We start from the raw sequence: 57671 nt of genomic DNA on the forward strand, positions 1-57671 counted from the left end.
AATTATTATCCTGCCAAGAATTTCTCTATTACCCATTACTTGTTACCAATTTTTTTCTTTAAAAGTTGGGCATTGATTGCCACTATAATGGTACTCAAACTCATAAATACCGCACCTACCGCAGGCCCCAATACAAAACCGGAAGTGTAAAGAACACCTGCTGCTAACGGAATGGCAACCGCGTTGTATCCCGTAGCCCATATCAGGTTTTGGATCATCTTATTGTAAGTAGCTTTTCCAAACAGGATCAGATTGGCAATGTCTTGCGGGTTGCTATTGACCAAAATAATGTCGGCTGTTTCGGCCGCTACATCGGTGCCTGAGCCCACGGCAATACCTACGTTGGCCTGTGCCAGTGCAGGCGCATCGTTCACCCCATCACCGGTCATAGCGACAAATTCATTCTTAGCTTGTAGGTCTTTTACGATTTCAACCTTCTGGTGTGGCAATACCTCTGAGTAGTATCCGTCCAGGCCTAGTTCTTCACTTACTGCTTTGGCGACTGTTTCATTGTCACCGGTAGCCATCATCACTTTAATGTTATTGTTTTTGAACACTTTAATTGCCTGGGCACTTTCCGGCCTGATCTCATCGGCCAGGGCGATGTACCCGGCCAGTTTATTATCCACCAGCACAAATACAACTGTCTCCGCAGCACTGCTGTAGGCACCATCAGGTAGGGAAATATTCTCATCTTTCAGATAACCCGGGCTCACTACTTTTACATCTTTTCCTTCCACTTTTGCTTCTACCCCTTTACCGGTAATGGCATTGAAGTTTTCCGGTTTGGGTACGGCTATGTCTTTCTCTTTTACTTTTTTGATAATACCAACGGCAATAGGATGTTCCGAACTTTGCTCCAAAGCACTGGAAAGCCGAAGTAGTTCGTCTGCCTCAAATTGCTGATCTACCGCTTCTACACGGGTAACGCCAAAATCGCCTTTGGTCAGGGTTCCGGTTTTATCAAAAACGAGGGCCGAGATCTTTCTTGATTCCTCAAAAGCAGTCCTGTTTCTAATCAGCAGACCATTCTGTGCCGAAACCGCAGTGGATATGGCTACCACTAATGGTATGGCTAAGCCAAGCGCATGCGGACAAGCAATGACCATGACGGTAACCATTCTTTCCAGGGCATATACGAAAGGAAAGCCTAAAAACAACCAGGTAGCCAGCGTACCAAAACCAATGGCCAATGCAATATAGGTAAGCCACTTGGCGGCACGGTCTGACAAATTCTGCATTTTTGACTTAGACTTTTGCGCATCTTGTACCAGCGTAATTACCTTATTGAGGTAGCTGTCTTTACCTGTATGCTCTACTTTTACTTTTAGTGAGCCATTGCCATTGAGTGACCCTCCGATTACTTTATTCTCAAGGCCTTTTTTTACCGGTTTGGATTCCCCGGTCAGCATAGACTCATTCAGGTAACTTTCCCCCTCTACGATAATGCCATCAGCCGGAACTTTTTCACCGGGTTTAATCAAAATAATATCATCTTTTTGCAAGTCTTCCAGCTTCACATCTTCTACCGTGTCACCTTTGACCCGATGCGCTTCTGAGGGCATCATGCTTACCAATAACTGCAGGGCTTTTGAAGCTCCCAGTACGGATTTCATTTCCAGCCAGTGGCCGAGTAGCATGATATCAATCAGGGTGGCCAGTTCCCAAAAAAAGTCTTCTCCTTCAAGGCCGAACACTGTTGCGGAACTATAAAAATAGGCAACACTAATGGCCATGGATATTAAAGTCATCATGCCCGGGGCACCTTCCTTCAGCTCATCCTTCAATCCTTTCAGAAAAGGCCAGCCTCCGTAAAAATAAACGATGGTAGAAAGCCCGAACAGAATGTAAGCATTGCCCGGCAGCAGCCACTCATAACCGAAAAATCCCTGGATCATTGGCGAAAAAACAAGTATAGGGACAGTGAGTACCAGCGATATCCAGAATCGCTTTTTGAAGTCCTCTATCATCATTTTATGATGATCATGTCCCATTTCACCATGCCCGGGGTTGTGACCCGAATGACTACTATGCCCATGTCCTTCATGTCCGGAATGATCTTCATGCTTTTTACTTTCTTCGTGCTTATGGTGTGTGTGATTATGCTCTTTATGATTTTCCATAATGACTATTTTTTATTTGTTCGGGTATTTCAGATTTAGTTTTTCAAGCTGTTCGGCTAAAATTTTAGCTGCTGTATAATTACGAAACCAGCGCTTATCTGCTGGGATGATGTGCCAGGGCAGATGGTCGCAGGCATTCAATATGGTATGATACGTTTTCCTGTAGTCATCCCATTTTTTTGGGATAAGTTCATCTTCTTTGGCATATTTCCATCGTTTGTGCGGTTTTGTCTTACGCTCCTCAATACGCTTTACCTGCTCGTTAGCCGATAGGTGTAGATAAAACTTTAAAATCAATGTATTATTTGCCATCAAGTGATGCTCCAATTCGTTAATCAAATTGACGCGATGCTCCAGTACATCCTCTGACAAGCTTTTGTTTGTTGTTGGTACCAAAATGTCTTCATAGTATGACCTGTTAAATACCCTGATCATACCTTTCTGGGGAAAATGTGGATAAACGCGCCATAAAAAGTCATGTTTGAGCTCATCAATTGTGGGTTTCTTAAACGATGTTACCTGCACGCCCTGCGGGTTCATGCCGCTAAAAGCGTGACGGATCGTACCATCCTTTCCGGAGGTATCAAGCCCCTGCAAGACAATGAGCATGCTGTATCTTCCATCGGCATAGAACTTATTCTGCAACTGAAAAAGCTCCTTTCGGAGTTTTTTCAAGGCTTTCTTTGTTTCCGCCTTATCGGCATCTTCCGGTGGCAGTGTTGATATGTGTTCTAACTCAACCATCTGCTTTTATTCAATTTCTTTTGCGTTCTGTTCATATTTCATGGTAAACCAGGCCCCATCATCCTCTGTAAACTGCTGACGTTGCAATACGAAATCGTTAGTCAGGTATTCTTCCACGACATAGTTTATCGTTTTAATACGGATTCCCATCATGTATGCTTCAATAACAGCCTCACTACTTATTTTTACTGATTGGTTCACTACCTCCTTTTTCCTGTTTTTTATGGTGACCAGGCTTTTGGATCCGAAAAAACTTAACACCCCGGATTCAACACTCATCTTCAAATGAATATCTTTTAATTCTTCTCCTTTACCCAGTTCATACAGTTGCTGAAAGTCTTCTGAAGTGACATCCACTTTTATCTTCTCGTCATCCGGATCAGTAAAAGGAAATACATTCAATAGCACATCAAACTCATTGGGATTGCACTTATATGTGGTCGTGTACTTTTCCGTAAGCCGGCCGCTTTCGTCATAGAGCTCGGTTATTACCTTTATCCGATAAGTTTTACCCTGCTGCTCTAACTCACCCGTTAAAAATATCTGCTTGCCCTGCAGGTCTCCATTTTGATCATAGTTTTCACGTACTATTCTTTTTTGCGCTATTTGCTGAATGAACATTTCTTTCTCCTGACCATACAAAATTGCAGGGGCAAGTTGCAGACACGCTATTAAGGTGAGTAGCGCACTACGCATGATGCTTCATCAGTTGGTTAATCTCTTTTGCCAGAATATCTGAAAGGTCAATCTGATTACTTTCATGCGGGATGGTATTGCACGTTACGACCTGTTGTACCCCTGCATTTTTTAGATCCGCATAGGCTGAGCCCGCAAATACGGCATGTACCCCAACACAAACCGGTGGGTGCATTCCGGCTTTTTTTAAATGGCCGACTGTCTCTATCATCGTTCTGGCGGTGGAAATTATATCATCCACCAATACCGGGGTGTGGTCTTTGTATTTTGCTACATCGGGGACGGACACTTCCACATCCCTGTCACCATGCCTTACTTTCTCTAACACGGTAAAAGGTGCCCCGGCTTCTTCTGCTACCTGGGAAACCCATTGCTCACTTTCACTATCCGGGCCGATGAATACCGGCTTTTCAATATTATCGCTCACCCATTTTGAAATGTGTGATGCCGCATGGATCAGTTTATTAGGTACGGTGTAAATCTCACTTAACGAACTTCTACGGTGAAGGTGTGGGTCAACGGTGGTCAATGTTTCTGCAAAACCTGATATCAATTCAGCAAAATACGTAGACGTGATGCCTTCTCCTGGATTAAACTGTTTATCCTGACGCATGTATGCCAGATAAGGCGCTACCAGGCACGTACAGGCAGCACCAAGTTCTTTGGCTGTCTTACTTAAAAAGTACAGGGGCAGCAATTTGGTATCCGGCTCATGCAGCGTACATACCATTACCACACATTTGTCTTTTACCTCAGAGTGAATCTGCACATAACTTTCTCCATCGGGAAACTGCCGGATGGTTGCCTCTCCCTTTTCAGCCTTGAGGTGCCTGGCTATTTTTTTAGTAAGATCTTCGTTGCCCGATAAGGCAAAAACTATCATTTCCATATTTTTAAGTCGCTTTGATTTTAATAATTTGTTTTTGTGTATCCAGGTAAGAAAGGGCGTATTCAAGCTCTCCTTGTGACTCAGCATGGATTTCAAACAGGGTATCGTTCTCTTCCACATGAGTACACAATGGTGTAAGCAGCAAAATGCCTGCTGTCATAGCACCGGGAGCACCGGCCAGCTTAGCCACTTTGGCCAGTCTACGGTTATCAATTTCTGAAACTACTCCACTTGCTGCGGATCTAATCCTATGCTTATGGGGCGCTACCTCAGGTTCCCTGAAAAAACCTTGTGCCTCGCAGATAGCAGTGAATTTTTTGTAGGCAGCTCCACTTTTCAAAACTCTCAAAGCTTCAAGAGTGCCTGACCCTTCGGCTGCTTTTCCTCCCATTTCCAGTAATCTGCCTGCCAGTATTACTGCTCTTTCTCGCAGGTCATCAGGTGCATTGTTTTCATTTCTCAAGACGGATAAAACATCCTTAGCTTCCAAGGCAGGCCCTATACCCCTCCCCACAGGTTGTGACCCATCGGTGAGCACGATATCAATATTCAGCCCGATGGCTTTGCCTACCGCAACCATCTTTTCTGACAGATGCTCAGCAGCCTCCTGCGACCGCACCTTAGCCGTAGCTCCAACAGGAATATCAATCACCACATCGGTAGAACCTGCTGCCGCCTTTTTAGAAAGCACGGAAGCGATCATCTGCCCTTCGCTATCAATATCCAAAGCTTTTTCTACACGGATGAGTATATCATCAGCCGGACTTAGCTGTACTGATCCGCCCCAGGCAAGGCAACCGCCTTCCTGTTCCACGACATTTTTCATTTGCCCGGTGGTGAGATTTACGTTGGTGACTACCTCCATGGTGTCAGCAGTACCGGCAGGAGAAGTAATGGCACGGGAAGAAGTTTTAGGGATGGTCAACCCGGCTGCGGCAACAATAGACACTACCAATGGAGTAGTTCTGTTACCGGGCAAGCCACCTATGCAGTGTTTATCATAAACTTTATCCTTGCCCCAGTCCAATTTGAAACCCACATTGATCATAGAACGGGTCAGGGCAATCACTTCGTCCTGATTTAATGAGTTCCCTGTGCTGGAAGCCAGAAAAGCCGACAATTGAATATTAGATAAGTTACGATTGACGATATCGCCAATGATCCTGTCAAACTCGGCCTGGTTCAGTCGGTGTCCATAAATTTTCTTACGGACATCACTCATGGAATCCAGGGCATCCAAATGGCTCAGCCTAAGCAAGTCACCTTCTTTAGTATCCAGGGCTTCAATGGCGGCATCAGAAAGGCCCAATTGATCGTGACTTAATTGTGACTCATCATCCCAAACGATAAGAGATGCTACGATAGTTTTTTCTCCTTTTGTAACTTTTATACGATTTAAAGCCTCAAACCCTTCCGATATACAAACCGGGCAGTCCTTACGCATAAATACCATATATTCGTTTCGAGCATCTATGCCTAATCTTACTAGTTTTAATACGTTATGCCGGGTATCCTTTGCTTCCATCACAATTCTACCTTTTGATTAAGTTGTGGGATATCTGTTTGCCATCCTTTATTATCTTCCAGGGCTTTTGACAAAGCTTCTGCCTGCTCTGCTTCCCCATGAATAATAAACACCTTTTCGGGTTGTTTTTTAATTTCAGAGAGCCAATCAATCAAATCGTTTTGATCACCATGTGCACTCAGTCCTTCAATGTGTTCCATCTGCATGTTGAATGGCAGCCATTTGCCATACACTTTAATTTCTTTTGCACCTTCAAGTAGCTTTCTTCCTCTTGTTCCTTCTGCCTGATAGCCTACAAAAAGTAGGGTGTCGTTACTATTGCCTGATCTTGTTTCCATGTAGTTGAGTATTCGTCCGCCCGTCATCATACCGCTACCTGCAATGACGATCTTGGATTTATTGTCTTCACGCAGTGCCAGGGTTTCCCGATAGTTGCTCACTACCTGAAAATGAGAACACATTTCATCACATTCTTCCGGCTTAAGCTTGTGCCAGTCCCGCGAGGCATGGAAGAGATGAAGTACATTGGCACCCATCGGACTGTCCATGATCATTGGTATTTTTGGAATCCTTTTCTCCTTCAAAAGCCTCCAAAGCATTAGCATCATGAGCTGAGTGCGCTCTACGGCAAAACTGGGAATGAACAAGCTTCCTCCACGCTCTACCGTTTCGTTGACTATACGTTCCAGTTCCGGGACAATACTTTCTTCTTCAGGATGAATCCTTCCTCCATAGGTGGATTCAATAAGCAGGACATCCGCTTTTTCAGGCTTTTTTGGCGTATACAAAAGCAAATCTTTTTTTCTGCCAATATCACCTGAAAACACCAGGCGGCTATCGTTGGTCTCTACTTCAATAAAAGTTGATCCGATGATATGGCCATTGTATTGCCACCTTACTTTAAAGTCTTCTTCTATCACATGCCACTTTCCTTCTGAAACAGGGTTAAAAAGTGGGATTGTTTTTTCAACGTCTTTAAGGTCATAAAAAGCCTCTGCCGGATGGTGTTTGCTATATCCTTCTTTATTGGCTCTGGCAGCCTCCTCTTCCTGAATTTTAGCACTGTCTTTTAGTATAATTTCAGCGATCTTGAGGGTGGGCGCACTTCCATATATTTTGCCTTTGAAGCCTAATTTCACCAAGCGGGCCAGGTAGCCTGTGTGATCAAGGTGCCCATGGGTAAGTACCACCGCGTCAATAGATGCCGGGACATACTCGGGTGGCTCCCAATTGAGCAGTCTCAGTTCTTTTAATCCCTGAAAAACACCGCAATCCACCATCAGCTTTTTACTTCCGGTTTCAAGCAAATATTTGGATCCTGTAACGGTACCAGCCGCACCTAAAAATTTTATGGTTATTTTTTCTTTCATCTTTAAATACAAATCATTTTTAATAGACCGCCTTGCTTGAACAAATTTCGTTTCCTTCTTTAAGTATCCCTCTGATCCGTTTATCAGTTATTCCTATTTCATTAAGCATCTTTGGCTTGTCACAAAGCTCCTTGCAGAGTACTACCATCTTATCAATCAACTGTTGCTTTTCGGATTTGGTAAGCGTAGTGAGGCAGGTGATAGGATGTAAACCGGACAAATTAATCCGTTCACTTAAACTTCCTTGTTGGGGATAATCCCAGCCTATGAGAATCAAACCGGAACATTTACCATATTGAATGGCATCTTCGGTGAACCGGGTATTGGTCACCACCCAACCCTGATGAAACTTAGTAGCATGATCTTTACGTTTCTGCCATTGCTTTTTTACATCTTCAAACCGGGATTTTATATAGAGTGGAATTTTTACATCGCACTTATAACCTTGCCGATTATGGAATTTGCACTCTACCATAAAGTGCTTATTATCCTTTTCGGCCTCCACATCTATTTCGTGAGTCACACAATGGCCCTGAATGATCACACCTACTTTAGTGCGGTATCCCTGGTGTTTGAGAATTTCACCAATGAACTTTTCAAAGGGGTATCCTGATGGTCCCAGCTCTAAAATAGCCTGCTTGGTTTTGTACCTTCCTGCGACAGGTTTTGAGTACTTCCTGAGCATGGAAAAGGCCTGACTGTATATTTTTTTTGTAGACATTCCATCAACAAGCTGCGCTTCAATCTCACTCACAATCCGATCAATAACGGCAGAAACTGCCCCTGCCTTTTCAAGGGATTGCCTGAGTTTGGTTGATGAAAATGGAGCTTTTTCTCCGGAAGCCTTGGTTATTAAAACGGTCTTTTCTGGCATTCAATCTACTTTAACAATTGAATGTTAAAGTTAGAATTTTACACTCGGAGGTATTTATGATATCTCACTTTCGATGTACGAAATTACGCTATTCAAGTCAGTCTCTGATCACTAGTTGAACACCTAAAATCAAGCCTTACATAAGGCTTGATTTATTAGTTTCACGTATAGTATCTAATAAGATCTTCCTGATAAATCCAGAAAAATTTACTTATATCAAAGTAGTTCAAAGGAGCCAGCTTGTGCTTTGATTTCATCCCTTGAACTACTGCACTGTACTCTAAATAATCATCGGGAGAAAAACAACTTTGAGAACAAGCTTCAGCAATTTTCAAAGAATGGCTGTTCCATAGTGGAAAGTAAGTTGGAGCATGAACTGCGCAATATCTGGAGGCAAATTCTATGTTTTCATAATCTATATTGCTGTTCCCGTTTTGAGCAATACTAACTGCAATTAATAGCTCACCTTGACCTAACGAACTATCAATTTGCAATTTTTTGATATTATTTTGGAAACCACACCTTATGAAATAATCAGCTCTATCATGGTTGGCCACTGCCATCACCTTTTCTTTGATCACATCAATATTCTGATTGCCCGGTCGGAACCTGATGAAATTGATGAGTTTTTTATCAGTAAGAAAGTAGCCACGAATATCTTTAATATGGTTGATATGTTCCTCTATCATCTTATCCATCTTCATTATCAGCTATTGAGGTTTTATGAGTCATCTTGTTTTTGGTAATGCTACCATACCATTGATTGAAAACCACACAAGCAGTCAGATCTCCCGTTACGTTTACTGCCGTTCGGAACATACCCAACAAGCGCTCCACCCCAATAATGATGATGATACCTTCAGCAGGAATACCTGCACTACCAAGTACGGATGCCAGAATAACTACACCTCCACCAGGAATGGCCGGAGTTCCTATTGAAGCTGCAACAATGGTTACTATTACCACAATGATGTTCAACAAGCTCATCTCCAGCCCATACGCCTGGGCGATAAATAAAGTGGTTATGGTTTGATAAAGTGCTGTACCATCCATGTTGACGGTAGCGCCTATAGGGATAATAAAGTTGCTGATTGCGGGATCAACTTTCAGTTTTTCTTCTGCTGTTTGCAATGAGAGTGGCATAACCGCTGCTGAACTGGTGGTGGAAAAAGCCAGGAGTTGAGCGTCTCTGATCTTTCCCAAGAATTTTAGCGGGTTCCTGCGGCCTAACAAACTCACCATCATCAGGTATATGCCTACTAAAATTAGTAAACCTGCCAAGACTACTATCACGTAATAACCTAGTCCGGCAAGGGAGCTTAGACCTACACTGGATGTAAGCTGAGCCATGAGACCAAAAACTGCTATGGGTACTAAAATCATGGCCCACTTAACTACTGTCATACAAATTTCCTGTACAGCACTCAGCAATAACTTCACAGGTTTCAGCAGATTATCTGGCAATGATAATACTGCCACTCCAATAATAATGGTAAAGATGACAATGCTCAACATTTCCCCGCTTACCATTGAGGCCAGCGGGTTTTCAGGCAGCAGATCGGTAATAATGCCCGGCATATCATTGATGTCAAACGATAATTCAGCATTTTCTTCGCCTGCCGACAGTACTGCTTCATGCTCGGCTGCTGCCTGTTCATGCAGGTAGCTGCCCGGTTTAAAAACGGTGGCAAGAAGGGTTCCTATACTCACGGAGATAATGGTGGTAGCCACAAAATAAAGTAAAACACCACCTCCCAGTTTTTTCAGGTTGTCTTTGTCATTACTGGCGATACCAGTAATGATAGAGGCCACGATTAACGGGATCATGATCATTTGCACGAGCTTAAGAAAGAGCATGCCGGGCAGGGCCAGCCAGTTACCTAAAACATCGGCAGTGGCTTTGCTCACCCATCCATTTTGTGGGCTTAAAAGAAGACCAAAACCCACTCCTAAGAAAAGTGCAATGAGTACCTTTAACCAGAGCTTACCTGCTACCAGTTTTTGAAGATAGGTATTAAGTGATTTGAGAGATTTTATTTCTGTATCAAACAAGCTCATTATATAATCCCTAAACTTTCATTCGTCTTTTTAATAGAGCTTACTGCGCTTTTCTCTATTCCCGTCAATGCCCTTATAGCATCAATTGTTTCCGGTATAACAATGGCCTGGTTATCCACCACATAAGCGTAATAGAGTTCATCTCCCTCGACTTTAAGCATATCTTGCCAAAGGGCTACTTCATACATATCGCCCCAGGGTCGTCCCATATCCAGGTACTTTTCTTTGATCGTATTATTGGAAACCAGACCATCGCTGTAATTGATCAAGTTGATTCGCGTAGATGTCTGAAATGCTTCTATCACCTCTTTTTTATCAGCTTTCCGGGTAAGGCGGACATTCCAATAATGCAGGTGGCTAAGGGTTTGAGGTACTTTCACCGCCATGGTTACTACATCCAGTTCAGAGTCCACGCTCTGAGCGTCCGGTCCCTGGTGGCTGGGAATATCTTTCTCCGGAACGAGTGTATTCATGATGCCCCCTAAATGGCTTTCCCAAGGATCTGTAGCCCTGCGTAGCAGTGTACCACGAGCACTTTGCAACAACCCTACTTTTTTGAGAGCAGTAAGCGTACGCAAAATGGAGGTGGTGTTACAGGAGACCACCCGGGTACTGTCCCGGTTCAGGGCGGAGGCATAGTTATTTTCCGCACTAAAGGAGTGACCGGTAGTTTCGTGTTTTTCTCCACCTTGCAGGATAAATTTTATTCCCTGCTCCTTATATATTTTTACATTTTGTGCGGCTATCTTCTTTGGCGTACAATCTACCACCAGGTGAGCAACCCCTAATAGGTCTGCCATATTACCAGCCAGGGGAATACCGGCCTTTTGCATGTAACCACTGGCATCTTCGGTAGCTGCATAAACAGGGTATCCTTTCTTTACCGCAGCTTGAATGCGCCAGTCGCTGATCACATCACATACCCCGGCTAATTCCATATCGTCTTGTCGCGCGATTGCATCGGCTACTCTTTTGCCGATTACGCCATATCCTATAAGTGCTATTTTCTTTTTCATCTTGTTATTGATTTTTAATTGTAGTATGAATGTTATTTATGTTGGACAGTCCGAATACGATCAGCACAAAGCTCTGACCGATCTCCATCATCACTAAAATTTTGGCAGGGGTAGTTATTGGCACAATGTCACCATAACCGATGGCCGCAAATGTTACCACGCTGAAATAAAACGTCTCGAATAAATACTCGAAGTAATTGAAGCTTTCAAAAGGTTTAAAGCCCTTAAAAGAAGATGGATTGGCAGCGACCAGACAGGTAAAGTCTGCAGCATAGGAGAAAATAATGAGCATAACCAGCAGCCCGAAAATCCAGAGAAGTTGCCCGAAAGAATGACATTGTTTAATGGACTTATTGACCTGCCTGAAGGTGAAAAATGTAAAGTAACCGCTCTTAATAAAAGTGAGAAAGATAACAATATAAGGCACCCAACTTAGTGCATGATCTACAAACTGCATAAGATACACGTACACAAGCGCTACTATCGCAACCAACAAAAGAGCCGGACGCATTCGTTTAAGCAGTTGTTTTAAGAAATTACCCGTGTTTATTTTATAAGTCATCATGTATCGTCAGTTAATCACCTGAGCTGCTTTTCCTGATTGTCGAAGAATAATTACACCTATCACACCGGCAAGTACTGAAGCAAATAAAATGGTCAGTTTGGCAATGAATGTATATTCCTCTTTTTGAAAGGCCAATTCCGTGATAAACAGTGACATGGTAAAGCCAATGCCTGCTATCATGGCTACTCCGGAAATGTGTCTCCAGGAAACCTCTTGCTGCAACTCTGCCAGCCCAAGCTTGACTAAAAGCCAACCGGCTCCTAAAATCCCGGTAAATTTCCCTACCAAAAGGCCAAACGTAATACCCATGCTTACCGGGTGACTCAAAATTTCAATTATATCCCCATGGATATGAATACCGGTATTGACCAGGGCAAATATTGGTAGAATGAAAAACCCTACTATGGGCGCCAGGTGATGCTCTATCTTTTGCAAAGGAGTTTCCGCGTCATCTGATTTTTGTTTGATTTCTTCCAAAATCCCAAGTTGTTCTTCCGAGATGAAATTGCCCTTGATGGCTTTTGTTTCTAAAAATTTTAGATGAAGCTTTTGAAGGTTTTTCAGGTAATCCTCTTCCTTGATTTTGACCCTGCCGGGAATCGTAAAAGCAGTGAGAATACCTGCAATCGTAGGATGTACTCCTGAGAAGAAAAATGCCAGCCAAACACCTCCAATCCCGATAAGTGCATAAAACCAGGCTTTACGAACGCCAATATAATTACCGCCAACCAATAGCAGTATGAACAGTACACCGTGAAGTAAATCCACATAAGAAATACCGGAAGTATAGAAAATAGCAATGATGAGTACGGCACCAAGGTCATCAACTATGGCTAGTGCTACCAAAAAAACTTTGAGCCCTGCCGGTACACGATCTCCCAATAATGAAAGCACTCCAATGGCAAAAGCAATGTCTGTAGCCATGGGGATACCCCAGCCGTGCTCGGTAGCAGCATTGAAGTTGAAAATAAGATAAATGGCTGCCGGAACTACCATGCCGCCAATAGCTGCTCCGATAGGCAAAATAGCTTTTCTGAAAGAAGACAGTTTTCCTCCTATAATTTCCCTTTTCAACTCCAGGCCTACCTGTAGGAAGAAGATTGCCATTAAGCCATCATTTACCCAAAGTAGTAAAGTCTCGGAAAGGGAGAATGAACCAACACCTATTGATATTTCGGTGTGAATAAAATCCTGATATGATCCTTGAAAGGGAGAATTGGCCCAGATCATGGCTGCCAGTACCGCTAGAAAAATCGCAATACCGGAAGCTGACTGGTTGTTTACCAGATTATTTAAGGAGTTGTTTAGGCGGGTAATCATTTGGACTCCTCCTTTTCTAAGTCCTTGTTTTTGTACTCCTGGATGATTAGCCGATTGCCTTTGTCATAGGTGAAATAATTCCACACCCAGTTCAGTGCTACCATCAGCTTATTTCGGAAACCGCTAATGGAAAAAAGATGTACTACCGACCATAACAACCAGGCGATATACCCACCAAACCGAAATTTACCCAGATCGGCTACCGCCCTTCTTTTACCGACAGTGGCCAGTGACCCTTTATCCAGATAACGAAATGGTTTTGAATATTCTCTACCCGCAATTCTGTACTTAATCACTTCACCCAGATACTTACCCTGTTGGATGGCCACCTGTGCCACCTGAGGATGGCCTTTGGGTGTTCTTTGGCTGACTACTGCAGCTATATCGCCAATGGCAAAAATATTGGTGTATCCTTTTACCAGCAGGGTGTTATTCACTTGAAGCCTGTTTCCCCGAACAATACTTTCTTCTCCAATACCTTCAGGAAAATCTCCTGTTACCCCGGCAGTCCAGATCAGATTCCTAGCGTAGAGTTTCTTTCCTGAATTTGTTGAGACAGCCGATCCATCATAATGTTCTACTGCTTCCTCAAGCATAACCTGTACGCCCAGCCGGGTCAAATATTTCAGTGCCTTTTCTGAAGCTTTGTCAGACATGGATGCCAGCAATTGATCACCTGCCTCCAGCAGATAGATATCCATTATTTCGGAGGAGTATTCCGGATAATCTCCCGGTAATATATATTTCTTGAATTCTGCAAGGGCACCTGCCATTTCAACCCCGGCAGGGCCTCCACCCACTATAATAAAATTGGTGAGAATGTCTTTTTCATGTTCATCACAGGTGATAGCTGCCTGCTCCAGGTTCTGGATCATGGTATGGCGAATATTCAGGGAATCCTGAATGCTTTTCATGCCCAAGCTCCACTTTTCAATATCGGTCAAGCCAAAAAAATTGGTTTTAGTCCCAGTGGCTATAACCAGGAAATCATAGTCAATGATACCTTTATTGGTTAATACCCGGTTTTGTTTTGCTTCTATTTGCTGAACTGTGGCGTACCTGAATATTGTATTTTTATTACCACTGATTTGTTTGCGAAATGGGAATACGATGCTATCCGGCTCCAGGCCACTGGTAGCCACCTGATAAAATAGTGGCTGGAATTGATGAAAGTTATGTCTATCAACCAGCACAACCTGTATCCTACTTCTCTTTAATGCCTTAGCAAGAGCAAGTCCCGCAAAGCCTCCTCCAATAATGACAAGCCGGGGCATATTGGTTTCCGGTAAGCAAACCATCTCATCTGTATTACAATATTCATTCATAAACATGCATTTTTAAAGGGTGTTCTTGCAATTTTTGCCAGTACAGATGCTCAAACAGGCTTGACAAATACATGCCAAAGGTGAAAGCAAATAGAAGTTCTTCCAGGGGTACTCCCAATATGAGTATATGCGTCAAAGCATCCAGGTTCCAGTAGAGGTTCACATACTCGGGGAAAAATGGTAAGATGCTACCGAAATAAATAAAGTACAACAGGGTAAATAGAAAACCACCGATCCATATCTTGCCTTTAAGATCAGGGCGACAGTATAAGGTGGCAATTGCACCGGTAAACATGGCTATAATGCCACAATAAATATGGTTTAAGCTGGTGAAATAAGCCAGGATGAGAAATACTACCGGAGGAACAAACAAGATATACCGATGCATCCGATGGCGTCTATGCGTGCGTTCTGATGGGTGCATTTCAACGGTTACTTTTTTAAAAACCAACTGATATAGCACTGACCCTATGCCCCCAATCGCAAACGAAAAGATCAGGCTTTCAATATCAAAACCTGTGCTTTTAGCTAAATCAAAAAGTGAAGGAGGATTCCAATATTGAGGAACAAATAATGGTTCTGTCAGGCCAAAAGGCATAGTGATGAGGCTCATTTTGAGCATCACCTTTCTATAATCTTTTCTAAATAAAAAGATCATTCCCCATACTGCAAGAATGATCAAAGACCAAATCAGCCATACATAGTCTATCATCCTTACTAAATCATCGGTATTTTTTATTAAAAGATATATTGTAGACCGTAGCTATGAGTGCGCCAAATAACCAGCCCAGTATGAACATTTCTACCAGTCCGATGAGTGCTTCGGTCCAGGGTACGTCCATTCTGATGATGGGGCTGGTGTCAAGTCCGTGGAGCAAACTGTTAAAAAACAGGATGGTACCTTCACGGCCTACAGTGGCCATCAGTATAATACAGCCCAAGTAGAATACCACACCTGCTACCCCCCAAGCCAATGCGAATTTTTTAATGTTGATGTGTTGCATGATCGTTTTCGTTTTTGGATTGATTTTGCTGGCTTCCGTCATGTCCAGAATGGTCTCCATGACTTCCCAACATAAATAGGTGGCCCACAAAAAATACAATGATGAAAATAAATAGCGAGTTAGTTCCATTAAAGCCGAAAACCGGCAATAAGAAGAGCAGCAGGAAGATGCCCAGGCATCCAACCAGCATCCATATCATATGATTATTTCTCATAGTTTAGTTTTTTAGTGGTGACCAGGATGAATATCTACTCCCATATTTTTTTTATTTCTCATCATTGTTTCTTTGTCCATCATGCCTTCTTTGTGCATCATGTCCATCATCTGTCCCATCATATTGGGTTTACCTTTCATCGTGGTCATCATGTGGGCACACATGGACGAATCCGAGTCAGCCATGTTCATCATTTTGGTCATCATACTATGCATCATATCAGGCTTATCTTTCATCATAGTCGTCATTTGATCATTGTCCTACATCATCGCATTCATCATCTGCTCATTGCCTTTCATCATCATTTGGGTATGATCATCCTCCATCATTTTGGTCATCAATTGTTCAGCGTATTCATGATCGGAAATGATGGTATTAAATATTTCATTTCGGGTGTCATCATTCTCTAACATTGTGCTTACGTCCTGTTGCTGACAGGCAGATAAAGCCGCTATCAGTAAAGTGAGTGTCACCACTGTTTTTAACATATTTTTCATATCGTTATCGGTTAAGGTTAATACTTAGTATAGGTATATCGGCATGGTTTGCCAGGTTTTCGGTAATGCTCTTTCCTATCAGGTTAAAAAAGCCGGTCCTCCCATGTGTAGTTAATGCAATAAGGTCAGCATTTACAGATTCGGAAAACTTTAGAATGCCGCGTTCTTCATTTAGCGAATTGTAGATGTTGGTGGTGCAGGTTCCTCCGCGAGGACAGGTTTCATGAAAAGCATGCATTTTCTCAAGGCTCCTGTCCGTCTCCTCAAATGAAAACGGCACATTGACATAAAGAAGATGCATATTGGATTCGTTGAGATCAGCGAACTTCACCACTGTCTTGAAAGGTTCTTTGACATCTTCTTCAAAATTGGATGCAAAAACCACATTGTTAACGGGCCACTTAGACTTTTCTTTGATGATCAAAACGGGTACAGTAGCATCTCTTAGTACCTTTTGCGCATTCGATCCGATAAACATTTCTTTTGCACCCGATGCACCATGCGAACCCATGACGACAAAATCATGATGGTGGAATGGGATATGTTTGAGAATTTCCTCTCTACCCACATCAAATACGAGAAACTGTTTGCCCTTCAAACCTTTGGTTTCCACTTTATTTACCAGCTTATTAAGCTCGCTCTTCGCATGCCCGATTTCCTTTAATGTTTCGGGAAATCGCTGCTCCTTCTCCTTATCAAGTTTAACCCACGGCACAGGCGTGATTTGTAGGTGCAAAAAATGAATTTCCGCACCTGATTTTTCTGCTATGGCAATGGCAATATCTGCCGCTCGATTAGCTGTTTCTGAAAAGTCGGTAGGTACTAAAATATTTTTCATAAGTCTCTGTTCTCCAAGTCGGGTTCTAATGATTTTACTTTGACCACCTCACTAACCTCTGTGATATAAATAATGCCGTCCCCTGAGTGGGCTGTTTTTCCATTTTGATGTATAATCTCTAGTGCTGTCTTCACTTCCTTATCTGGTAAAACAACTTCCAGTTTTGCTATTTTAGCATGTGAAAATGGGTGCCTCAAAGACGGAAAATCCTTGCGCTCATCCGTGTAGTGCCCTGTTCCCTCTCCTTCAAAGACGGTTAGGCAACAAATTCCTTCTTGACGCAAATGATTTACAATATCAGGTAATCGATTCGGCCTGACGAAAGCTTTTATTTCCTTCATTTTAACAAGGTCTTTTTTATGTCTTCATATTCTTCTTTACTGATTTCTCCTTTAGCGTACCTCTTTTTCAAAAGATCCAATGGAGTTTCCTTTTTCGTTTTTTGCCCTGGTATTTCCCAGGGCGTTGCAAAAATCCAAACGATAAAAATCACCCAAATCACCCACCAGATGATGTGCATACCGCCATAATGTCCTTCAAACCAATGCATAATATTTATTTTTAAATTTTATTAACTTTTAAAATTACAGTATCAAGCCACTAAGGACTTGCACTTATTCAAATTTAGCATATTGCCCCGCTCTCTTTTTTTGAAATCTTGACTTTGATGTATGATATTCTGCTATCAAAACATCAATAGCTTAGTGGTTATAATCACCCAGGATCATAACTGTACCCATACCTACTACCCTCAATCCGGCCATTACAGGAACCCTTCATTTACCACGAAAAAGTCCGGGTCTGCCCCCTAGAGCCATACTGAATTTTTCAGGATTCTTCTTAAATACCTGGAGACATTCTTCACTGTTGAAGTAATACATCTCATCATTATTTGAATACAGAAGTGCTGCATTTACGTCAACGCTATTCTCACAAACAGGATCAGCATGTTTCTTAGATGTCTGGTGATGATGACCCACCGAGCAGGAGGTATTTATGATCATTGTAAACCACGCCAAAGTATATAATATTGCTTTTCTTAAGGTTAACATGACCTATACATTTTGTAAGACATCGAGTAATTTCTGGCGAGTATTCAAAGCCACTATTTCAAGTTCTTCATTGGCAATTGCCTGCATAGAGCTTATCGGGTCTACAACTGACACCTCGATATGACCATCCATAAGATCCTGCACAAACACATTACAGGGTAACATGGTGCCTATTTTATCTTCGGCCTTTAATGCTTTAAATGCGTACTCGGGATTACATGTCCCTAATATCTTGTAGGTATTAAAATCAATGTTAAGTTTGTGTTTCATAGTTTCCTGAACATCGATCTCGGTTAATACTCCAAAACCCTCTCTGCCCAATTCTTTAACCACATGATCTACTACATCCTGAAAAGAACTGTTTTTAACAAGTTTACTGTGATAATACTCCATGAAAAATCTTAATAAATTATAGTGTTAGATCTAATACCAACTGGTGAATATGTACTTTAATATTTTTGCTTTCCGAAAGCCTGTTTTGAAGAAATTCTGCACTAACCTCAAATGTTAACCCAAGCACACATTTGAGGTGTGACCCTCCTTCAATATGTTCCAGGGAACCTATTCCACTTATTGGCAGATCTGACGTTTTATAGTTAAGGGTTGCCCTAAACTCAAAAGTTTTAGGTGAATGCTTGCCTGTATCTATCTTATCTTCACCTTCACCACTTTTTGTGATGTTCAGCTGCCCCGCCAATATAATTTTAGCATCCTCCATAGAGGAAATGACGCGTCCAGAGAATCTACACCGGAATACAAAGAATTGGCGGGAAGGGTCATTTTAAAACAAGCCTCTTTGTAACCCAGTTCTGCAATAGTTCTTGAGAATGCAGGTTGATTACAGAGTCACCAACTGGAACAATCAGCAACACACGGCCATTAGCTGTATGATATAAATCCTGAGCTTTTGCCATATTTACGCTAAAGAAAATCATACATATAATAGCCAATGTGTAAAGTATATTCCTTGTAAAAGAGTCATTTCCCCTTTATGACCGAAATGTTAAAATTGGTTTGATTCATAGCTTTTCTTTTTATTCAGTCTTTATCAAAAATAAGTGGATTAATGCATGATCTTTTTTCGAAATCTTGTCTTTATTGTATGAGAGTAAGGTTATCATTTTCAACCCATTTTTTCACCAGACCCATCTCTCAACTTGTCAGAAAGTCTCCTGAATAGTGCCTTGTTTTGAAGGTTACTATTGTCAATGAGTAGTCCTTTCAAACCATCTTTTGTTTCGATCCCATAAATAACAGACTTACCTGCTGCATCTTCATTTTCATCAAACCGGTAGAACTCTGAAATATTCAATTCCTCAATTTGAAAGCTGGCACACAGATCCTTACATTCCAGGCAATCTTCCTTCCTGTTGAAATTATAGGTGTAGCCTTTTTCTCTTAAGTCGCCCAGTGCTTCAGATAAGTTCTTGTAGTACCGGTTCTCGTTTTTCATTACTTCTTTATAATCAGATACAGAAAGACCGGTAACACGCTTGAATTGACTGGATAGGTAATGGACGGAACTGTATCCGAGCTTAACAGCAATCTCACTTAAGTTCAGTTCATCATACTTTATCAGTTCTTTCACCCTGTCCACTCTTTTGTTTATGTAGTAGGTCTCTATCGTAAGCCCCTCAATTTTTGAAAAAAGCTTGCTAAGAAAATTGTAGTTTTTACCTATTTCGTGTGCCAGAAAATCAGACAACATCACCTCTTTGGTAGATTTTTCAAGGATTTCTATATAGTGTTGAATTCCAAGCTTAATCTGTTCCATCAGGACTTCTTCTTTGTCTTCAAGAAGTTCAAATCCATACGAATTTAATCTGCTGGCTATTTTTTCCTTGCTAAGATTATCTGGCACTTGGATAGCAACATACCCAAGCCGTATCGTTGAAATTAATGCTCCAAGTTCCTCTAATTCATTTTGTACAACCAAAATACATCTTGGGCATACCATATTTTTTATATTAAGAATTAATGTTTTCATCTGTTCAATGGGTTAAACTGAAAATATGCAATCGCCAATATTACTCGTGCTTAAATCACATTAAATCAACAAATTCCTTGCTGTTTTCCTGTGATTGCAATGCCGCTCCATTCAATACTAGGAAGGCTATTACGAATACGATTGCATAATTCGAGTTAATCTTTTTCTAATTCTGAATAGAATCCAGTGATCGCGAAAGTCTATAACCGGTCAAAATTATATTTTTCATTCACAAATGAATGTTTTTAACGATAACTTAAGGCCGAAAATACTTTGCTCTGCATAGAAAAAACGGTTAAGAATAATTGAATAAATTTAAAAATGACGGCAAAGTTTCCGAAACAGGATAACGCAGACTTCACCACCTACTTAACAGATGAATGCTAATTGAGGAAGGATTGAATAAAAATACGAATATGGATACCACTTAAAGGTGGGGGCAGATTCGTAAATAAAAATGGAAGTAATTGTTGATTAAAGGTTTTTTCTTTAAAATTTATTGCAAAAACCTGATAAAACATGTGAAAGACAGGAGTCTCCACAGGCAGTTCTCTTATCTCATATTTGATCAACGAAGCATATAGGTTTTTCACTTCTTCGTCACAGCACTCGTCTTCCTCGCTACCATCATCTGGCTGACTATCTTCGTGATGATGATCATTAGCCACATCATATTGCTCATGCTCCTGGTCTTTTATAGAATGATGATCCGCTTCTTTAACAAAAGTAGGGTAATTTCCCCAAGAAATTAATCCAAAATCACAAAGGGCATCGCAAACAAACACACTTATAAACCCAGCAAGAAGCAGGGTTATCACAATTTGTTTTATATTATGCAATTTCTTTATCAAAACCGTTGGGCATTAAATAATTATAGCATAAAGATCGTGAAAATCAGGTATAAATCAAAAGATGAAAATTATGTAAAAACATGATTATTGTCACTGTTTCGAAGCATTATCCTTCAATGACTATGACTTTCTTCTAAATCAAGGAAATTGCCTTGGGGTCCTACCGCTTCTATATGTACCAATTGAGCCCCATAATGACCTGCACGTGACACAGAATAGCCAGATACAATAAGAAAAAAGGCAACCACTACAACGGCCCAGCGTTTTTGTTTGAAGATAAACTGACTGATGATTTGTGTCACAAAACCAATTATACTTAAGTATATGGTCCAATCGGCCCATAAATCATGCTGTGCGAGCACTTGCTTGGCATGCAAGGTTAAATCATGGGTATGTGGGTGAAAAGTTCTTCCCGAAAGATAGGCTCCCAGTGCACCAAAAAAAACAAGCCCGGTGATTACCCAATCTATTTCTATTTTTAGAAAAAAAACATTCACAAAGGCCAAAATAGCACCAATTAATAATAATACTATAGGAAAATGAACCATGAGCGGATGCAGATTTGGGAAATCATTCAAACTCGCAGTTAGTTTTTTTTCCTCATTTAGGATAGTCTTCTCCTCTGGTGTATCTATAGAATGTGAATCGTTTACTAGCCTTTCAGCGTTGATGGTGTCTTGATGAGCATTTTCCTCATGCTGCTCGCCATCATGGGCCAAAACTGTAAAAAGCGTAAAAGTTAAAAATATTATGGTCCAAAACTTCTTCATATCTGTTGTATTTTATTTACTTATAAATATACCCTTTTTTATAAGTAAGCCCTTTACAAAATCCCATTTAAAATGTATAATATTACTACCTATCTACGACTACCTGGCATTTATTTGGATTCACTTGCCCATCTTAAAATTTCTTCAATATAAGCTCCTTGATCCACTCTCAATCCATTTAAATTACCCTCTTTTATACTACTGGTCTAGGCCCCTTTAAAAGGACAATTTGAGAAGAAAGCTGTAATTTTCAATACATTTCTATTTGATTAAGATGCCAACCATCACTTTTTAATAAATTCTGAAGTTGTTTTCTACGTTTCTTTACCGAATCTTCTCCTTCATTTTCACTATTGCTTTGAACTTTAGGAATAAATGCCTCCCCCATTGAACTTAAATAATTATCAATAGCCTGATTGAGAGGTTTCAGTTTATTTAATGGTTGAGTAGGATCATTTTGAAGGGAGGTAAGCATTGCATTTAGCTCCCACAAGCCAACCGAAAAAGAAGCTTTTTTATCTAAACTATAAAAGTAATGCACCACAGGGTAGGCCAAATGATTCTGATTATGTTGGTTGATCCTATTTCTTATGTTATCTGTGTTTTCATATAAGCAGTTTATCCTTTCATCATAATTATCAAGCCCCATTATGTCGGTAATAGAATGTGCAAGTGACCTTTTAAAAATAACAGCAGAAGACACAGAGATAAGATAGGTCATAGCAGTGGTGATAAAAATAAATCCGGAAAAAGGAAAGAATGCAATAACTATTTGCCAAGTAGACGAACCAGGCTTAAAGTCTCCATTGCCCATAGTAGAAAGTACGTACCCACTGTAGTAAAATTTATCTGAAATAGAAGCCATTTCATGAGTAGAAGTGTTTACAACTGAATCGCTATCGCTTACAAGAAGTAAAAAAAAACCAAGCCACAACCCACCAATCCACCATATAATAAGAGAGAGAATTACCGAAACCCCAGAATAATTAAGCACTTCCCTATTCTTCAGCAAACGGCTTAATTTTAGAAATACTGTCGATATTAGGGCTGATATCATCGATGAAACAAAACCTGCTCCACTTATGGATAGAACTGTAATGAAAAAATCCCATATAATTATTAATAGAAGCAATATTGCAAAAAACAGTATAATTATATTCATCTTCGTTTAATTCTAAATTTTAGTTAAACAAATAGTTAAGGAATGTTCCCATTAGTTTCAAAAGTTGCGTTTATAACTTTTTATGTAAAATATCACTATCAAAAGGATATAATTTGCTTAACAAAACCGTTTCTCGCTAATTCACCTTCCTAGCAATCATAGCTTTGGAAATTTGTTTTATATTTTTGATTCCTGAGGCTCCCAATAATTCCTTCAATCCATTAATTGTATTTTTATGATAATTTGCCACTTTTTGCTTTTTATCACTGATTACGAGTGAAGCAACACGATCAGCCTTCATTGTAGTGATACCCGTAGGGCAGGTATTGAGATTACACTTCAATGACTGTACACATCCAAGGGCGAACATCATTCCTCTTGCACTGTAGCAAGCATCCGCACCTAGTGCCAAAACTTTAAATATATCAAATGATGAAATAATCTTCCCACTGGCAAATAATTTTATTTCTTTTCTTAGACCATACCTAATCAATGTTTGGTTCGCCAAATGAAGGGCTCCATCTAACGGGGAACCAACCCAATGTAATGAGTCCACATTTGCTGCTCCTGATCCCCCCTCCCCTCCATCTATAGAAATAAAATCAGGAAATTTATTTTGATAAGAAAAGGCTTCTATCATAGAATTGAAATCAGATTCTCTTCCTATGCAGAGCTTAATTCCTACAGGTTTTCCCTTAGATAATTGGCGGAGTTTATCCAAAAAGCTAATTAACTCATCGTTTGTTGAAAAAGAACTATGGTAGGCAGGAGAATGAATTTCTGTATGTGCTTTAATTCCCCGGTATTTAGCTATCTCATCAGTATTCTTTTTTGCTGGTAAAATTGCACCGAAACCGGGCTTAGCACCCTGTGAGATTTTTACTTCAATCATTTTAACAAATTCATTTTGACAAATCTGTTCAAACTTTAAATCTTCAAAATCTCCATTTTCACCCCGGCAGCCAAAATAACCAGTACCAAACTGGAAGATGAGGTCTGCCCCATATTCGTTATGATAGGCTGTTAGGCCTCCCTCTCCAGTGTTTTGAGCGAAACCACCAATCTTTGCCCCACCATTTAAGGCAAGCGTTGCGTTCTTGCTTATGGAGCCAAAGCTCATCCCTCCTATGTTTAGAATACTGCATAGATAAGGTTTTTTACACAGTGAACTGCCTACATTTATTCTAAAATTCTCTTCAACATTTTGTTCTGGATATTGTGCATGAAGCATCCACTCTCGCCCAAATCTCTTATATGAACTTTGTGTACCAAAAGGTTGACTTATCAATTCATTGGATGCACGCTTGTAAACTATTTCCTTCTGAATCCAATTAAAGGGTTTTCCTTCAGTTCTATTTAGAAGCAGTACTTCCTGCAATACATGTCTTTGTTTTTCGAGGAAATTAGATAGTCTTCCGAACAATGGATAAGTTCTTCGAATGGTATCGCCCCTTTGAAAAAAATCAATAGTACCCAAAATAATAAGGGGAACAATTAAAAGTGCGAGCCACCAATGATAGGGCTTCCAAATGATTAACAGGACGATAATCAGCAGGAAGATAATAGTTGTAGGAATAAAATATTTTCTCATGGGTCAAATTATCAATTTTCTCTATTATTGCTATTCGTTTTTAAAAGCCATTTCTCATAAAAGAAAACTAAAAGTAGGAAAATCACAGCTACAGCAATTAAAAATAAATCGGTATTACCTTTGTTCCATAAAAAAGCACTTAACACCACAAAGTCCAAGACTATTGTTGTTAAAAGAATGGCTCCATTTGCTTTAATTTCTTTCCTTAAGTGTTTAAATACGCCCCATTGAATAATTACATCCATAATCAGGTACAAAATTGCCCCTAAAGAGGCAATACGACTCAGATCAAAAAAGATAGTGAGCACGATAGCTATTACCACAGTATAAACCAACATGTGTTGCTGGACGTTACCAGGCATCCCAAAGTGACGATGAGGAATCAGTTTCATGCTTGTTAACATTGCTGTCATCCTGGAAATAGCGATAATGGCAATCCCCACGGTAAACCACAAGCCATACTTTCCAAATGCAGGTTTTGATGCTTCCGCCAAAGAGTAATCTTTCGCCTCAATTATTTTAGGAACCGAAAGGTTTATGGATACTGCAAAGGCTACCAACAAATAAACCACTGTGCAAATTATGAGTGAAATCACTATGGCCCTACCTACATTTTTGTGGGGTTTTACAATTTCTTCTCCACTATTGGTAATGGTGGTAAAACCTGCATAGGCAAGAATGGCTAAGGCCAATGCACCTAAGTAGTTAATCGTTGAATAATCGTTTGAAACACCTTTTGGTACAGCTTCTGAGAGTGAAAAGCCTGCTACCCATAATCCCCCAACAGCAAAAATAACGATACCACCAATTTTAACAATGGCCAGAATGAAGGAGACCCTATCGACTACTTTATTACCTAATATATTGATAATAAATACAATCACTAACAAGGAAACCCCTAAGGTAGGGATCCATAGGCTATTTTTACCCACATCAAATAACTGAAGTGTGTAAGAACCGAAAGTTCTAGCTACCAAGCTTTGGTTGATAATCATTGCAAATGCCATTAAAAGAGCAGCAAATGCAGTTGTTAATCCTTTCCCATAGGCTTTATTGAGGTACATGGCGATTCCACCAGCTGAGGGATAGGCGTTTGACAATTTAATATACCCATAAGCACTTAAACCCGAAATAATTGCGCCTACCAAAAATATGAAGGGGAACAATGCACCGGAGAGTTCCGCCACCTGCCCCAATAAGGCAAAAATGGCTGCTCCAATCATAACCCCAGTTCCAAGCGAGATAGCGCCTGTGAGTGATAGGCTGTTATTCTTATATTTACCCATTATAGAAATAAAAATCTTTTCATGAGTATCACTTTCCTTGAAGGCTTCCTTGTACAGGCAACCCTAAAGTAATCCAGTCATGCATTCCTCCTCTGTAGTACAAAATCTTGTTAGCTGGATAACCTGCGCTTAAAAGGTTCTTTATGGCTATCGATGATTGTGGGCATTGCGGACCATTACAAAAAAATATAGTGGGATTATTTTCATCTAACTCATCCATTCTTTCCACTAACTCGTCATAAGGAATGTATTTTGAACCCGAAATGCTCACCGCACCGGTAGTATCCGGTTTTCGGACATCAATAACGGGCAGATCCTTTTTTTGGTGATGATGTACTTCCAGTTCCCCAACGGTAAGCACACCCTGGGCAACCTGCATTGGCTGAATACTGCACCATGTAGTATCAACTTCTACTAAATCAGGTTCCGTACCTATCTTATTGGGAATCATATGATTTTTTGACCTTTTAGGAGTTCTTATTTCTGTTATGTCCATTTTTCTCTTAATGCTTTTATTAATTAATTCTATTCAGAACATGACTATGGTTTATTGCTGTTCATCATTTCATGCCAGGCACTTATTTTTCCAGTTCTGTTTTTCTTTCTTCAAACTCCGCTTTGTCAATTTCTCCTTTGGCATAGCGGTTTTTGAGTGTCTCCATCGCTGAATTATTATTAGTGTTACCGTCATCAGTAGTGCCAGTATTCCTTTGAAATATGCCACCTTTGCCCAGCGCCACAATTAAAACTACCACGAGTATTGTCCCGATGATCCATCCGTACATCATAATTTGTGTGTTTTAAGTGTAAGTAATACAGGGAAACCTGAGTGAATGACAGGCTTCCCGATTGAAATAGATATAAAACCCTATTGATTAGGATTATCAGATTTTCCTTTTTTCTTTTTATCCATCATTTCATGCCCTTTCATCATTGAATTCTTATCCATAATACCTTTGTCGTGCATCTTTTGCATCATCTTCTTCATCATGTCCGGGTTATCCGTCATTTTCTCCATCATCTGGTCGTGATGCTTTTCCATCATTTCCTTCATCATCATCTTTTTCATGGACTGGTCTTCCATCATCTGTTCCATCATTTGCTTTTTAGCCTCCTTGTCACCCATCATTTTTTCCATCATCATCTGCTTCTTTTCTTTGTCAGCCATCATCTGTTGCATCATCATCCGGCCTTCCTCCTTATTGCCCATCATATCTTTCATCATCATCTTTCGGTGCTCCTGATTTTGCATCATTTGCTGATGCATGGCCTTCATCGCTTCAGGGTTGCCGGAGAGTTTATGCATAAATTTGTTCATCATCTGCTCATCATTCATGATGGCAGCAAAGACCTCTTCCTGCTTGTTTTCCTTTTTCATCATTTTCTCTACGTTTTGCGCTTGCAAAGCGGAGCTTAATGAAAATAAGAGCAGGGTAGCAATGGCTAATATTTTAGTATTCATAATTTTTATTGTTTAATGGTCTATAATTTATTTTTAATCTGGGATGGATTGTACCTGAGCCTGCAATATTGTCCCATTTCTTCGTTCATGTCCATCGAAGTGGTATCGCTCATCATGTGTTCGTCAGACTGCCCATCCTCATGCATGTGATCATTATCAGCTTCCATCGTTTCAGTTTGTTCATCATTCATCATGTCGCCATGATTCTGATCCGCATTTTGACTATGATTTCTACAGGAACTGCTAAGAGCTACCATTATTAAAAGAGTAAAAATAATTGATGATTATTATGTTTGGCTTTTTCATAATTTGACATTTGATTTTTCTATGTGATCTAATATTTGATGCAGCCTTTCCTTGGCCTTGGTACCCATCGTGGTAAGCTTTTCATTTTTAGCCAATGAAAAAGTCACGGTTGGATCTGCCACTGACACCTCTATAATTCCTTCATTGTCCATTTCCTGCACAATAACATTGCACGGTAGCATTATTCCAGCCTTATTTTCGGTAGATAATGCTTCCAAGGCGAGTTCGGCATTGCAAGCACCCAATATTGTGTATCGATTTATTTCTTTTCCTAGATTTTCCTGAATATGATCATGAAGATTAAAGTGATTGACAACCTTAAGCTCCATCTGATTCAATGCATCTCTTACATTTTGCACGGCAACTTCAAAGGTTAGCGAGCCGTACCTTCTGCTTAAAGCGTAGGGCGTATGCATGCTTTCCTTATAATTTTCCTCAGCTATTTTATTTTTATCGCTCATGACAGGGGGTTATAGACTTTCAATGACTTACTTCAACCTGGCTTGAATTTCCTTGGCTATTTCAGAGAGACCCTCGTTTTCTACCGCCTGCATGGAGGCTACCGGGTCCACTGCCGCGACTTCAACGCCATTATTAACTTGCTGTACAATTACATTGCAGGGCAGCATCGCTCCAATTTTATCTTCAGCTAATAATGCTATATGAGCGAAAGGCGGATTGCATGCACCCAGAATCTTGTAAGGCCGAAAATCTTTATCCAGCTTTTTCTTCAGGGTTTCTTTTACATCGATCTCGGTAAGGATTCCGAACCCTTCTTCTTTCAGGGCGTCCGTTACTTTTTGGATCGCTTCCTCGAAGCTTGCGTCTTTCAATGTTTTTTCGTGATAGTATTTCATCTTTCAATTTTTTAGTTTTCTATCCAATGGGATTGTAGTGATTTAAATCGTAAAATGATGTAACAATTGTTACATAACTGTTTAGCTACTCCCTTAAAACGTTGTCTATCGCTTTGAGACGATCAATTGCTACCTTCCAACCTTTAGATCAGCTAGCTAGTCATTAATGTTTCGTGTTTCTTCATCTAACTTACCTTCAAACTCAGGTAAGGGTCTGTTTTTCTTTTCCTCTTCTGTCTCCACCACACCATTTTCTCTGATGTCGTTGATCAACCATTGCATTTCCATAATTTCCCTACGTTGGGCTTTAATAATTTCGTTAGCGAGTTTCCTTACCCGTACATCCTTTATTTGCGCGCGCTCACTTGTCAAAATTGCAATTGAATGATGTGGAATCATACCTTCCATATAGTCTACCCCAGTGACGGTGACCTGACTTCTTACCAATCCTATACCACCGACAATAAATACAATACCCAACCCGATTATTGCGATGTTTGCCCCTCGGTTTTGATACATATTCAACATATACAGGAGCATTATGATGATCATAGCTCCAGCCATTATCAGGGTCATAAAAAGCCTTGTTTCGCTAAACCAGAAATGATCAATAATTTGGTAAGAATGGGTGTACATTAAAAAGAACATCGCCAACATTGATGTGGCAATCATCGCAAAAAATTTAATATAATTGTTGCTGTGTTTTTGGTTATTTTCCATCTTTTTAAGTTTATATAGTTTAATTGGTTTAAAATTAAATAGATTGATCAAAATCTCATAGATAAGCCTCCACCAGCACCAAAGCGATTGTCATAACTACCCATAAGTGAGAAATTTCTGGATAGAAAATATTCCACGCCGGCAGACCATGTTGTTTCTCCTTTGTAGTCAATCGGCTCATTGGTACCTTCTTCCGTCAAAGTATTTACCCAGCCGAAATCGGCCTGATATTCATAATTACCAAAAATGGCTGTACGTGGAAAAATCATGATCTCCCGGCTTACTCGGATTTCAGGCCTTAATTTATTATCCATCCTTACATCCAGGTTGAACATATAAGGTGTAAAGAACCGAATACCCGCAATAGCGGTTGCTGAAATTTCATCCAGGCTATTCTTTGTTTCATTTTCCAGGTTCACCCCGGCAAATACCCGGAAGTAATCATATAAATATCGTTCATAGGTAAATTCAGCCTCCATGTTTTCATTGTAACCAACCTCGGCATTCAGGTTGAATTGGTTTCTTATATTGGAGGATACGAGGTTCAGCTCAGTCATGTGTGAAGCGACATCAGCCATCCCCCAGTTATAAAAGCGGTTGCCTTCTTTAAATAAGATTTTGGCCGGGTATTTTGCCAAACGTGGATCGCGCTCTGTATCGTAGCTCACTGCCCTGGCCATACCACCAATCATGTGATAAAGCACATGGCAGTGCAAAAACCAATCACTATCTTCAATAGCGTCAAATTCAATTACCGTTTTCTGCATGGGAGGCACATTTACAGTGTGTTTTAAGGGCGAGTATTCACCATGCTTGTTGATAACCCTAAAAAAATGACCATGAAAGTGCATAGGGTGATGCATCATCGTCAGGTTATTGAAAGTGATTCGCACTTTTTCCCCTTTTGAAATCTTGATCATGTCCGCCTCAGACAGAGGGACACCGTTCATGCTCCAAATGTACCGCCACATGTTACCTGTCAGGTTGAGCAATATGTCTCTTACGGGTTTGTCCTCATCTATGACGGTACTAGAAGGGGCTTTTAAATAATCATAATTATATTCGGAGAACATATTCATACCCTCCATTTGATCTTCGGCTGCAGCTTTGTCCATGTTCATGCCATTTGCATGTCCCATTTGGGAATGATCCATGCCTTCCATATGAGAACCCATTTTCTCTTCACCTTTCTTCATATTATGGTTCATCTCCATATGCTTGATTCCCTCCATATTCATTTCATCATTCATCTGCATTCCCCAGTTTTTCATTAATTCATGAGGTTCCTCTTCAGCAGGATTAAATTTCATAGCGGGAGCGCCCATACGCATGTCCATCTGTGCCATTTGTTTCATCATTCCAATTTTGTCTGGTCTTTGAACCTCAGGTGCACCAATGACCTCACCCTTTCCTAAGAAAGCTGAAGTATATCCGGATCCATCCTGAGCAGTAGCCCTGAATTCGATTTTTCCTGTTTGGGGAATAGTGACGATAAAATCATATGTTTCTGCTATACCGATGAAGGTTTTATTACGCTTTACCGGCACTACGTTGAGTCCATCAGCAGCGACTAAAAGTGGATCTTCCCCTCCAAAAGTCATCCAAAATTGAGAAGAGGCCGCACCATTGATGATGCGTAAACGCACCTTTTCTCCTGGCTCAAATTGAGGGTATTCCTGAACTTCCTGCCCATTGTTCAGAAAAGCAGGGTAATATATATCTGCTATATCGGCACTTTCCATACGTTGCTTCCAGAAATTGAGCTGAGCCCCAAAACCTCCTCTTGCAATGACCTGATTTAATGGGGTAGCAGTCCCTTTTTTAATATTGTACCATTCATTGCCTCGTTTGAGGTTTCTCAATACGTTCATTGGCTTTTGATTGGTCCAATCGGAGAGCACCATGACTAATTCTTTATCAAATTCTATGGTTTCCTCAATGGGATCTATAATAATGGAACCATACACGCCACTTTGCTCCTGTAGCATAGTGTGGCTATGGTACCAGTAAGTGCCAGATTGTATTAGTGGAAACTCATATTTTTGAGTTTCACCAGGTTCTATAGGCGGAGTAGTTAAATAGGGTACCCCATCATAAAAGTTAGGCAATAACAGACCATGCCAGTGAACGGATGTTTCCACATCCATTTCATTTTTCACATAAATCACGGCATAACCACCTTCCTTAAACCTGAGGTTAGGTCCGGGAATATCACCATTGACCGTCATTCCCATGGTTTCCTTTCCAGCCTTATTCACTAGCTCCTGTTTAATAGTCAGGTTATAAACTGAAGTATCTGATTGTGCTGTTACTGCTACCCCTAATAGTAAGAGTAAAATTGTTAAAGCAAGGCTGCGTTGTAATGGCATAAGTTAATTTTTAATTCTTTTAGTTATACAATAAGGTTTTCAGTAAATCAATAATCATTCCTTTATTCAATTTTAAGGATGTAAAACAATCAATCTATCCTTATATTGTTTATGATATTTTGATTAAAATGTATAAAATTTTAACTTTTTTTTTAAAAAATTAGATTTTTGGCAAACCTTCCTGAGAATTAGAATCAGTTCCTCCTCTTTTTTTATACGCACTAATGGAAAAACCAGTAACCTTTTTGAATTGGTTAGATAAATAATGAACGCTGCTGTACCCCAATTTTATGGCAATTTCGGAAACATTAAGCTGACCATATTCCAGAAACTCTTTTACTTTTTCAATGCGAATATGGATGTAATATTTCTCTAGGGTTTCTCCTGTTTCTTTAGAGAACACTTTGCTGAGGTAATTGTAATTCTTATCAATTCTTGATGAAATGTATGCTGATAATTTTATATTATTTTTAGGTTTTTTTTGCACGAACTTCAGGTAATCCAATACTGCGATTTTGATCTGCTCTATTAAAATTGTCTTTTTGTCATAAATAAGTTCAAATCCGAACTTTTTTATTCTTAAATCGATTTCTTCCAGTGAGATGGTAGCCGATATTATCACTTCGGCACAACCCAACCTAACAGACTGTATATCAACACCACAAACCTTCAATTCATTTTCGACAACCAAAATGCAGCTTGGAGAAACCATATTTTTTATATGGAGCTTGGTTATCATTTTATTTAAAATAAGACCGCATGTTTTTTTCAGAAATGAAATAGTAAACCCCTTTACCCTGACCGGGCCTTAGTGTTATAAATGCATTTGCTTTATTTACTTTTTCACCTGAAAAAGGATCTGTAGCGTACCGAACATTATCGGTATTCTTGCGAATTTTACTTACACACATTTGGCAGCAGCCATAGTACGTTTTACCGTCTGCTTCAACGGGAATTTGCTCTACCCCCATGAAGGCATCATTGACCATACAAACCAGTTCGTTCGGTATTTGCTCATTTTCCTTTACTTCAACCGGAATTCGGTTAAACACATCAGAAAATTGCCAGAAAAGGCCTCCAATGATTAAAAGGCCAAATCCAGAAAGTATTATTATTGATTGTCTGTCCATAATTGAAAAGATTTATGGTACCTGTGGGAATGCAATGATCATCATCTGATTGATGAAATAACTGCAACCTTTCCCACAGGGTTTGAGATTTAATTGATCGTTTCCTTCACACTTCCACATTTCAACATTTTGTCACCGAAATAAGGATTTTTGATCTCCTTCTCATTTGATAACCAAAAAGCACCGGTGTTTCCATTGGCCATCGGGCAGTACTCCAGGTATATTTCACCCATTGAGAGTGTACTGGCTTTAACCAATGTTGTCATTTCATTACTTAACACGGCAAAGGCTTTTCGCTGCTCATCCAGGGTGGAAGCTGAAGCTACTTTACCTGCTTCGGCCTGTGCAGATTTGGTATTCTCTAAGGAAGCCAAAGACTTTTGAAGCTTATCAGCAGCCCCTTTAGCTTCATCCGGCTGAGATGCTACCAATGCTTCTTTGAGGTGAATATAATGGCCGTAAGCTTTGCTCATCGCTTCATCTTTGAACATTGGATCCATCTGTTGTCCACCGGATTGTTTACCATGTCCTGCATGATCGTGTTGTGCCAAGGCCCCGAAGGTTACGAAAGCCAGAGCCATCATTAGAACTGCCTTTTTTCTCATTACATTTTTCATTTTATTGATTTTTAAAGGTTAAACATTTATAGAATGGCTATCCCGACCACTATAAGAATAACGATTCCCCAGATGATCCGAGAAAACCATATTTTTAATTTTGATGGGGGCTTTTCATCCCCCGTTTTGCAACATTCCTTCATTTAATTGTTGATTTCACTTCACCACAAGTAAGCATGGCCTCTCCGAAATACGGATTGCGAATCTCCTCTTCGGTGCTTAGCCAGTTAGCTCCTTTGTTATTATCCGCCATAGGGCAGAACTGCACATAGAGTGTTTTCTCCAATGGGTTGAAAGCTTTGGTCAAATCAATCATCCCTTCAGACACCTGTTGGAATGCTTTACGCACAGCCTCAATATCTTTCAAATGCTGTACGTGTTGCAAGGCATTTTTCAAATCACTGCTATGGTCCATCCACGCATTATGTGATGCTCCGGTAAAAATTGACATATTCACTGCATCCAGTTTTGCTTTCAACTCATTAGCCGCACTCTGAGCCTCAGCTAAATTATCAGCCACTAGTGCATCCTTGAAATTCAGGTATTCCTCATAAAGAGGCTTTAATGCATCTTTAGCTTTTTGGTTGATTGAAACAGATTTTACTTCCGCTTTTTTCCCAGGTGTGGAGGTTGAAGAAGAAGCCGACATCTCCATACCCCCATGATTATGGCCTGTCATGGCCGGGCCACCTTCAGGGTTCATCATGCTCGGTTTCCCTACCAGTTGAGCCGCTGCGTCTATACTGAAGGTACCATTCACGGCTATTTCCTCACCTTCCTCCAGGCCACTCTCCACAATAAAGCTGTCACCTAAACCCGGCCCAAGCGTTACATCACGCATCATGAAACTTACTCCACTGCCGGAGGTATTTTTCACATAGACTACAGAGCGTTTACCCGTCCACATTACGGCTGTTTTCGGAACGATAACATTGTTGGACTTTTTCGGCAATGTAGCTTCTACCGTACCGGATGCAAACATTTCAGGTTTTAGCTGATTGTCTTTATTGGGCACTTCTACCCGGGCCTTGGCTACCCGGGTTTTTGGATTAATTACCGGATCTAAAAAGCTTATCTTGCTTTCAAACGTTTGGCCCGGGAGTGATTGAACTGTAAACCGCACCTGGTCTCCCTTATTTATCCAGGGCATATCCGACTCATACACATCAAACAGCACCCATACGCGTGATAAATTTGCAATCTCATAAATAGGTTCCCCTCGCTTGATGTAGTCACCCACATTAACATTTTTGCTCAACACATAGCCTGAAATGTCTGCCGTAATTGGAAATTCATCGGAAGGGGTACCACTTTCTAATATTTTATCTATCTGACCGTCTGAAAGCTTCCAGTTTTTGAGTTTTGCCCGGGCTGATTTAAATAATTGTGGTTGTGTATCTTTGATTTTTTGCGCTTCAAACAATTCCTCCTGAGCAGTAACTAAATCAGGCGAATAGATATAGGCAATTACCTGTCCCCTGCGCACATATTCACCTGTGAAGTTAACATTCAGTCGTTCAATTCTACCTGGAATGTGACTGGATTGAGAGGAAACAAGCCGCTCATCTTCCTGTACCTTCCCGTTTAATCTAACTGTTTTCACTGGATCCATGGTACCCACAGTGGCAGTTCTAATATCAGCTAGTTGCATGGCGGTAGGCGACATACTTACTGCCATTGGGTCAAGTACTTCATCCTGATCATCCTCCAAAGGAATGAGGTCCATTCCACAAATAGGACAGTCTCCGGGTTCACTCTGACGGATCTGTGGGTGCATAGAGCAGGTCCATACGGTCTCTCCGGCTATTTCTGTCGTGTGCTGGTGCTCATCATCCATTTTACTCTCAGATGATGAACCACCAAAAATCAACCAACCCAGCAATAACCCTATTGCCAGTGTTGACAGTGCTATGATTATTATTTTTTTATTCGTATTCATCTTAATATGTTTTTGCAGTTAAGTAATTGAGTCTGGCCAGGGCAATTTGATACTGTGTTTCGGCCGTTGCCTTCATCTTTTCATATTTTAGTAACTGTTGCTGCATACGCAGCACTTCTTCAAACTCCTTTCCCGAATTGCCATATGCAGTAAAAAGCAGGTTAAGTGCTTGATTGGATTCCTGAATTTGCTGATCATACAGCTCAAGCAACTCTTGCTGTTGTTGAATTTCAAACCAAGACATTTCATAGTTTGACGTAAGGGTATTGGCAAAATCCTCTTTTTGGAGCGCAAAGCTTTCCTGCATGAGCTGTGCTTCTTTTACAGCCGCTTTATATTTGCTTCGGAAAATGGGAATGCTGACAGAAACCATCGGCATCAAGGCATTTTTACCATTGTCTTGGGGAGCTGCCATATCAGAAGCCAGATCTGTACGTTCTCCGACCATTACATAATCCAGCCCTACTCCAAACTTTGGAAGCCCTTGCTTATAGGCTACCTCCTCACTTGCCTCACTGGAGGCTATTTTTAAGTCCAATTCTTCCAACATAGGGTTGTTCGTAAGCAAAGAGTCCTTTCTAAAATTATCAGGCAAGGCTTGAGCAAAGAGAGAGTCCTCTACAATTACCAATGCGTCTTCCTCTCTGTTGAGCAGTTTATTAAACCGGGTCAGCAGAGGAACTTCCTTATCGTTCAGAATGGAAAGGTTGGTTTTGGCATCTTTCAACATAATATCAACACGCAAGAAGTCAACCATAGTACCCGCTCCATTTTCAAACTTCTTATTGGTAATGGTTTTATAAGACTCCAGTATTTCAATATTCTCCCGCTCAATCTCTTTCCATTGATTGAGCTCATAAAGCGGATAGTATGCTGCTGCGACCTGATAATACAAGCGGTTCCTGGCATCCAGAAAAGACTGGTATTTAGCTTCAGCCATCAAAGCCGCAGCATCACCCTGTGCTTTCAAGGTACCAAACCAGGGAAACATCTGTGTTAAAGAAAACCTGGCCCGTTGCGGTCCCACCCTCGTTTCTACCGGTGAAATGAAATAGCCAAAAGAGAAATTAGGATCCGGCAAAGTATTTACCTGTTCCACTTTCTGAATAGCCGCTTCAAATTCCCGGTATTTCGCTTGTAGACCGGGATTGTTTTCTGCTGCTATTTTTAAATAGTCATCCAGGGTCTGCGCTTCACTCACGCTGGTTCCGAAAAAAACAAGTATTATGATATTTACAATGATCTTCATGATTGTATCTTATTAAGTTTTCTTTCCTCTCTCATACAGTATAAAACCGGCACTATAAAGTAGGTGACCGCAGCGAAGAACATACCTCCAAATGCGGGAATAGCCATCGGGATCATGATGTCCGCACCACGTCCTGTTGAGGTTAGTATAGGAAGCAAAGCAATGATGGTTGTGGCAGACGTCATCACAGCTGGTTTTATTCTTCGTTGACCAGCTTCCACTGTTGCCGCTCTTATTCCTTTCAGATTATCTGTTTTATTTCTATCAAAACTTTGATCTAAATAAGTTGCCATTAACACACCATCATCTGTAGCAATGCCAAACAAGGCAATAAAGCCTACCCAAACAGCCACGCTCAAATTGATAGTGTGTATCTGGAACAGGTCACGGAAATTGGTGCCGAATATGGAGAAGTCCGCAAACCAGGTCTGGCCATACAGCCATAACATGATAAAGCCCCCGCTAAATGCCATGGCAATACCAGTAAATACCATCAATGAAGTGGCTACAGATTTGAATTGGAAGTAGAGAATAAGGAACACAATACCTAGAACGAGCGGTACTATAATAGTCAGCCTTTTCTCTGCCCGCACCTGATTTTCATAGCTCCCAGAGAACTTATAGCTGATCCCGGCAGGAACAATTAATTCCCCTGAATCTATCTTGGCCTGGATAGCCGCTTGCGCGTCATTGACTACCCCAACTTCAGAGTATCCATCCCTTTTATCAAACAGTACATAGCCTACCAAAAAGGTTTCCTCACTTTTGATCGCCTGTGGCCCCCTCACATACTCAAAGTCCACTACCTGGCTGATCGGTATTTGTGCTCCTGTAGGTGTAGGCAGCAGGATTTTACCTAATGACTCAGGGTCGTCCCTGAGTTCACGGGGGTAGCGTACCCTCACTGGAAAACGCTCGCGTCCTTCCACGGTAGAAGTAATCTTCATTCCTCCGATAGCAGTTTCAATGGTTTGCTGTACATCTTCCACATTCAATCCATAGCGAGATATTTCATCACGGTTAATATTCAAATGAAGGTAGGGTTTACCTACAATCCGGTCGGCAAATACGGCCTCTGCTTTTACCGAAGGAACATTCTTAAGTACTTCTTCCAGTTGTAGCCCGAAATCTTCAATGGTTTTCAGGTCAGGGCCGTACACTTTGATTCCCATTGGGGCTCTCATACCTGTTTGAAGCATGACCAGTCGGGTTTCAATAGGCTGCAGCTTAGGTGCTGAAGTTACTCCCGGTATTTTGGTGACCTTCACGATTTCATTCCAGATATCATCCGGGGACTTTATCTGTGGCCGCCAGTTGCGGAAATAATTCCCGTTATCATCAGGTATGAGTTCCTCCAAGATAACCCCTCGGTTAATGGCTTCCTCATTAGAAAGACTATCACCGCTGTTTAGTATGAAGCGATCTTCCTTATCAACTTTAAACCTTACCCGATGCCCTTTTTCACTGAGCATGTACTCCGGTTTATAGTTGATAATATTTTCATACATGGAAATGGGTGCCGGATCCAAAGCAGATTCTACACGTCCAAGTTTTCCCACCGTGAGATCTACCTCGGGAATATTAGTCAGTAACATATCAAGTTGTCCAACCACTTTGCGGTTATACTCAATGCCGGAATGAGGCATGGAGGTAGGCATAAGTAGGAAACTCCCTTCATCAAGGGAAGGCATAAATTCTTTGCCCACACCCGGGAAGGTATGGGTCAGGCCAGACCAGACTGTAGTAGTCTGAAGATCCCAGCCGAGCTTATCAAACGCTTTAGGTATAAACCCAAAAACAGTATTAAAACCCAACCAGACATTAGCGCCAAGCAAAATCAAGAAAGTAGGTATTAATAGAAACTTAACTTTATTATCCAGGCACCATTTTAATATAGATTTATAATAATACTCTAAAAGCGTAAACGACCCCAGGATAAATCCTACCAACAAGGTCACAAATATAAAGTTGAGTAATAGAGACTTTGAGGCTCCTAGTGGTAGCCAATATTTGGCTAAAAGCCATGTTGCACCAATGAGTACAATGATCAGCTCGGCATAATTGTAGAGAAATAATACAGGTTTAGAAAAGTTTGCTTTTTTAGTGTCAAAAATATTCTTTAAAATTCCGATTGTACCAAATAGTACCAGCAATACGCCACCCCATATCTGACCGATAACAAGTCCTATAATTCCCAGTACTACTAAAGCGTAGCCGCCATATTTCTTTACAAATTTATTATTGATTTTGAACCCAAAGAACCAATGTGCCAAAGTAGGCATGATCAATAGACTCACCAACAGGGCAGCTATCAAGGCAAAGGTTTTAGTGAATGCCAAAGGCCCAAAGAGCTTTCCTTCGGCAGCTTGCATGGTAAAGACCGGAATGAAGCTGACAATGGTGGTAGAAACAGCAGTGAGAATAGCAGTACCCACTTCTGAAGCTCCATTGTAAATGGTTTCTATCAGTCTTTGACCGGGAGGAGCTTCATCTATATGCTTGATAATATTTTCGGAAAGTATAACGCCCAAGTCCACCATTGTACCAATTGCAATGGCAATTCCTGACAAGGCCACTATATTGGCATCCACGCCAAAGTAGCGCATTGCTATAAACACCATCAAGACCGCGATAGGCAAGATACTTGAAATGAGAAATGAAGCCCTGAGATTATACACCATCACGATCACTACCAAAATGGTAATGAGCACTTGAAGCGAAATAGCTTCTTCCAGGGTTCCCAATGTTTCATAAATGAGTTCGGAGCGGTCATAAAATGGAACGATAGTCAACTGGCTTTCCCTTCCATTTTCCAACGTTTTTTTAGGCAGGCCTGGGGCAATTTCTTTAATCTTATCCTTGACGTTGTTAATGACCTGTAAGGGGTTAGCACCATAGCGGGCCACCACTACTCCACCTACCACTTCAGCACCATCTTTATCCAGCAGTCCTCTTCGGGTGGATGGGCCCAGGGTAACTACACCAATGTCTTTAATACGGACGGGAACATTTTCCTGAACAGCAACTACGGCCTTTTCAATGTCTTCCACTTTTTTGATGTAACCCAAACCACGCACCAGGTATTCTGCCTGGTTGATCTCAATGGTTTTAGCCCCTACGTCTTTATTTGATTTCTGTACTGCCTGCATTACTTTATGCAAGGGGATATCATAAGCTTTTAGGGCATCGGGATTAACATCAATCTGATATTCCTGTACAAAGCCTCCTATGGAAGCTACTTCCGAAACGCCTTCCGTTGCATTTAGTCCATATTTGACGTAGAAGTCCTGTACGGTACGGATTTCGTGCAAATCCCAACCCCCAGTAGGGTTTCCATCTTTATCTCTGCCCTCAATGGTATACCAATACACCTGGCCCAGGGCAGTGGCATCAGGCCCGAGTGCCGGCTGTACCCCTTCCGGCAATAAGCCTGAAGGCAAGGAACTGAGTTTCTCAAGGATACGGGAGCGAGACCAGTAAAACTCTACATCTTCACTGAAAATGATGAAGATACTGGAGAAGCCAAATATGGAAGAACTCCTTATAGATTTTACGCCCGGTATACCCAATAGATATGTAGTCAATGGATAAGAAATCTGATCCTCAATATCCTGTGGAGACCGGCCTTGCCATTGGGTAAATACAATTTGCTGATTCTCCCCAATATCTGGTATGGCATCCACGGGGACGGGGTCGGAAGGCAATGCCCCTATTTGCCAGCCGAAAGGGGCGGTAACAATGCCCCAGGCAATAAAGCCAATTAATATGAGAACGGTAACCAACTTGTTCTCAAGAAAATATCTTATAATTTTATTAAGCATATTATTTACATTCAATTTTTAAATTGATTTAAAAGGCATAGAAATAATGCCTCCAGGCCTTAGCGAGCTATGCCCTTGATCACGATTAATTGAATGAAATGCTTAAATAAGGAAGGACTGAACGAGTATAGGTATATCGCGTTCAATCAAAGGAGGGGAATAGTTTTTATATTCTGTTTTGTCTGCTTCAGAAGAATATGTTATGCCGATAAAGGTTGCAAAAAATGCGGCTACAAATTCTAAGCTTAACGAACTACCAATAACCTGAGCTTGAAATTCATCTTCTACCTCAAGAGATTGATACTCATTTTCACAGCAGGGTTTTTTCTTGAATTGATTTTCTTTTGACGTTTCGGTTTCACAACCGCTTTCCATATCGGACATACCACAATGTAATTCTGTATGGCCAACTACTATTTGCGTTTCCATTGCCATTCCTCCACAATAGTGTGTTACCATTGCAAAGCCGGAATTGCCAGCCAGAAAAATTAAAAGTAGCGATATGGAAATTATTCTTTTCAAGAAATTATCTTCTTTAGTAATTTTGATATACGCAAAGTAAACCTAAATGATTCATGTTCCTGTTCAATATCTTGTTTTAAATGTATGAAATTTCGACTACCTAAAGTATTCAAATAAAAGGCACTCACTAAATTAAAACTAATCATTAAACTTACAAGTACTGTGTTTTTTGCAATTTGAGATGGAAATCCACTGAAACTGCGACTTTTACTTTTACTGCTCCAAACATTTTATGAGGAGGTTGCAGTCCAAAATCGGAAAAATAAAACATACTTGAACCTTTCAAATGTTTATAATAGCTACAAGTAGAATAAACACCATTAGTTTTTATTGATTAAACTGTTTCCTTTCTTAATAGTGCTTTGTCAAAACTCACTTTTTTAAGAATAACTTTACAATATTCAAGCTTATCCATAATTTAAATCAGCATTGAGAAAAGTGCAGGAAATAATATCCGGCACCTATTCTCCTGTTTAAAAACTTATTACTGCTTCTATGTTTATGCCATCAAATTCACCTCCATTGTATTTGGTGCCTGTCCAGCCTTCTCCTTCGTAATTTTGATTTACATATTCCAGCTTTGTCATTACATTTTTAGTAATGAACCAACCACCGCCTATATTAAGCCTGTTAATTTTCTGTGTAAGTGCATTTTCAACCATCTCTCCTGAAACAGTATTGTATCTTCCTCCTAAATAAAACTGTTTTGTGCTACCAAAACGATAAAGAAGCTCACTGGCTAGTTGAGTAAAAACCCCTCCTCCTTGATCGTCACTGTTTGAGGCAACTTCGTAAATCCCGAAAAACTCCAACCCTTTATAATTTATAAATGGATTGACCTGAATAGCTGTTAATTTCTTAAACCTTGGATTGAATCGACCCTCGAACGCATTCACTCCCTCCCCATCTAATGTTTGCATAACATTATAATACCGGGAACCTGCACGATCACCACCATAGATCCAAGTACCTGTAGTTGTACCTTTGTTAATGTACCAAGAGCTTGTCAAACGCAATCTAAAATCCTCAGTTAATTGATTATCATAACCGATTTTCCCAAAAAAGGAAGGCTTGTTGTCAGTATTCTCATTGATCACCACATTCTGGTTGAGCTTACCGTTAGTAATGCCTATTACACCCAAAAATCCATTTTTCATTACGGTAACCTCTCCGAAAGCTTCTGTTGAAAACGAATCCATGATGTAGTTTCCTACAAATGGGTTAAAAATGGCACGTGCATTATCACTTCTTCTAAAGTGGGCATCTCCATAATTGAATTCATCTAATCCTATAGTTACACGAGCCACGTCCATAAAATTCTGCAGGAAACCTGGCTTTATGAAGTCCAATTTGTCAATTTGAAGATATCCTCCTTTGACCCAGGTTTCCTGATGATTTTTCGATGAAAGATAAGTTCTCAGGTGCATTCTTAGCCCATCGTATAGCTGAACGTCTACATTAAGATTAGCCGCAGGAAGATTGAAATTTGAACCCAGGTCTACCAAATTATTCAGTGAATTGGTTTGATTGATACTTTGGAACTGCATGGCAAAATCACCTCCCACACGTACTTTGACCCCATCAAAATTTGAAGTGTCCTGTTTTGAAGACTCAAACACATTAAGACCAACTTTGTTATTGGGCCTGAAATATTGTAAGGCAGGTTGCTGCGCATACACTGCCCCTGAAATTAGAAAGGTCAGCGAAAGTAGGGTGGTTTTATACCAATTATTATTAGTTTTCATAATTATCTGAATTCTATTTTATTAACTTAAAAATTGTTTCAAAGGAAATTTGTAGTTTATCTCCCGTTTTAATAGTGCCAAACATTGCTTTTGGAGGATCCATTTTAAATTGCGTAAAATTGACAGGAAATGATCCTATAAATTGTATAGTATCTCCACTAATTTCATAATCCACTTTAAATGACATAAGGTGTGTATTACCTGCAATAGTAAGGTTTGCCATTGCCTGTAAGGACTGGTCTGTTAATGCCTTTACTTCTACAAGGCTGAATTGTATTTCGGGAAATTCCTTTGTATTGAGTGCTTCGTAAGCATTGTTATCCATGCTGCCTTTTCCACTTTTTAATGAAGTCGCTGGCAAATTGATAACCATTGAATTGATGCCTGTAATCTTATTCCCCTTTAATTCAATCTCAGCACTACCTTTAGCTTTATCCGATATCATTTCCCAATCATGGATAGTGGAAGTACCTTCCACTTTTAACTCCTGATCAGTCGAGAGCGTAAAGGAATTCTGTGCGACTGTTTCTACACCAGCCACTATAAATACAGCCAATAAAAGAGTCCACTTCATTTGAATTTTATGTTTTAACCGCCTCTTTAAATGCATATTTTCTCTTGCTTTAAATTATTTACAAATGTATTGAGGCCTACTGAGGAGATCAGTACATTATTATGGCTATTATGTATGAGTTTATGGTAAGAATATAGCTTAAACTTTATTTTCAGTGTTGATTTAAAATAGTAACCGGGAAAGGAATGGGAAAAGTAGGCTGTTGTATTCTTCCTAATAATACAAGTTGGGGCTTTAGTAAAAACTGGACATCAACGAATTGCAACAGCAATAATTAAATTAATTAATTTGAATTGGTCCTTTTCACATTTCAAACCAAGTAATTTCTTTTCATCACAATGGTTTTATAAAAAGTAAATCTTCCTGAAAGAAAGCCCTTATCAATTTAATATACTTAATAGGTTGCAATCGGATCGCAAACGAAGAAATTAGCTACAATACTCATGCATGGCAAGGGCTCAAAAGGTTCTCTTTTCAAATAATCATAATTTAGAAACTATAAAATTTTGTGTAATTGAAATGCCTGTTATCGAGATAAAGTAAAATCCTATCATCAAAACTGCCTCAGAAAACTTCGATAGGCTATATGCACCACCTCCCGAATCTTTCCTTTACAATTATTCAGCCTACCTCTATTCCATCAACTTTCTATTAATAAATGACATACGAGCCATCTATATTTACCTAAATGTAGAAAGTACTGCAATTTGGAATCGTAGAATCCGAGCCTATTTCAAGCCGACTTCGCATCCTCTGGTAATCTTATTCAACAAATCAAACTTGTTATTACTTTCTGCCTTTTTGAAAATATTCTGCATATGCTTATTCACAGTTCTTTCGGAGATAAACAAAGTATCAGCGATATCCTTGTATATATGACCTTCCCGGACCAATTCGCAGACTTCAATTTCCCGTTTTGTCAGGCCAAACTTGGTACAGCGAATGGTAAAAATTTCATCTTCATTTTTGGTTTGCAGAAGATTCAGCGTTTCCAAATCTTTTCTATTTTCCTCGACCATGTTCCGGATATACAGGACTGTGATTATCAGAAAGCCTCCATTTGTCAATAAAACTTCAGTAAGCTGTGTTACTTCCAAATAGGCCAACAAGGGCATCAATGTCCAGGGAGCTACAGCAACATAAGATAGAATAGCGTCGAAGGAGGCTTTACTTTTTTTGTAGCGTTGGCGAATTCCCCAAAGGATGTTGTATACCATGTAAAAAGCATAGGCAAACGGGATGATCATTCCCACGTAGATCACCGTCATTAGATCCAATCCTAAAGGATATAATATGCAAAAGAAAAGTACAAACGGTAAGATTAAAAATATTAGCACCCCGTATTTGGCATGAAATTCCAAATGGGTAATATTGAATGCCCTGTAAAAATAATAAGGGAAATAAGCTCCCATACCGAAACCGGCACCATAGGCAAGAATGTATTGTAATGTTACCGACAGAGATAAATCTTCATCTGGAAAAAGTCCTCCGGCCAAATTGTAAACAATCAGAAGAAAAAGCAAAATCAGGTAATATTTTCTCTTCTTCTCATTGGGTTTTTGGAGGTAAAAAACCAGTTGATGGGAAAACATCATCACCTCCAACAAAACAAATACTAAGGTTACAATGTGGATTTCGGTATTCAGAACAGTCATAGCGTTTTAGGCAGTTTTCAGGAAGTAAAAGGGAAACCCAAACTTTTCGGAAACGGTATAAATCTCCAAACCGTGTTTTCGATACCAGGGGAGGTTGCTCTCCGTAGATGTTTCCAGGTAAACAGGTCGGTCAAGTGTTTTGGAATAATCCAATACATGCCTCAGAATCTTAGTTCCAAAACCATTCTTTTGCTTTTCCGGGCTGACCCCAACAAACCATAAATAGGTGAAAGGCTCTTTGGGATAATGTTTTTTGATAAAGGATTCCCTGGACAGGGCTTTGGGAATATTTCCCAACCCAATGGTTTTTAAGATTAACTGTATATCCAGATAAGTACTTTTCCAAGAGAACTTTTTCTTATCCTGAAACTGGATCATCGCACAAGCATTGCCATCCTCCGAAATAAAAACTTCACCCATATCAATGCAGTTTTCAAAAGAATACTCCATCAAATAGCGAATTTTCTCTTCTTCTTTACCAGCGATGTAGTTGACACTTTTGTTTTTTTTGAATGCTTTCAACAGGATGGTCACGACCTTTTCCCTGTCATTTTGGGTTGCTTTTTTCATTTGATATTTTTTTTAAATCCGAGTTGCGAGGATTTTTCTTCTCCACTCCACATTACCCAACTGTCAAACAGGAAGGGAAATGGGAGGGGCAAGTTCGTTTTTGGCAGAAAAAAACCCAGTGGTTTTTGTCGGACAAAGACACAACTTGCAAGGACCGTGCACAGCGGAATTCTAGTGGCACCAGAGGAATAGTTTAACTCTGGTTGGTAAAATAAAGAACTGTTTTAATATAAATTAATAACTAAATATTACTAATAATATTGCTCAACTTATGTTTTTATCTAAATATATGCAAATAATTATTATATTTTATTGAGATATATGGATTACCACATATATGGTCATATGCGTATTGGGATTCCTGTATATGCATTTATTATTGGAACTCAACATTCCATATTTCCAAATAAAATCCCCTCCCTTTCAGCACATATCTATGTATAGAGTTATTTAAATAGGAGTGTTCACAGGTATTGGTATATCGGCATATCCGTATATTCAACAATTTGTAAGGCAAAGCCTTAAGTCTCCTCCAATCCACTAAACATTTTCTTCGTATTTCTGTAGTATCCTAAAAATCTTAATTTGTTCGGTTACCTTTTTACGCCTAAATTTTCCCTACTCATCCAATACTCGTTTAGATCTTTATGCGGATGGAATAATTCTGACTCGTCTCGGCAATGGGGTAGGCTATCCAATAATTTTCTGGCCGCCACTTTTCCAGCCTTATCCCTGTCCAGAAATAATTTCACACGGCTGTACTTATTTATTTTCGAATAGAATCCCTGTAAATTGGCCAAAGAATTAAGCACCATAAAGTCCTCTCGGTAATGGTCCCCTTTTCTCATCTCCCTATAACTCAGCAGGTCAAATATTCCTTCAAAAAGGCAAAGATCAGCTGAATTGTTACAGTAGGTAGACACCCCCTGGGCAGTGCAGCCTTTCCAATATTTGTTACGAATTGCCCAACCATTTTCATGAGGATTGCCTAGACCAAAATACCTATTGTCACCAATGCGGTAATAGACTTCGCAGCAAAATTCTTTAGCTGTATCCAGAAGGATTCGCCTGGATTGAAGATAATCCGAAATGGCGCTATTGCTTCCAAGTGGTTTGGTTTTTATAATTTTGATTCCTTCAGCTGTCTCTTCGGATGGGTCCGGTCGGGGAATAGCAGGCTGATGAAGAAAAAAAGAAGATCCATTTACCGTTTCGATTTCCCTAATGGCATCAGGAACAGTATAAGCAGGATTCATTTTAAGAACCAGGTCAATCAGCGTCCCACCAGCATTTCCATCTCCAAAATCTACCCATAGATTTTTGCTCGGGCTTACCTTAAAAGAAGGGGTTGATTCCTCCCGGTAGGGAGAATAATAAAAGCAATAACCTGCTTTAACTTTACTTGGTCTGATTCCCATCTGGTCCAGATAGGTTATTATGGATATTTTATTTGCCTCTTTTGCATTCATTGTTCTTAAGTTTAATTTTTCTGAAAAACCACTTACTACAGCTACTACCTTACTACATTTCTATTTTAGTTTGTTGATTTTTAATACCTTATGACTTAAAGGAAATTGAATCCGTCTTACTACAAAACTTTTATTGTAGTGGGATGTAGTATTCTGATTTATCCCATCTTACTACCTATTAAAGCACTGTATTTCATTTATTTACAGCTTATTTGTAGTAAGTAGTAGCTTGGTTTTGTTTTATGTAATATCCTTTTTCAGGGAAGTTTTGACCTTCGTTTCTCCGCACCTGGGACTGAACATGGCCAAGCAGTTTCAATGCTTTTCCTATTTCCACAGGGCTAATTCTGAGATTGCCAGAAATATTTAAAGCCAGCTGATGGCAGATGTCGGTAGCAGTCATGAATTTGTCATGGTCCTCCTTAGTGCCGGGTGAAAAGAACTTTTGCACCAGCTCAACCTCTGGAGAAATGGTTTTGTACTGGTTGTTCATGATTTCATTTTCCCGGATTTCCTTCGCTGTCATTTCATAATGAAAATTCGTCAGGTATAGCTGATAAGCCTGTGCCCAAACCCTATCGATTTCAATTTCCTTTATGTAATTCCAATTAATTTCCCTTACCGTAAAGCAGAGCCAACGCACACTACCTGTTACATCCGTGAGAAACTCAGCCTTATTAGTGGATCCCCAAATGGAAGCCCTTCTCGGTTCCATTTTAGGCTTCTTATCATAAGGATGCCTAACTTTGACTTGTGATTTACTCATCAGCGTTTTCTGTGCGTTGATCTCTGTTTTGGAAAGTGTGGAAAGCTCATCCTGAATGATTCCGAAATTCTGACTCAAGGCGATTAGACTGTCCTTGTCCACAGAAATATTTTCAGCTTGGTAAGTCTTCAGCTGATCTGGAATCAGGAAACGTGTTAGTGTGGTTTTACCACTATTCTGTTGCTCCTGTACAAAGATCAAAGCTTGCTTATTGAAAAAGTCATCGCGGAGACAACAGGCCACACAGCGCACCAGCCATTTTTTAAACTGGACCTCAAAACGTTCTTGTCCTTGTACCTGAATATATCGAGTGAATTTGCGGATATAATCTCCATGGTTGACTTCACTCCAGGTCTCCCGTACCTGTTTAAAGTAATTCACGAAAGGGTTTGTTTTTGGGATAAAATCTGAAGACAGAAAGGTATTGATCTCTGCCACCGAGGTACGGTATCCCTCTTGTCGGCACTCTATGTAAAGCGTGTGGGGATTGACTGGGTGGTATTTCTTTCCATCTTTTTCTTTTGCAAAGACCTCGTTGAGTACCATGTTATTTTTAAACTCATATTTTGACATCAGGAATCTGATCATTCGAATGGTCGCACTCGAAGATTTCTCATCAATCTTTTTGATAGGGGTTTCATCGTCCATATTTCTGTAGATTTGGGTTGATATTTCCATACAGAAATGGTATATTTATCTCACTAAAAACGGGATACCATTTCCTAATGAAATTAATTAAGGCGGATCGGGCATGATCCGCTTTTATTTTTTCCGGCCGTTTTTCTGATGACCGGCATTGAGTATATCCGACTTTTTGAAATACACCCTGGTGTTAATCACCTGTTCCTTCAGGAAGCCTTCCCTCCTCCAGTTGTTGATCGTTGTGCGGGAGCGCCCAAGCAGTTTCATAGCTTCTGGGATCTGTATCAATTCATCGTCAGGAGTAGCTGGCTGCAACTCTGGGATTATCCTTGAAGCTACTTCTTCAGCTATCTCCTGGATAAGTTGTCTTTTGTCAATTGGTGAAAAGATCATGTCATTCATATTCAGTTTTCGTTTGGTTTGTTGGCCGAATATGGTCACAAGTTGGCAGGGGTAGTTAGCTGGGGTAGTACCCCAAGTTTATGGAAACAGGTATTTGTGGCTGGAATGGAGGGTTTTGAAGGAAAAAAAATTGCATGAAGGCAAGATGCTTATTGAACTGATAAGAAGGATCCTTCAAGCCATTGAAAGAGATGACTTCATTCTTGCACAGAACCATATCAAAAATTTGGAAATTGTAAGTTTGAAACTGGCCGTTGGAGGACATGGAGGAAACTGTACCCAATTTGAGCTTTGCAAAAGAGAAAAAATAACCGGTCCAACATTTCCTTTAATCGGTGACTTCTTTATTGCATTTTCATCAGGCAAAAAGTAAATGGTAAATTTAAAAATTACGTCCATTTCAATTTCCAGGTCACTCCACCCAATTGTTGTAATGAAAAAATATTTGATGTTGGAAACTATTAGGTCTCATTAAAAAAATTCGGCAAATTCTAGAAAATGACAAAACAGGAATACTTAATTTGAATTAAGCGGTTAGAGTGAAAATCAGGATAATTCGCCCCTGAATTCGCCCCTGATTAAAAAGAAAAAACCCTAACCTATTGAGTATCAATAAGCTAGGGTTTTGTTCAGTAGAGAGTGGGGGATTCGAACCCCCGGTACGCTTTAAGACGTACGACAGTTTAGCAAACTGCTGGTTTAAGCCACTCACCCAACTCTCTATGTGTTGGTGAAGCATTTAAACTATCAATTTTGGCTTTTATTAACCTGTATACTACCCAAACTTGGTGTAAATACCGGCTTTCAAAACCATAACTAAAAATTAATTCCGACCGCTTCCCGATCAGTGATGCAAATATAAACCAATATTCTTCAATTTAACAAAACCAAAAGAGGAAAAAAGAGTACTTTTTTACGGCTTTACCAAGAAAAAGTAGCTAACCGTTTTTAAGCCAGCACAATAAATTTTTAAACAAATTTTAAACTTCCTCCCAATTAAATAATCCTTCTTTTAAAATCGCCCTAGAATTCCTTTCTTTGCAGCCTATACTATATTTCTTTAGAGATGAAAATTATTGCCATAGGCCGAAATTATGCGGCACATATAGAAGAACTTAACAATGAAAAGCCAGATGCGCCTGTAGTTTTTATGAAACCGGACACTGCCTTACTAAGAAACAATGCGCCATTTTACCACCCTGAATATTCTGACAATATCCACCATGAAGTAGAGTTGGTCCTCAAGATAAGTAAGGAAGGTAAATACGTTCAACAAAAGTTTGCCCATAAGTATTATAATGAAATAGGTATTGGGATAGATTTTACAGCCCGTGACCTGCAGCAAAAATGCAAAGACAAGGGGCTACCATGGGAAATAGCCAAAGCTTTTAATGGTTCTGCCCCTTTGGGTGAATTTAAACCCGTGGCATTCTTCCCCGACTTAGCGAACATTAATTTCCACCTAGACATTAATGGTGAAAGACGCCAAACAGGCAATACCTCATTGTTACTTTTCCCATTTGATGTGATCATCGCTTATGTTTCAAAGTTTTTCACCTTGAAAATCGGAGACCTGATTTATACAGGAACACCTGCTGGTGTTGGCAAAGTGAATATTGGGGATCGCCTGGAGGCTTATGTGGAAGATGAAAAATTGCTGGATTTTGAAATTAAATAAAACCTTAACTACTCTCTTATTCATTTCCCTTGCCATCGTCTTTCTTTCTCAAACACAGAAAGACTATTACCTCTTCCCTATAAAACCAGGACAACAAAATTTTCTGGCTGGAAACATGAGCGAAATACGGAACAATCATTTCCATACTGGCATTGATATAAAAACCGAGGGCAGACAAGGCTTGGCGGTCCATGCTTCCGCTGATGGGTATGTGTCAAAAATAAAAGTTTCCTCCTTTGGCTATGGTAATGTACTGTACCTGAAACACACCAATGGATCAAGCACCGTATATGCCCACCTCAGAAGTTTTGAGTCTCCAATTGTGGAATACATGCAGGGTAAAATCTACGAAGCGCGGGAGAATGAATTGGAATACACACTCGAACCTGGGGAATTGCCTATTTCTCAAGGTGATACCATTGCCTATTCAGGGAATACTGGTAGTTCTGGTGGTCCACACCTTCATTTTGAGATCAGGGATTCATTAAACAGAGCCATTGACCCCTTGCATGCAGGCTTCAAGGAAATTAAAGACAGTACCTCTCCTATTGCCAGAAGAGTGGCAATAAGCCCACTTACACCGGAGAGCAGGGTTAATGGAATGTATCGTCGGCAAGAGTTTTCACTTATTTACAGCTCTGGGGCATTTGAAGTCCAGCCTACCATCAAAATCTCTGGAAAAGTCGGCATAGAAGTACTGGCTTATGACCAACTTGATGAAATGTACAATAGAAATGGTTTTCCCATTTTTGAAATCTATGAGGAAGATAAAAAAGTTTTCAGAGCTGAAGTCAACGAGATAGATTTCAACATTGGCCGCCATATCCTCCTACATACCTACCGCAATCGCTATACTCGTCTTTATAAAAAGCGGAACAATCAATTTTCATTCTATGAACCTGACTCTGTATTAAGTGGTGCTATTTCTGTTTTGCCCGGTAAGGAAAAATCCATTACTGTGAAATTGGTAGATGCTTATGCCAATGAATCAGACTTGAGAATCAAATTTAGCGGAGAGTTGGCCCCTATAGACTTGAATGGAACCAACTATACTTCGGGAAATAGTCAGATAGAATACCTGGAAAATGTATTGATCCTAAACAGTACCGATGCAGGAGCCGGAGACCTGGCCATGGTATATGTACATGGTCTTAGCATGGAATTGCCTTATGCTTATGTGGGGCAAAACAAACGCACCTACCTTTGGGACATGGCATTGGGAATCCCCGACTCTATTAACCTGTGTTCAGAAACCCTTTTTCCCGATGTAGTGGCACAGATTACTGCGGGCAAAGAAACACTAATAGACAATGGAGAGGTTAAAATTATCTTTGAGGAAGAAAGCCTTCTAGACGATCTTTATTTAAGAATCAATACTTTTGAAGACAGTGGAATGAAAGGCTTAACGCTCAATGATCAATTTGAATACCTAGGCCAACCGATTTCGGCAAGATTGAAAGTAGATAATTTTCAGGGGGATACCTCCAAAACCGACATGTACCAACTGTACAGAAACGGTCACAGAAGTTTTCTAGGTGGCAACTGGCAAGGGCAGTTTATTAATTTCAAAACCAGGGTTTTTGGAGATTTTGTATTGGCTATTGACAGCATTCCTCCCACAATTCGTCCAGTACGCGTCAATAATAATGAAATAAGGTTTGTGGTTAAAGACAATTTATCTGGCATCAAAGATTTCGAAGCGTGGATAGATGGGAAATGGACCCAAATGAGATATGAACACAAGCAGGCCATAATTTGGTCTGATCCCCTGCCAGGAACTGCTTTAAAGGGAGTGGTTCTCTTAAAAGTAAGAGATCGTGCAAATAACGAGAGCATTTATAAGGGAAACATTTAATTTATTCCGATATTTAAGGGCTAAAATCAATAGTAAAAATAAAAACTACAACTATGTCACTAGAAGTAGGCCAAACGGCACCTGACTTTGAGTCAAAAGATCAAGATGGAAATACTATTAAATTGTCAGATTTTCAAGGCAAAAAAGTAGTCTTGTACTTTTATCCAAAGGACAACACACCCGGATGCACTGCTCAGGCCTGTAATTTGAGGGACAACTATGAAAGTCTTCAGAATGCTGGTTATGTAGTGCTGGGAATAAGCTCGGATGCAGAAAAATCTCATAAAAAGTTTATTGAGAAATTTGAACTCCCTTTTCCGCTAATAGCCGATGAAGACAAGAGCGTCCATGAAAAGTACGGTACTTGGGTGGAGAAAAACATGTACGGTAGAAAATACATGGGTACTGCCAGAACCACTTTTATTATTGATGAGAAAGGAATAATTGAAGAAATTATTTCAAAAGTTAAAACGAAGGAACACACCAATCAAATTATTAAATAATTCCAAATCAATGGAAAAAAAATCAACCGAACAATTAGAAGCAATTTGCTCCCAGGTAAGAAGAGATATTTTACGAATGGTGCATGCCTGTCAGTCAGGTCATCCAGGAGCATCTTTGGGCTGTACGGAGTTTTTCGTAGCCTTGTATTTTGACCAAATGACCAATAACCCAAATTTCAATCTTGACGGAACTGGAGAAGACTTGTTTTTTCTTTCAAATGGGCATATTTCTCCCGTTTGGTATAGTGTTTTGGCCAGAAGCGGTTACTTTGAGTCAAATGAATTAAAAACTTTTCGTAAATTAAATAGCAGATTGCAGGGACACCCAGCCACCGAAGAAGGTCTTCCAGGCATACGCATAGCCTCAGGTTCTTTGGGTCAGGGCTTATCCGTAGGGATAGGTGCTGCATTTGCCAAAAAAATCAATAATGACGACAAAACGGTCTATGTTCTTATGGGAGATGGAGAGCAGCAAGAAGGACAAATATGGGAGGCGGCATTAAGTGCACCTCACCATAAATTGGACAACTTGATCGCAACCATAGATCTAAATGGGCAACAAATAGATGGACCTACCAAAGACATCATAAACTTAGGAGATCTGAAAGCCAAGTGGGAAGCATTCGGCTGGGAGGTCATCGTGACTGAACATGGCAATGATATGTCAGCCGTAGTTAAAGGATTGGAAAAAGCTAAAAGCCTCCTTGGAAAAGGAAAACCAGTTCTAAACCTGTTACATACCGACATGGGTTACGGAGTAGATTTCATGGTTGGCACTCACAAATGGCATGGTGTAGCTCCCAATGACGAGCAACTTGAAAATGCTTTAGGCCAACTCAAAGAAACACTTGGTGATTATTGATTTCGGTGATAACAGATCTATAAAAGTTTGAATAATGGAAAATAAATTGGATACAAAATATACATACACCGAAAAAAAGGACACCAGGTCTGGTTTTGGTGATGGCCTACTAGAAGCAGGTAGAAGAAATGAAAACGTAGTAGCGCTTTGCGCAGACCTTATTGGCTCATTGAAAATGGGGGCCTTCCAAAAAGAATTCCCTGAGCGTTTTTTCCAAATGGGTATCTCTGAAGCCAATATGATAGGAGCAGCTGCAGGTCTAACCATAGGAGGAAAAATACCTTTTACAGGTACATTTGCTAATTTCTCTACAGGCCGTGTATACGATCAAATTAGACAGTCTGTAGCCTATTCTGATAAAAACGTAAAGATTTGTGCCTCTCACGCAGGACTTACTTTAGGAGAGGACGGGGCAACGCATCAAATCCTTGAAGATGTAGGCATGATGAAAATGCTTCCTAACATGACGGTCATAAATCCTTGTGATTACAACCAAACAAAGGCAGCAACCATTGCTATCGCTGAGCATGAAGGGCCTGTATATTTACGATTTGGCAGACCAAAATGGCCTATTTTCACTCCTGAAAATCAGGAATTTGAAATTGGAAAAGCCTGGAAAATGATCGAAGGTACTGATGTAACCATTTTCGCTACAGGGCATCTTGTATGGGAAGCAGTGGAAGCTGAAGCGATCCTTAGAGCAGAAGGTATCTCAGTAGAGCTAATAAACATACATACCATTAAGCCTTTGGATACTGAAGCTATCCTTACATCTGTTGCTAAAACTGGCTGTGCTGTAAGTGCAGAAGAACACCAATTCAATGGTGGCTTGAATGACAGTGTCGCTCAGACGCTGATCAGAAACCAACCCGCACCTCTTGAATTTATAGGTATGGATGATTCTTTTGGTGAATCAGGAAAACCTGAAGAGTTATTGGAAAAATACGGTTTAAATGCTAAAAACATTGTTGAAGCAGCTAAGAGAGCTCTTTCAAGGAAATAAGGTTTTTAAAATTTAATTGAAGCGGAAAAAATTTAGCATTTTTTCCGCTTTTTGTTTTATGAAGTTTTAAGATAAAAAAATTAAACACGGATTATATAAAAGGGTTTCCTGACATTTTTCTGCCAATTAGAAATAGACGCTTGGTTAGCTCATGCTTATCTTTTACATTTATAAACAACTAACCTTTTTCCTTCAAATGAAATGCTATTCCTTTGCCACAATTGTTCTTTTAATGTTTTCGGCAATATTTTTATTTGCTGAAGTACCATCGGCCACCAGTCAGATATTAACCTTTGAGGAAAGAGATGGTGGCGTGCTTTTGCTTTCAGATGGGAAATCTAGATTGTTTTACCAAAAAGAAACAATAAGTCAAAATGGCGAATACCCGAGGGCAAATTACCTCCATCCCGTATTTGATACAAAAGGAGAAATTATTACCGAAGATTTTCCTAAAGACCATTTGCACCATAGAGGGATATTCTGGACCTGGCATCAGCTATGGGTAGATGATTTGAGAATTGGTGATCCTTGGATAAGCGATGGGATTGAATGGGAAGTCAAGAAGATGAAAACCAAAATTCATCCCAATAATTCAGCTACTATTGCGCTTAAGGTGATTTGGAAAGGCAACAAAGTACTAAAAAAGAACCTTGTTGAAGAAAATACTGTCATCACTTATCAGCCTATAGGAGGCCAAGCTTATAAAATAACCTTTGACATTACATTAAAGCCATTAACCCCTGGAGTGCGTATTGGTGGGTCTGAGGATCCTAAAGGATATGGAGGTTTTTCACCTAGGCTAAAGTTGTCTGAAAATGTAGGTTTTTATGATGAGAATGGTGCAATAACACCTGACAATTTACCCGTTGCCGCAGGCGACTGGATGAACATTACAAACAATGGTCCCACAGACCCTGGTGTTGTAATAATGGGTGAGCCAGATATGCTCCCCTCCTATCAAGGATGGATTCTTCGTAAACGAAATAGCATGCAAAACATGGCATTTCCAGGTCAAGAGCCTTTATTATTAGATAAAAAAGCGCCTTTACACTTCCGAAATCAATTGCTTGTACATCAAGGAATGTCTGCTCAAGAAATAAAAAATCAGTATAGAATATTTAGAAACCAAGCCAGTCGTTAAATTTTTAAAATAAAAAAAGCAATGGTCAGGGACCATTGCTTAATAGTTGGTTATTTTTAATAGGGTATTAGTCCAGCGTTATTATTTAACTGGCTCTGATAATTCTACTGGTGCTTCCACTTCTACTACTTCCTTTCCCATGGCGTCAAATTTCTTTTCAATTTGTTCACCAGGAGTTTCTGATTCAAATTTTATCAAATATTGTAGTTGTCCTTCTACCATTACTTGATGGGCTTCAGCTATTTTCAAGTCTTTCAACTCTAGATCATTCTGAATCCCTTCTTTCACTTTTTCAGGTAGACTTTCAGGATCAATTTTGGTTGTTTCTTGGTACCATTCTTGAGATACTGGTACTACTGTTGATCCAGCGTTTGCAAAAGCAAATACAGTCATTGCGGCGACACTCAAAATTAACTTTTTCATGACATTTTAGATTTATTGGTTAAATAATAATTGGTTAAACAATACTTTTTAAATATTATTTTCAATTATCCTTAGCCAAATGGTGTGCCAAGTAATTTTATAAACATATAATTAAACTTAAATACTACTCAATACACTTTAAACACGGTTTTTAATATACTCTGAAGAAATACTGTATCATTGTTGCCTTGTTTCCTAAAAGTACAAAAATGTGGAGCAAGCTCCCCAAACTGTAAATAACCTTAACATTTTACACACAATTACACAAATGGGCTAATTATTACATTAAAAGCATATTTTTAATTTAAAAAATTTAATTTATCTACATCTGTTAAAAAATGGACTGCAAATAATATAAGGCTTATGATAGGGAGGTATTTAGGAATGCTTTTGCGAGTTTCCAGCTTTTCTTACTTTTTCCCATCATCCGGTTTACTATTTCTCAGTTCTTTCACCAAGTCCTCTAAATAGTCAATTTGCACTTCCTGGACTTCAAGTAGCTTTTTATTCTGATGCACCAATAGATGATCAATTTTCTCGTTCAGCAGTTGAATTTCGAGTTCGGACTTAAGGTTGATTTTGTAATCAAGTTCAGCTCTCTGCCTGTCTTTTTGTCCTTGCCGGTTTTGGCTCATCATAATAATCGGTGCCTGTATAGCTGCAATACAGGAAAGCATTAAATTCAATAATATAAATGGGTAGGGATCAAAGGTATGGCTGGCAAGCAACCAAATATTTGCTACGATCCACAAAGTCAAGAATGAAAAGAAAGCAATAATAAAAGTCCAACTCCCACCGAAAGAGGCGATTTTATCCGCCATCCTTTGACCTAAGGTTATAGCGGTATCCATGTCTTCTTGTAAGTTTTCAGAAAGTATGGAATTGTTACGAATGGCATCCATTACATCCTTGTCAATAGCCGCTAAATCTCCATTTTCTTGTTCGATAAGTTTGGTCAAATACAGCCGGCGGTATTTATTTAGCTCTCCAATCGAAATACTGCTTTCTCTAGTAAAATCAGGATAATGAGATTTAATAAAGTCGAAAATTCCGTCTCTGATTTCATTCCCATTGACAACTTCCCCTCTATTGATCTCCTTCTTTGATAAATGGCTCTTGTTCATTTTAGTGCAGGATTCCCCCTCGTTATACCCTGATTAGCAATCCATTTATGGGTTTTCACCAATAGGCTAAACAAAGCATTGATAAACGTGTAAAGATATTTATTTTCTTTTTTAGCTGAAGAACAGTTCAACCGCTGCCTCCTCCAAATTTAAAACACAATAAATCATTAACCTATAGCGAGGGTGCTATTCACTAAACATAATATTTCCTCACATAATTGAATTAAAAATAATACCTGAAGGCTAGGCTTGGTTGGTCAAGAAAACCATCCACTTCAAAACCCCAACCATTGTCCTGATAGTTATTGATATTATGAGCGCTAACGGTACTCTTATTATAGAACTTAAAAAATTGGCTTTCCATAAATATTAGTTCAAAGCTCAATTTTTCACTTGGAAAATAAGCCAATCCAAAGTTCCCAAAAAGGCCGAGTTGATTTAATTTTTGCTGCGAAAAGTATAACCATTCTTCATTCGCAACAACTGATTCAATCAAATAATCAGAATGTG

62 protein-coding genes and 1 tRNA gene (2 of these 63 running past the window's edge) are annotated in these 57671 nt (G+C 39.9%); 7 read left to right on the forward strand and 56 right to left on the reverse strand.

Features of this window, described 5'->3' with window-relative positions:
- From AAC073_RS13120 to AAC073_RS13375, 52 genes are all read right to left on the reverse strand, one after another.
- Positions 1-36, reverse strand: partial view of an MFS transporter gene (locus AAC073_RS13120; RefSeq protein WP_339924267.1) — the beginning only. It extends 1200 nt beyond the left edge of the window; 36 of the gene's 1236 nt are visible here — the first part of the coding sequence; the start codon lies at positions 34-36; its stop codon lies beyond the left edge, outside the window.
- On the reverse strand, positions 36-2123 hold the full coding sequence (locus AAC073_RS13125) for a copper-translocating P-type ATPase (protein WP_073094036.1): 2088 nt from the start codon (positions 2121-2123) through the stop codon (positions 36-38). The genes AAC073_RS13120 and AAC073_RS13125 overlap by 1 nt, the downstream gene beginning before the upstream one ends.
- A gap of 12 nt (positions 2124-2135) precedes the next feature.
- Positions 2136-2867 (reverse strand): PPK2 family polyphosphate kinase, encoded by a 732-nt coding sequence (locus AAC073_RS13130; protein ID WP_339711960.1) that lies wholly within the window; start codon positions 2865-2867, stop codon positions 2136-2138.
- A gap of 6 nt (positions 2868-2873) precedes the next feature.
- Positions 2874-3563, reverse strand: a complete 690-nt coding sequence (locus tag AAC073_RS13135; RefSeq protein WP_073094038.1) for a hypothetical protein — start codon at positions 3561-3563, stop codon at positions 2874-2876.
- Positions 3556-4539: a ribose-phosphate pyrophosphokinase gene (locus tag AAC073_RS13140; protein WP_339924268.1), complete on the reverse strand. Its 984-nt coding sequence runs from the start codon at positions 4537-4539 to the stop codon at positions 3556-3558. Before AAC073_RS13140 ends, AAC073_RS13135 begins: the two co-directional genes overlap by 8 nt.
- Positions 4457-5896 carry a thymidine phosphorylase family protein gene (locus AAC073_RS13145; RefSeq protein ID WP_339924269.1) on the reverse strand — a complete coding sequence of 480 codons (1440 nt, stop codon included), beginning with the start codon at positions 5894-5896 and terminating at the stop codon, positions 4457-4459. Before AAC073_RS13145 ends, AAC073_RS13140 begins: the two co-directional genes overlap by 83 nt.
- Before the next feature lie 80 nt (positions 5897-5976).
- Positions 5977-7347 carry an MBL fold metallo-hydrolase gene (locus AAC073_RS13150; protein WP_339924270.1) on the reverse strand — a complete coding sequence of 457 codons (1371 nt, stop codon included), beginning with the start codon at positions 7345-7347 and terminating at the stop codon, positions 5977-5979.
- A 19-nt stretch (positions 7348-7366) separates the two neighbouring features.
- On the reverse strand, positions 7367-8221 hold the full coding sequence (locus tag AAC073_RS13155; RefSeq protein WP_339924271.1) for a restriction endonuclease: 855 nt from the start codon (positions 8219-8221) through the stop codon (positions 7367-7369).
- A 161-nt stretch (positions 8222-8382) separates the two neighbouring features.
- Positions 8383-8925 (reverse strand): hypothetical protein, encoded by a 543-nt coding sequence (locus AAC073_RS13160; protein ID WP_073094043.1) that lies wholly within the window; start codon positions 8923-8925, stop codon positions 8383-8385.
- On the reverse strand, positions 8912-10279 hold the full coding sequence (locus AAC073_RS13165; RefSeq protein WP_339924272.1) for a dicarboxylate/amino acid:cation symporter: 1368 nt from the start codon (positions 10277-10279) through the stop codon (positions 8912-8914). Before AAC073_RS13165 ends, AAC073_RS13160 begins: the two co-directional genes overlap by 14 nt.
- Positions 10279-11295, reverse strand: coding sequence for a type II glyceraldehyde-3-phosphate dehydrogenase (locus AAC073_RS13170; RefSeq protein WP_339924273.1), 1017 nt, complete (start codon positions 11293-11295; stop codon positions 10279-10281). Before AAC073_RS13170 ends, AAC073_RS13165 begins: the two co-directional genes overlap by 1 nt.
- Before the next feature lie 4 nt (positions 11296-11299).
- Positions 11300-11860: an ion channel gene (locus AAC073_RS13175; protein ID WP_339924274.1), complete on the reverse strand. Its 561-nt coding sequence runs from the start codon at positions 11858-11860 to the stop codon at positions 11300-11302.
- Positions 11861-11866: 6 nt separating this feature from the next.
- The gene (gene nhaA, locus AAC073_RS13180; RefSeq protein ID WP_339924275.1) at positions 11867-13180 is read right to left on the reverse strand and encodes a Na+/H+ antiporter NhaA; all 1314 of its coding nucleotides are present in this window, start codon (positions 13178-13180) and stop codon (positions 11867-11869) included.
- Entirely contained in the window at positions 13177-14505 is a 1329-nt protein-coding gene (locus AAC073_RS13185; protein ID WP_014022538.1) for an NAD(P)/FAD-dependent oxidoreductase, read from the reverse strand. Before AAC073_RS13185 ends, nhaA begins: the two co-directional genes overlap by 4 nt.
- Positions 14498-15217, reverse strand: a complete 720-nt coding sequence (locus AAC073_RS13190) for a lycopene cyclase domain-containing protein (RefSeq protein ID WP_014022539.1) — start codon at positions 15215-15217, stop codon at positions 14498-14500. The genes AAC073_RS13185 and AAC073_RS13190 overlap by 8 nt, the downstream gene beginning before the upstream one ends.
- Before the next feature lie 10 nt (positions 15218-15227).
- Positions 15228-15569: a DUF5676 family membrane protein gene (locus AAC073_RS13195; protein WP_244874476.1), complete on the reverse strand. Its 342-nt coding sequence runs from the start codon at positions 15567-15569 to the stop codon at positions 15228-15230.
- A 165-nt stretch (positions 15570-15734) separates the two neighbouring features.
- Complete coding sequence (locus AAC073_RS13200; protein ID WP_339924276.1) at positions 15735-15962, reverse strand: hypothetical protein; 228 nt, start codon at positions 15960-15962, stop codon at positions 15735-15737.
- Positions 15963-15983: 21 nt separating this feature from the next.
- On the reverse strand, positions 15984-16220 hold the full coding sequence (locus AAC073_RS13205; RefSeq protein ID WP_339924277.1) for a hypothetical protein: 237 nt from the start codon (positions 16218-16220) through the stop codon (positions 15984-15986).
- A 4-nt stretch (positions 16221-16224) separates the two neighbouring features.
- Positions 16225-17058 carry a universal stress protein gene (locus tag AAC073_RS13210; protein ID WP_014022543.1) on the reverse strand — a complete coding sequence of 278 codons (834 nt, stop codon included), beginning with the start codon at positions 17056-17058 and terminating at the stop codon, positions 16225-16227.
- A complete protein-coding gene (locus AAC073_RS13215) occupies positions 17055-17399 on the reverse strand; it encodes a P-II family nitrogen regulator (protein WP_339924278.1) in 345 nt (114 codons plus the stop codon). The genes AAC073_RS13210 and AAC073_RS13215 overlap by 4 nt, the downstream gene beginning before the upstream one ends.
- Positions 17396-17608 (reverse strand): SHOCT domain-containing protein, encoded by a 213-nt coding sequence (locus AAC073_RS13220; protein ID WP_014022545.1) that lies wholly within the window; start codon positions 17606-17608, stop codon positions 17396-17398. Before AAC073_RS13220 ends, AAC073_RS13215 begins: the two co-directional genes overlap by 4 nt.
- 226 nt (positions 17609-17834) lie before the next feature.
- Entirely contained in the window at positions 17835-18062 is a 228-nt protein-coding gene (locus tag AAC073_RS13225) for a YHS domain-containing protein (RefSeq protein ID WP_157466845.1), read from the reverse strand.
- A 51-nt stretch (positions 18063-18113) separates the two neighbouring features.
- The gene (locus tag AAC073_RS13230; protein ID WP_014022547.1) at positions 18114-18503 is read right to left on the reverse strand and encodes a DUF302 domain-containing protein; all 390 of its coding nucleotides are present in this window, start codon (positions 18501-18503) and stop codon (positions 18114-18116) included.
- A gap of 16 nt (positions 18504-18519) precedes the next feature.
- Positions 18520-18828 (reverse strand): hypothetical protein, encoded by a 309-nt coding sequence (locus AAC073_RS13235; protein WP_014022548.1) that lies wholly within the window; start codon positions 18826-18828, stop codon positions 18520-18522.
- A 405-nt stretch (positions 18829-19233) separates the two neighbouring features.
- The gene (locus AAC073_RS13240) at positions 19234-20097 is read right to left on the reverse strand and encodes an AraC family transcriptional regulator (protein WP_014022549.1); all 864 of its coding nucleotides are present in this window, start codon (positions 20095-20097) and stop codon (positions 19234-19236) included.
- Between the two features lie 383 nt (positions 20098-20480).
- Positions 20481-20915, reverse strand: a complete 435-nt coding sequence (locus AAC073_RS13245; protein ID WP_339714102.1) for a hypothetical protein — start codon at positions 20913-20915, stop codon at positions 20481-20483.
- Between the two features lie 146 nt (positions 20916-21061).
- Entirely contained in the window at positions 21062-21718 is a 657-nt protein-coding gene (locus tag AAC073_RS13250) for a membrane protein (RefSeq protein ID WP_014022551.1), read from the reverse strand.
- A 250-nt stretch (positions 21719-21968) separates the two neighbouring features.
- Complete coding sequence (locus AAC073_RS13255; protein ID WP_014022552.1) at positions 21969-22880, reverse strand: potassium channel family protein; 912 nt, start codon at positions 22878-22880, stop codon at positions 21969-21971.
- A 136-nt stretch (positions 22881-23016) separates the two neighbouring features.
- Complete coding sequence (locus tag AAC073_RS13260) at positions 23017-24471, reverse strand: FMN-binding glutamate synthase family protein (RefSeq protein ID WP_339924279.1); 1455 nt, start codon at positions 24469-24471, stop codon at positions 23017-23019.
- Positions 24472-24482: 11 nt separating this feature from the next.
- Positions 24483-25757 (reverse strand): APC family permease, encoded by a 1275-nt coding sequence (locus AAC073_RS13265; RefSeq protein ID WP_014022554.1) that lies wholly within the window; start codon positions 25755-25757, stop codon positions 24483-24485.
- Positions 25758-25785: 28 nt separating this feature from the next.
- Positions 25786-26253: a rhodanese-like domain-containing protein gene (locus AAC073_RS13270; RefSeq protein ID WP_014022555.1), complete on the reverse strand. Its 468-nt coding sequence runs from the start codon at positions 26251-26253 to the stop codon at positions 25786-25788.
- Positions 26254-26335: 82 nt separating this feature from the next.
- Complete coding sequence (locus AAC073_RS13275) at positions 26336-26545, reverse strand: SHOCT domain-containing protein (RefSeq protein WP_014022556.1); 210 nt, start codon at positions 26543-26545, stop codon at positions 26336-26338.
- Positions 26546-26625: 80 nt separating this feature from the next.
- Positions 26626-27219 carry a hypothetical protein gene (locus tag AAC073_RS13280; RefSeq protein WP_014022557.1) on the reverse strand — a complete coding sequence of 198 codons (594 nt, stop codon included), beginning with the start codon at positions 27217-27219 and terminating at the stop codon, positions 26626-26628.
- A gap of 20 nt (positions 27220-27239) precedes the next feature.
- Positions 27240-27476 (reverse strand): hypothetical protein, encoded by a 237-nt coding sequence (locus AAC073_RS13285; RefSeq protein ID WP_014022558.1) that lies wholly within the window; start codon positions 27474-27476, stop codon positions 27240-27242.
- A gap of 45 nt (positions 27477-27521) precedes the next feature.
- Positions 27522-27986, reverse strand: a complete 465-nt coding sequence (locus AAC073_RS13290) for a DUF302 domain-containing protein (RefSeq protein ID WP_339674973.1) — start codon at positions 27984-27986, stop codon at positions 27522-27524.
- A 27-nt stretch (positions 27987-28013) separates the two neighbouring features.
- Entirely contained in the window at positions 28014-28382 is a 369-nt protein-coding gene (locus tag AAC073_RS13295; protein ID WP_014022560.1) for a DUF302 domain-containing protein, read from the reverse strand.
- A gap of 156 nt (positions 28383-28538) precedes the next feature.
- Positions 28539-29054, reverse strand: coding sequence for a DUF305 domain-containing protein (locus AAC073_RS13300; RefSeq protein WP_339924280.1), 516 nt, complete (start codon positions 29052-29054; stop codon positions 28539-28541).
- 95 nt (positions 29055-29149) lie between these two features.
- On the reverse strand, positions 29150-31471 hold the full coding sequence (locus AAC073_RS13305) for a multicopper oxidase domain-containing protein (RefSeq protein WP_339674977.1): 2322 nt from the start codon (positions 31469-31471) through the stop codon (positions 29150-29152).
- A 160-nt stretch (positions 31472-31631) separates the two neighbouring features.
- The gene (locus AAC073_RS13310) at positions 31632-32210 is read right to left on the reverse strand and encodes an AraC family transcriptional regulator (protein WP_014022563.1); all 579 of its coding nucleotides are present in this window, start codon (positions 32208-32210) and stop codon (positions 31632-31634) included.
- A 1-nt stretch (position 32211) separates the two neighbouring features.
- Positions 32212-32601 carry a hypothetical protein gene (locus tag AAC073_RS13315; RefSeq protein ID WP_339674979.1) on the reverse strand — a complete coding sequence of 130 codons (390 nt, stop codon included), beginning with the start codon at positions 32599-32601 and terminating at the stop codon, positions 32212-32214.
- A gap of 89 nt (positions 32602-32690) precedes the next feature.
- Positions 32691-33218, reverse strand: a complete 528-nt coding sequence (locus tag AAC073_RS13320; RefSeq protein WP_169313261.1) for a DUF3347 domain-containing protein — start codon at positions 33216-33218, stop codon at positions 32691-32693.
- A gap of 139 nt (positions 33219-33357) precedes the next feature.
- Positions 33358-35157, reverse strand: coding sequence for an efflux RND transporter periplasmic adaptor subunit (locus AAC073_RS13325; RefSeq protein WP_014022566.1), 1800 nt, complete (start codon positions 35155-35157; stop codon positions 33358-33360).
- A 1-nt stretch (position 35158) separates the two neighbouring features.
- Positions 35159-36406 (reverse strand): TolC family protein, encoded by a 1248-nt coding sequence (locus AAC073_RS13330; protein WP_014022567.1) that lies wholly within the window; start codon positions 36404-36406, stop codon positions 35159-35161.
- Positions 36403-40227, reverse strand: a complete 3825-nt coding sequence (locus AAC073_RS13335) for an efflux RND transporter permease subunit (RefSeq protein ID WP_014022568.1) — start codon at positions 40225-40227, stop codon at positions 36403-36405. The genes AAC073_RS13330 and AAC073_RS13335 overlap by 4 nt, the downstream gene beginning before the upstream one ends.
- A gap of 102 nt (positions 40228-40329) precedes the next feature.
- Positions 40330-40749 (reverse strand): hypothetical protein, encoded by a 420-nt coding sequence (locus AAC073_RS13340; RefSeq protein WP_014022569.1) that lies wholly within the window; start codon positions 40747-40749, stop codon positions 40330-40332.
- A 473-nt stretch (positions 40750-41222) separates the two neighbouring features.
- A complete protein-coding gene (locus AAC073_RS13345; protein ID WP_014022571.1) occupies positions 41223-42494 on the reverse strand; it encodes a hypothetical protein in 1272 nt (423 codons plus the stop codon).
- Positions 42495-42507: 13 nt separating this feature from the next.
- Positions 42508-43068 (reverse strand): YceI family protein, encoded by a 561-nt coding sequence (locus AAC073_RS13350; RefSeq protein WP_041935380.1) that lies wholly within the window; start codon positions 43066-43068, stop codon positions 42508-42510.
- Between the two features lie 728 nt (positions 43069-43796).
- Positions 43797-44723, reverse strand: a complete 927-nt coding sequence (locus AAC073_RS13355; RefSeq protein ID WP_014022573.1) for a helix-turn-helix transcriptional regulator — start codon at positions 44721-44723, stop codon at positions 43797-43799.
- A 6-nt stretch (positions 44724-44729) separates the two neighbouring features.
- Entirely contained in the window at positions 44730-45293 is a 564-nt protein-coding gene (locus AAC073_RS13360; RefSeq protein WP_014022574.1) for a GNAT family N-acetyltransferase, read from the reverse strand.
- 593 nt (positions 45294-45886) lie between these two features.
- Complete coding sequence (locus tag AAC073_RS13365; protein WP_339924281.1) at positions 45887-46762, reverse strand: toprim domain-containing protein; 876 nt, start codon at positions 46760-46762, stop codon at positions 45887-45889.
- Between the two features lie 208 nt (positions 46763-46970).
- A complete protein-coding gene (locus tag AAC073_RS13370) occupies positions 46971-48206 on the reverse strand; it encodes a VapE domain-containing protein (protein WP_014022576.1) in 1236 nt (411 codons plus the stop codon).
- An 84-nt stretch (positions 48207-48290) separates the two neighbouring features.
- Positions 48291-48611 carry a helix-turn-helix domain-containing protein gene (locus AAC073_RS13375; protein ID WP_339924282.1) on the reverse strand — a complete coding sequence of 107 codons (321 nt, stop codon included), beginning with the start codon at positions 48609-48611 and terminating at the stop codon, positions 48291-48293.
- Positions 48612-48687: 76 nt separating this feature from the next.
- Between AAC073_RS13375 and AAC073_RS13380 the strand changes: the two genes are divergently transcribed.
- On the forward strand, positions 48688-48945 hold the full coding sequence (locus AAC073_RS13380; protein ID WP_041934830.1) for a hypothetical protein: 258 nt from the start codon (positions 48688-48690) through the stop codon (positions 48943-48945).
- Positions 48946-49205: 260 nt separating this feature from the next.
- On the opposite strand, the gene AAC073_RS13385 is transcribed toward AAC073_RS13380, so the two are convergent.
- Positions 49206-49294, reverse strand: a tRNA-Ser gene (locus tag AAC073_RS13385).
- Between the two features lie 344 nt (positions 49295-49638).
- Here AAC073_RS13385 and AAC073_RS13390 point away from each other — a divergent pair.
- From AAC073_RS13390 to AAC073_RS13415, 6 genes are all read left to right on the forward strand, one after another.
- On the forward strand, positions 49639-50250 hold the full coding sequence (locus AAC073_RS13390) for a fumarylacetoacetate hydrolase family protein (RefSeq protein WP_339924283.1): 612 nt from the start codon (positions 49639-49641) through the stop codon (positions 50248-50250).
- Positions 50237-52105: a M23 family metallopeptidase gene (locus AAC073_RS13395; RefSeq protein WP_339924284.1), complete on the forward strand. Its 1869-nt coding sequence runs from the start codon at positions 50237-50239 to the stop codon at positions 52103-52105. Before AAC073_RS13390 ends, AAC073_RS13395 begins: the two co-directional genes overlap by 14 nt.
- Positions 52106-52158: 53 nt before the next feature.
- Complete coding sequence (bcp, locus tag AAC073_RS13400) at positions 52159-52608, forward strand: thioredoxin-dependent thiol peroxidase (protein ID WP_339924285.1); 450 nt, start codon at positions 52159-52161, stop codon at positions 52606-52608.
- Positions 52609-52618: 10 nt separating this feature from the next.
- The gene (locus AAC073_RS13405) at positions 52619-53470 is read left to right on the forward strand and encodes a transketolase (protein WP_339924286.1); all 852 of its coding nucleotides are present in this window, start codon (positions 52619-52621) and stop codon (positions 53468-53470) included.
- 34 nt (positions 53471-53504) lie between these two features.
- Positions 53505-54473 carry a transketolase family protein gene (locus AAC073_RS13410; protein WP_339924287.1) on the forward strand — a complete coding sequence of 323 codons (969 nt, stop codon included), beginning with the start codon at positions 53505-53507 and terminating at the stop codon, positions 54471-54473.
- Between the two features lie 196 nt (positions 54474-54669).
- Positions 54670-55614 (forward strand): DUF6807 family protein, encoded by a 945-nt coding sequence (locus AAC073_RS13415; protein WP_339924288.1) that lies wholly within the window; start codon positions 54670-54672, stop codon positions 55612-55614.
- Positions 55615-55695: 81 nt separating this feature from the next.
- Here AAC073_RS13415 and AAC073_RS13420 read toward each other — a convergent pair whose 3' ends face one another.
- The 3 genes from AAC073_RS13420 to AAC073_RS13430 form a co-directional block, all read right to left on the reverse strand.
- Positions 55696-56037 (reverse strand): hypothetical protein, encoded by a 342-nt coding sequence (locus AAC073_RS13420; RefSeq protein WP_339924289.1) that lies wholly within the window; start codon positions 56035-56037, stop codon positions 55696-55698.
- Positions 56038-56447: 410 nt separating this feature from the next.
- A complete protein-coding gene (locus AAC073_RS13425) occupies positions 56448-57161 on the reverse strand; it encodes a DUF1003 domain-containing protein (protein ID WP_339924290.1) in 714 nt (237 codons plus the stop codon).
- 223 nt (positions 57162-57384) lie between these two features.
- On the reverse strand, positions 57385-57671 hold the 3' end of the coding sequence (locus AAC073_RS13430) for a hypothetical protein (protein ID WP_339924291.1). The gene runs 376 nt beyond the window's last position; 287 of the gene's 663 nt are visible here — the last part of the coding sequence; its start codon lies beyond the right edge, outside the window; its stop codon occupies positions 57385-57387.

The organism is uncultured Cyclobacterium sp., from assembly GCF_963977555.1.
Lineage (GTDB): Bacteria > Bacteroidota > Bacteroidia > Cytophagales > Cyclobacteriaceae > Cyclobacterium.

Excerpts from the sequence above, each read along its gene's own strand:
- AAC073_RS13200 (WP_339924276.1), bottom strand. The coding sequence starts at position 15,962 with ATGATGAAAGATAAGCCTGATATGATGCATAGTATGATGACCAAAATG.
- AAC073_RS13335 (WP_014022568.1), bottom strand. The coding sequence starts at position 40,227 with ATGCTTAATAAAATTATAAGATATTTTCTTGAGAACAAGTTGGTTACC.
- AAC073_RS13410 (WP_339924287.1), top strand. The coding sequence starts at position 53,505 with ATGGAAAATAAATTGGATACAAAATATACATACACCGAAAAAAAGGAC.
- AAC073_RS13240 (WP_014022549.1), bottom strand. The coding sequence starts at position 20,097 with ATGAAAACATTAATTCTTAATATAAAAAATATGGTATGCCCAAGATGT.
- AAC073_RS13360 (WP_014022574.1), bottom strand. The coding sequence starts at position 45,293 with ATGAAAAAAGCAACCCAAAATGACAGGGAAAAGGTCGTGACCATCCTG.
- AAC073_RS13405 (WP_339924286.1), top strand. The coding sequence starts at position 52,619 with ATGGAAAAAAAATCAACCGAACAATTAGAAGCAATTTGCTCCCAGGTA.
- AAC073_RS13365 (WP_339924281.1), bottom strand. The coding sequence starts at position 46,762 with ATGAATGCAAAAGAGGCAAATAAAATATCCATAATAACCTATCTGGAC.
- AAC073_RS13285 (WP_014022558.1), bottom strand. The coding sequence starts at position 27,476 with ATGGTAGCTCTTAGCAGTTCCTGTAGAAATCATAGTCAAAATGCGGAT.
- AAC073_RS13425 (WP_339924290.1), bottom strand. The coding sequence starts at position 57,161 with ATGAACAAGAGCCATTTATCAAAGAAGGAGATCAATAGAGGGGAAGTT.
- AAC073_RS13320 (WP_169313261.1), bottom strand. The coding sequence starts at position 33,218 with ATGAAAAATGTAATGAGAAAAAAGGCAGTTCTAATGATGGCTCTGGCT.
- AAC073_RS13175 (WP_339924274.1), bottom strand. The coding sequence starts at position 11,860 with ATGATGACTTATAAAATAAACACGGGTAATTTCTTAAAACAACTGCTT.
- AAC073_RS13315 (WP_339674979.1), bottom strand. The coding sequence starts at position 32,601 with ATGGACAGACAATCAATAATAATACTTTCTGGATTTGGCCTTTTAATC.
- AAC073_RS13295 (WP_014022560.1), bottom strand. The coding sequence starts at position 28,382 with ATGAAATACTATCACGAAAAAACATTGAAAGACGCAAGCTTCGAGGAA.
- nhaA (WP_339924275.1), bottom strand. The coding sequence starts at position 13,180 with ATGATTACCCGCCTAAACAACTCCTTAAATAATCTGGTAAACAACCAG.
- AAC073_RS13325 (WP_014022566.1), bottom strand. The coding sequence starts at position 35,157 with ATGAATACGAATAAAAAAATAATAATCATAGCACTGTCAACACTGGCA.
- AAC073_RS13125 (WP_073094036.1), bottom strand. The coding sequence starts at position 2,123 with ATGGAAAATCATAAAGAGCATAATCACACACACCATAAGCACGAAGAA.
- AAC073_RS13225 (WP_157466845.1), bottom strand. The coding sequence starts at position 18,062 with ATGATCATAAATACCTCCTGCTCGGTGGGTCATCATCACCAGACATCT.
- AAC073_RS13155 (WP_339924271.1), bottom strand. The coding sequence starts at position 8,221 with ATGCCAGAAAAGACCGTTTTAATAACCAAGGCTTCCGGAGAAAAAGCT.
- AAC073_RS13190 (WP_014022539.1), bottom strand. The coding sequence starts at position 15,217 with ATGATAGACTATGTATGGCTGATTTGGTCTTTGATCATTCTTGCAGTA.
- AAC073_RS13145 (WP_339924269.1), bottom strand. The coding sequence starts at position 5,896 with ATGCGTAAGGACTGCCCGGTTTGTATATCGGAAGGGTTTGAGGCTTTA.
- AAC073_RS13310 (WP_014022563.1), bottom strand. The coding sequence starts at position 32,210 with ATGATAACCAAGCTCCATATAAAAAATATGGTTTCTCCAAGCTGCATT.
- AAC073_RS13185 (WP_014022538.1), bottom strand. The coding sequence starts at position 14,505 with ATGAATGAATATTGTAATACAGATGAGATGGTTTGCTTACCGGAAACC.
- AAC073_RS13140 (WP_339924268.1), bottom strand. The coding sequence starts at position 4,539 with ATGCTGAGTCACAAGGAGAGCTTGAATACGCCCTTTCTTACCTGGATA.
- AAC073_RS13270 (WP_014022555.1), bottom strand. The coding sequence starts at position 26,253 with ATGGACATAACAGAAATAAGAACTCCTAAAAGGTCAAAAAATCATATG.
- AAC073_RS13420 (WP_339924289.1), bottom strand. The coding sequence starts at position 56,037 with ATGAAAAAGTTAATTTTGAGTGTCGCCGCAATGACTGTATTTGCTTTT.
- AAC073_RS13135 (WP_073094038.1), bottom strand. The coding sequence starts at position 3,563 with ATGCGTAGTGCGCTACTCACCTTAATAGCGTGTCTGCAACTTGCCCCT.
- AAC073_RS13305 (WP_339674977.1), bottom strand. The coding sequence starts at position 31,471 with ATGCCATTACAACGCAGCCTTGCTTTAACAATTTTACTCTTACTATTA.
- AAC073_RS13300 (WP_339924280.1), bottom strand. The coding sequence starts at position 29,054 with ATGATTGCCACATCAATGTTGGCGATGTTCTTTTTAATGTACACCCAT.
- AAC073_RS13250 (WP_014022551.1), bottom strand. The coding sequence starts at position 21,718 with ATGAAGAAGTTTTGGACCATAATATTTTTAACTTTTACGCTTTTTACA.
- AAC073_RS13220 (WP_014022545.1), bottom strand. The coding sequence starts at position 17,608 with ATGCATTGGTTTGAAGGACATTATGGCGGTATGCACATCATCTGGTGG.
- AAC073_RS13195 (WP_244874476.1), bottom strand. The coding sequence starts at position 15,569 with ATGGAGACCATTCTGGACATGACGGAAGCCAGCAAAATCAATCCAAAA.
- AAC073_RS13255 (WP_014022552.1), bottom strand. The coding sequence starts at position 22,880 with ATGAATATAATTATACTGTTTTTTGCAATATTGCTTCTATTAATAATT.
- AAC073_RS13275 (WP_014022556.1), bottom strand. The coding sequence starts at position 26,545 with ATGATGTACGGATGGATCATCGGGACAATACTCGTGGTAGTTTTAATT.
- AAC073_RS13290 (WP_339674973.1), bottom strand. The coding sequence starts at position 27,986 with ATGAGCGATAAAAATAAAATAGCTGAGGAAAATTATAAGGAAAGCATG.
- AAC073_RS13150 (WP_339924270.1), bottom strand. The coding sequence starts at position 7,347 with ATGAAAGAAAAAATAACCATAAAATTTTTAGGTGCGGCTGGTACCGTT.
- AAC073_RS13160 (WP_073094043.1), bottom strand. The coding sequence starts at position 8,925 with ATGAAGATGGATAAGATGATAGAGGAACATATCAACCATATTAAAGAT.
- AAC073_RS13265 (WP_014022554.1), bottom strand. The coding sequence starts at position 25,757 with ATGGGTAAATATAAGAATAACAGCCTATCACTCACAGGCGCTATCTCG.
- AAC073_RS13130 (WP_339711960.1), bottom strand. The coding sequence starts at position 2,867 with ATGGTTGAGTTAGAACACATATCAACACTGCCACCGGAAGATGCCGAT.
- AAC073_RS13350 (WP_041935380.1), bottom strand. The coding sequence starts at position 43,068 with ATGAAGTGGACTCTTTTATTGGCTGTATTTATAGTGGCTGGTGTAGAA.
- AAC073_RS13415 (WP_339924288.1), top strand. The coding sequence starts at position 54,670 with ATGAAATGCTATTCCTTTGCCACAATTGTTCTTTTAATGTTTTCGGCA.
- AAC073_RS13165 (WP_339924272.1), bottom strand. The coding sequence starts at position 10,279 with ATGAGCTTGTTTGATACAGAAATAAAATCTCTCAAATCACTTAATACC.
- AAC073_RS13215 (WP_339924278.1), bottom strand. The coding sequence starts at position 17,399 with ATGAAGGAAATAAAAGCTTTCGTCAGGCCGAATCGATTACCTGATATT.
- AAC073_RS13235 (WP_014022548.1), bottom strand. The coding sequence starts at position 18,828 with ATGGAGGATGCTAAAATTATATTGGCGGGGCAGCTGAACATCACAAAA.
- bcp (WP_339924285.1), top strand. The coding sequence starts at position 52,159 with ATGTCACTAGAAGTAGGCCAAACGGCACCTGACTTTGAGTCAAAAGAT.
- AAC073_RS13210 (WP_014022543.1), bottom strand. The coding sequence starts at position 17,058 with ATGAAAAATATTTTAGTACCTACCGACTTTTCAGAAACAGCTAATCGA.
- AAC073_RS13260 (WP_339924279.1), bottom strand. The coding sequence starts at position 24,471 with ATGAGAAAATATTTTATTCCTACAACTATTATCTTCCTGCTGATTATC.
- AAC073_RS13370 (WP_014022576.1), bottom strand. The coding sequence starts at position 48,206 with ATGGAAATATCAACCCAAATCTACAGAAATATGGACGATGAAACCCCT.
- AAC073_RS13355 (WP_014022573.1), bottom strand. The coding sequence starts at position 44,723 with ATGACTGTTCTGAATACCGAAATCCACATTGTAACCTTAGTATTTGTT.
- AAC073_RS13230 (WP_014022547.1), bottom strand. The coding sequence starts at position 18,503 with ATGGAGTATTATCACAGTAAACTTGTTAAAAACAGTTCTTTTCAGGAT.
- AAC073_RS13205 (WP_339924277.1), bottom strand. The coding sequence starts at position 16,220 with ATGAAAAATATGTTAAAAACAGTGGTGACACTCACTTTACTGATAGCG.
- AAC073_RS13280 (WP_014022557.1), bottom strand. The coding sequence starts at position 27,219 with ATGAATACTAAAATATTAGCCATTGCTACCCTGCTCTTATTTTCATTA.
- AAC073_RS13390 (WP_339924283.1), top strand. The coding sequence starts at position 49,639 with ATGAAAATTATTGCCATAGGCCGAAATTATGCGGCACATATAGAAGAA.
- AAC073_RS13170 (WP_339924273.1), bottom strand. The coding sequence starts at position 11,295 with ATGAAAAAGAAAATAGCACTTATAGGATATGGCGTAATCGGCAAAAGA.
- AAC073_RS13345 (WP_014022571.1), bottom strand. The coding sequence starts at position 42,494 with ATGAAAACTAATAATAATTGGTATAAAACCACCCTACTTTCGCTGACC.
- AAC073_RS13330 (WP_014022567.1), bottom strand. The coding sequence starts at position 36,406 with ATGAAGATCATTGTAAATATCATAATACTTGTTTTTTTCGGAACCAGC.